Source organism: Pseudomonas sp. AF32 (assembly GCF_022342325.2).
GTDB classification, from domain to species: Bacteria; Pseudomonadota; Gammaproteobacteria; order Pseudomonadales; family Pseudomonadaceae; genus Aquipseudomonas; species Aquipseudomonas uvaldensis.
Window position 1 is genome coordinate 170,230 of record NZ_RQJK02000001.1, and the last position, 55,600, is coordinate 225,829.

Consider the following 55,600-nt stretch of genomic DNA (forward strand, 5'->3'; position numbering starts at 1 on the left):
CACCCGCCTGCCCCGGGCCATGAATGAAGGCCTGAAAGCACGACGTCTGCAATTGCAGAACCAGATGCAGACCCTGCACATCGTCAGCCCCCTGGCGACCCTCGGCCGCGGCTACAGCATCCTGCTGGACGAACGAGGCCACGCGATCCGCAGCGCCGGCCAGACCCAGACCGGCCAGCGCCTGACCGCCCGTCTCGGTGAAGGCGAACTGCTGGTGCGCGTCGAAGACAACCACCTGACTCCCGTCACCCTTTCTTTACTGGATTGATCCATGCCGCGATTCCTGGCACCACTGCTGTTGCTCTGCCTGACCTTCAACGCCCACGCCGACAGCTACATCACCCGCCTGTTGAACAAACCGGTGCCCGGCGGCGTGGCCGTGGTCGATCTGGGCAATGCGCCCCAGGCGCCGAAAGCCAGTTACCAGGGCAAACCGGTGATGGTGGTCAAGGAACAGCAAAACTGGCTGGCGATTGTCGGCATTCCGCTGACGGTCCAGCCCGGCACCCAGCAGATCAAGAGTGGCGGCAGCACCCAGCCATTCGTGGTCGGCTATAAAAAGTATCCTGAGCAGCACATCACGTTGAAGAACAAGCGCCAGGTCAACCCGAACCCGGCGGACCTCAAGCGCATCGACGCCGAAATGGCCGTGCAGTTGAAGGCCTACCGCAGCTTCAGCCCGAACATCCCGAGCAATCTACTGTTGGACAAGCCAGTCGATGGTCCGCTGTCGAGCAAGTTCGGCGTGCGCCGCTTCTTCAACGGTGAAGAGCGCAACCCCCATGCCGGCCTGGACTTCGCCGTCCCCGCCGGCACGCCGATCAAGACCCCGGCAGCTGGCAAGGTGATCCTGACCGGCAATTTCTTCTTCAATGGCAACACCGTGTTCGTCGACCACGGTCAGGGTTTCATCAGCATGTTCTGCCACATGTCGAAGATCGACGTGAAAGTCGGCCAGCAACTGACACGGGGCACGGTGGTGGGCAAGGTCGGCTCCACCGGTCGGGCGACGGGACCGCATATGCATTGGAATGTCAGCCTGAACGATGCGCGGGTGGATCCGGCGATTTTCATTGGGGCGTTTCAGCCCTGAGCCTTGTGCTGAGGCGACTGGCCCCATCGCGAGCAGGCTCGCTCCCACCATTTTGAATGCGGCGCTCCCCTCATGTGGGAGCGAGCCTGCTCGCGATGACGGCAGCGGCATCCCCTTCAACACGGATTGCCGAGCCAGAAACATCGACGCAATAAAACTACAAATTTCACAAGAGCACGCGATTAAATCTCGCAAAACCTCCCCAAAGCAAAACTTCTCTCAATTTTTTCCGACTGCTTGCGATCCTTCCCCCACGCGGTTAGGGTTGAGGGCATGAAAACCTCTCATACCCTCATCCAGCTTCGCCAGCACCGCAGTCTGTGCCTCGTCAGCGCACGACTGCCGGGCTGACTCGCGTCACCTCGTCCAGGCTGTGAAGCCACCCCGTTCGAACCACCGGCAGGCCGCCTTTTTCCGGCCACGATAATAAAGGATTCCGCTCATGAGCATGCTCAAAGACCCGTCTTCCAAATACCGTGCGTTCCCGACCATCAACCTGCCGGATCGCACCTGGCCGTCGAAAACCATCACCACCGCGCCGATCTGGTGCAGTTCCGACCTGCGTGACGGCAACCAATCGCTGATCGAGCCGATGGACGCGGTCAAGAAGCTGCGCTTCTGGAAAACCCTGGTCGCCGTTGGCGTCAAGGAAATCGAAGCGTCGTTCCCAGCCGCCTCGCAGACCGACTTCGACTTTGTGCGCACCCTCATCGAGGGAGGCCACATCCCGGACGACACTACCATCCAGGTGCTGACCCAGGCCCGTGAAGACCTGATCGCCCGTACCTTCGAATCCCTGCGCGGCGCGAAGAAGGCCATCGTCCACCTCTACAACGCCACCTGCCCATCGTTCCGCCGCATCGTGTTCAACCAGGACAAGGAAGGCGTGAAGGAAATCGCGGTGAACGCGGCCAAGCTGTTCGTCAAATACGCCGCCCAACAGCCGGAAACCCAGTGGCAGTTCGAATACTCGCCGGAAACCTTCAGCGCCACCGAGCTGGAGTTCGCCAAGGAAGTCTGCGACGCCGTGATCGAAGTGTGGAACCCGACGCCCGAGCGCAAGGTGATCCTCAACCTGCCGGCCACCGTGGAAGTCGCCACCCCGAACGTCTATGCCGACCAGATCGAGTGGTTCCACCGCAACATCAGCCGCCGTGACAGCGTGCTCATCAGCCTGCACACCCACAACGACCGTGGCACCGGCGTAGCCGCCACCGAGCTGGGCCTGATGGCCGGCGCCGACCGTGTCGAAGGCTGCCTGTTCGGCAACGGCGAGCGCACCGGCAACGTCGACCTGGTGACCGTGGCCCTGAACCTCTACACCCAGGGCGTCGACCCTGAACTCGACTTCTCCGACATCGACGGCGTGCGCAAAGTGGTTGAAGAGTGCAACCAGATTCCGGTGCATCCACGTCATCCATACGTTGGCGACCTGGTCCACACCGCATTCTCCGGCTCCCACCAGGACGCCATCCGCAAGGGCTTCGCCCAGCAGAAACCGGACGCACTCTGGGAAGTGCCGTACCTTCCGATCGACCCGGCCGACATCGGCCGCAGCTACGAGGCGGTGATCCGCGTCAACAGCCAGTCGGGCAAGGGCGGCATCGCCTACCTGCTGGAGCAGGAATACGGCATCAGCCTGCCACGTCGCATGCAGATCGAATTCAGCCAGGTGGTACAGCGCGAAACCGATCGCCTGGGCCTGGAGATGACCGCCCAGCAGATCCACAGCCTGCTGCAACGCGAGTACCTGCAAGCCAACACCCCGTATGCACTGGTCAGCCATCGCCTGCAGGAAGAAAACGGCCACAGCGCCGTGGAAGTGGAAGTGGCCAGCAAGGGCCAGGGCGAAACCAACCTGCACTGGCGCGGCAAGGGCAACGGTGCGCTGGAGGCCCTGGTGGCCGGCCTGCCGATTCCCGTGGAGATCATGGACTACAACGAACACGCCATCGGCGCCGGCACCAACGCCAAGGCGGCGGCGTACATCGAACTGCGCGTCAACGGCGAGCGTCCGGTGCACGGCGTAGGCATCGATGAAAACATTACCACCGCCAGCTTCAAGGCGTTGTTCAGTGCACTGAACCGTTCGCTGAGCCAGCCGGAGGCGAAAGCGGCTTGATCGGCTGCTGAAAATGTAAAAAGGCCCTGGGGTGTGAACCTTGGGGCCTTTTTGTTTGGGCTGTTTTTTGTGTCGCCGATCAGGGCCTCATCGCGAGCAGGCTCGCTCCCACAGTGGATTTGTGGTGATCATCGATCCAGTGTGGGAGCGAGCCTGCTCGCGATGGCGACCGGTCAGGCAACCAAATGTCAGGCGTGGGTATCAACCCCAACCGTCATAGCCTGCAACAACGCGCCGCGCAGGGTCTGCAAGGCAGCCTGAGTGCCCATGATCTGGGTCTGGATAGCCATTGCCTGCTGAGCCTTCTGCTCTTCACTGGCCTGGCTCTTCTGCACGCGAGCCAACTGCGCTTGCTGTTGGGCCAACAGCTTTTCGGTCTGTTCGATCTGCTTCTTGATCTGTTCGATGACATCCACCCCCTTGCTGGCGGGTGCACCGGCGACGTTGGCGCCGCTGGTATCGACCTTCAGTGACGCTTCCTTTTCACTGCCGGCCTCCGTTGATGCAGTCGTATCATCAGTTGTCCCTTTGATCGAGACTTTAGGCGTCGACATCGAGTAAGGGCTAGCAATCGTTGCGCTGATAGTGGTCATAGGTGTTCTCCTTGGCTGCCCGTTTATCGGCCTACCCTGACACTTCTTGAGGGCTGAATCGTTTCAATCAGATGAATTCGAATCGGTCGGCATCCAGGTTCGCCGGGAACCGCGTGCGATACGCCGCCAGATCCGCCGCACTCAAACTCACCATGAACACGCCGTCGGCCTCCCCTACGCTGAGCAAGGTTTCGCCCTGGAAGTCCAGCACCTGGCTGTCACCGGCATAGGCGAAGCCCTTGCCGTCGGTGCCGATGCGATTCACCGCCGCCACGTAGCACAGGTTTTCGATGGCCCGTGCCGGCAGCAGGCGGTTCCAATGCAGGCGCCGGGCGCCCGGCCAGTTGGCCGTGTACAGCAGCAGGTCGGTGTCCTCGGCGTCACGACTCCAGGCCGGGAAACGCAGGTCGTAGCAAATCAACGGGCGGACCCTCCAGCCCTTGAGCTCGAACAGCACCTGGCGGTCGCCCGGCGTGTAGTGGTTATGCTCGCCGGCCATGCGGAACAGGTGACGCTTGTCGTAATGCAGCACTTCGCCGTCCGGTCGGGCCCAGAGCAGGCGATTGCGATGGCTGCCATCGGCGGCCTGGACGATCAGGCTGCCGGTGATCACCGCGTCCAGCCGCGATGCCTGGGTCCGGAGCCACACGCTGGTGGGACCGTGCTCCGGCTCCGCGAGCGCCTCGGATTCCATGGAGAATCCGGTGGTGAACATCTCCGGCAGGATGATCAAGTCCGCGCCGCTCGCCTGTTCCAGCAAGCCTTCGAAATGTTCGAGGTTGGCTTCGCGGTCATGCCACGCCAGGGTGGTCTGGATCAACGCCACATTGAGATTGGGCAACGCACTCAGATCACGCATAGCTTTTGCGCTGCTTCGCGCAGCGTCTCCTCACGTTTGGCAAAGCACAGCCGCACCAGGCGCTGGCCTTGAGGTGGATTCTGGTAGAACACCGACACCGGAATCGCCGCCACGCCGTGCTCACGGGTCATCCAGACCGCCATGTCGACGTCGTTCAAGTCCGGGCGGATCCGGGAGTAGTCCACCAACTGGAAATAAGTGCCGGCCACCCGCTTGAAGCTGAAACGCGACGGGGCCAGCAGATCGCAGAACAGGTCGCGCTTGGCCTGGTAGAAGCCGGGCAATTGTTCGACATGTTCCGGATGATCGGCCATGTAGTCGGCCAGGGCATACTGCAAGGGCGTGACGCCGCAGAAGCTGACGTACTGGTGCACTTTGCGCAGCTCAGCCGTCAGGGCCGGTGGCGCCACGACGTAGCCGGTCTTCCAGCCGGTGACGTGGTAGGTCTTGCCGAACGAACTGACCACGAAGGCCCGCCGATACAGTTCCTCATGGGCCAGGACGCTGGCATGGGGCACGCCGTCGAACACCAGGTGTTCATAGACCTCATCGCTGACCAGGTAGATGTCGCGATCACGGATCAGCGCTGCCAACTGGTCCAGTTCGGCGCGGCTGATCAGGGCGCCACTGGGGTTGTGCGGCGTGTTGAGAACGATCATGCGCGTACGCGGGCTGAGGGCTTCGCCGAGCTTCTGGAAATCGATGGCAAAGTCATCCAGGCCCAGTTGAACGTGCACGCAACGCCCACCGGCCAGTTGGACAGCGGGTTCGTAACTGTCATAACTGGGATCGAATACGATCACTTCGTCGCCGCTTTGGACCACCGCCGCGATGGCGCAGAAAATCGCCTGGGTCGCGCCAGGGGTCACGGTGACTTCCTGATCGGCATCAACACTGGCACCGTAGCTGCGGGCAATCTTCGCCGCGATCTGCTGACGCAGGGCCGGCAGGCCGGTCATCGGCGAGTATTGGTTATGGCCTTGGGCGATATGCCGGCCCACCGCATCGCGCAAGGCCTGCGGGCCATCGAAGTCGGGGAAGCCTTGGGACAGGTTCAGCGCACCGGTCTGTGCGGCAAGCTGGGACATCTGGGTGAAAATCGTGATGCCGACATTCGGCAACTTGCTGGTGATCATCAAGGCTTCTCTGCGTCTGCACCCGGCTCTGGCGCGGCGCGGGAGAGGTCGAGGATAGCCCAATCGCCGGGCATGAAAAAGGGTGCCGCGAGGGGCACCCTTTTTCATGCTGACGACACCCCCCTTGTGGGAGCGAGCCTGCTCGCGATAGCGGTGGGTCAGCTTGCATCGAGGTTGCTGTCCTGACGCTTCGCGAGCAGGCTCGCTCCCACAGGGGATCGGCGCAGGCTTTCGATCAGCGCTTGTCCCGGCGCTTCTTCTCGGCCTTCTTGTGGTGGGACATCAAGCGGCGCTTCTTGTTGACCTGGCGGTCGGTGAGCGTGTTCTTGTTGCCTTCGTACGGGTTCTCGCCGCCCTTGAACTCGATGCGGATCGGCGTGCCGACCAGCTTCAGGACGCGGCGATAGGTGTTCTCCAGGTAACGCACGTACGACTTGGGCACCTTCTCGATCTGGTTGCCGTGGATCACGATGATCGGCGGGTTGGCGCCGCCCAAGTGAGCGTAGCGCAGCTTGATCCGGCGGTTGTTGACCATCGGTGGCGCGTGCTCGCTGACCGCATCTTCCAGGATCTGGGTCAGGCGATTGGTCGGCCAGCGGGTGACCGCCGACTTGAACGAGTTCTGCACCGACGCGTAGAGGTTGCCCACGCCCGTGCCGTGCAGCGCCGAGATGAAGTGGATGTCGGCGAAGTCGACGAAGAACAGCCGGCGCTGCAATTCGACCTTCACGTAATCACGTTCGCTCGGGGTCATGCCGTCCCACTTGTTGATGGCGATGACCAGCGCACGCCCGGCTTCCAGGGCAAAGCCCAGCAGGTTCAGGTCGTGATCGACCACGCCTTCGCGGGCGTCCATCACGAAGATCACCACGTTGGCGTCCTTGATCGCCTGCAGCGTCTTGACCACGGAGAACTTCTCGACTTCTTCGTGGATCTTGCCCCGCTTGCGCACACCGGCGGTGTCGATCAGCGTGTACTTCTCGTCGTTACGCTCGAACGGGATGTAGATACTGTCGCGGGTGGTGCCGGGCTGGTCGTACACGATGACCCGGTCTTCGCCGAGCATGCGGTTGACCAGCGTCGACTTGCCCACGTTCGGGCGGCCGATGATCGCGATCTTGATCCCGTCCTTTTCGCTCGGGCCCGGAATGCGCTTGGCTTCCTCGCCTTCGGCAACGATTTCTTCCTCGCCCTCTTCGGGCTCGTCTTCATCGTCTTTCGGGAAATCCGCCAGGGCAACTTCCAGCAACTGGCTGATGCCACGACCGTGGGCACCGGCAATCGGAATCGCCTGGCCCATGCCCAATGGCGCAAACTCGGCGCGGGCCATGTCCGGGTCGATGTTGTCGACCTTGTTGGCGACCACATGGGAGCGCTTGTTACGTTTGCGCAAATGCTCGGCGATCATCTGGTCGGCAGCGGTAAAACCGGCCTTGGCGTCTACCAGGAACAGCACAACATCTGCTTCTTCAATGGCCAGCAGCGATTGCTCGGCCATTTTCTCGTCCATGCCGTGTTCGTCACCGGAGATACCGCCGGTGTCGATCAGAATGTAGGTACGCCCTTGCCACTTGGCCTCACCGTACTGGCGATCACGGGTCAGACCGGACAAGTCGCCGACAATGGCGTCGCGAGTCCTGGTCAGGCGATTGAACAAGGTGGACTTGCCGACGTTCGGTCGGCCCACCAGGGCGATTACGGGAACCATGCGGCTCTCCACTTCGTTATTTCAGAAAATACAAAAGCCGCTGCGAGGCAGCGGCTGGTGCTCAGGTGAAGCCGCCTGGGGAAATTATCCCCAAGCATAGTCTTACTTGATGGTCAGGGCTTCCAGTTTGCCGCTGTTGCCATACACATAGATCATGTTGCCTGCCACCAGCGGACGGGCACGCAGGCCGTCGCTGTCGATGCGCTCGCGGCCGACGAAACGGCCGTCCACCTGGCTCAGCAGGTGCAGGTAACCTTCCAGGTCACCCACTGCCACGTAGCTGGAGAACACTTCCGGGGCCGACAACTGGCGACGGGCCAGAGAGTCGTTGCTCCACAGCGCGGTGGTGGAACGCTCGTCGACGCCCTCAACCGTGCCCGAGGACAGGCTCACGTAGACGCTGCCGAAACCCTGGGCGACGCCGGCGTAGCTGGATGCATCGCGCTGCCACAACGGGCGGCCGGTTTCCAGGTCCAGTGCCGCGACGCGGCCTTGGTAGCTGGCGACGTACAGCGTGCCACCGGACAGCAGCAGACCGCCGTCGATGTCGACCACGCGCTCCAGCTCCGAACGACCTTGCGGGATGGCAACACGTTGTTCCCACACCGGCACACCGTTGGAAATATCCAGGGCGACCACTTTACCGGTGGACAACCCGGCTACCGCGAGACGGTTGGTGACAACCGGCGCGCTGGTGCCCCGCAGGGTCAGTACCGCTGGAGTGCTGTCATACACCCAGCGCTGGTTGCCGCTGGCGGCATCCAGGCCGATCAGGCGGTCGTCCTGGGTCTGGACCACAACCACGTCACCATTGGTGGCCGGCGGTGCGAGCACTTCGCTGGTCACGCGGGCACGCCACTTTTCTTCACCGCTGCTGGCGTCCAGGGCGACGATCTCGCCCTTGAGGGTGCCGATCATGACCAGCCCATAGCCCACGCCAACGGCGCCAGACACAGGCAGCTCAAGGTCCTTCTCCCACTTCACGTCGCCGTTCAGGCGGTCCATTGCCATGACCACGCCCGTGACGTCGCTGGCATAGAGGGTGTCGCCGTCGATGGCCGGCACCAGCATGTTGTAGGTTTCGCCCTGGCCGTCACCGATGGTGCGGCTCCACTGCTTTTGCAGCACGACTTCTTCTTTGAAGTCGGTCAGTTCGGCCGGCGGCAGTTCTTTCTTGCTGTTGCTGCTGCAACCCGCGGCCAGAATGGCCAGAGCCAGCAATGCTGCATGTTTCCAACGGATCACGTCACGCATCCCCTTTGGCCAGGTCGTCCAGCTTGATTTGCAGGCCACCGACTGCGGCTTCGTCCGACAGCGCAGCCTTGGCTTTTTGGTAGGCCGCATGGGCCTCGTCGGCACGACCCAGTTGCACCAGCAGGTCGCCCTTGAGCTCTTCGCGAGTCGCCAGGAAGGCTTTGTCGGCATCACCGGCAAGCAGCTTCAACGCGTCTTCGGCCTTGTTCTGCGCAGCCAGTACCTGGGCCAGGCGCTGACGCGCCACTTCGCCCAGGGTCGGGTTGGCCGGCTTGTCGACGATGCTCTTGAGCTCGGCGGCGGCGTCATCCAGCTTGCCGCTGTCCACCGCAACCTTGGCCACGAACAGATGGCCATATTGGGCGTAAGCGGTGCCGCCGAATTCCTTGTCCAGCTTGCCGGCCAGGTCCGCCACGCGGGCAGCGTCAGGCTTGCCATCCGGGGTCAACGTGGTTTCCAGCAATTGCTGGTAGAGCATCGAGGCGCCTTGCGACTGGTTGCTCTGGTATTTCTGGAAGGCCTGCCAGCCGAACACGATGACCAGCGCCAACAGGCCGCCAGTGACCAGGGGCTTGCCGTTGCGCGTCCACCAGTCCTTCAAATCCGCCAGCTGTTCATCTTCGGTACTCGACACCCCAATACTCCTTAATCGCTAAATCGGCTGTTTGACAGCTTCAACCCTGCACGACGCAGGTGGCCAGGTGTGCAGCAAGCGCATCCCAGGCAATGCTTTGTTGTTCGCCCTGGCCACGCAGGGGTTTGAAACCTACCACTTGTTGGGCCAGTTCGTCGTCACCCAGGATCAGTGCATACAGCGCACCGCTCTTGTCGGCCTTCTTGAACTGGCTCTTGAAGCTGCCGGCGCCGGCGTTGATCTGCAGGCGCAGGTTGGGCAACTGGTCACGCACCCGTTCGCTCAAGGCCAAAGCCGCCAGTTCGGCTGCTTCGCCGAAAGCGCACAGGTAGACGTCAACCTGACGGGCCAGTTCTTCGGGCACCTTATCCAGGGCTTCGAGCATCAGCACCAGCCGTTCGATGCCCATGGCAAAGCCCACGCCCGGCGTCGGCTTGCCGCCCATCTGCTCCACGAGGCCGTCATAACGGCCGCCGGCACACACGGTGCCCTGGGCGCCGAGTTTGTCGGTGACCCATTCGAAAACGGTCTTGCTGTAGTAATCCAGGCCACGGACCAGTTTCGGGTTGATCACGTAGGGAATGCCGGCGGCATCCAGGCGGGCCTTGAGGCCTTCGAAGTGCACGCGAGACTCTTCGTCCAGGTAGTCGGCCAGTTTCGGCGCGTCCACCAGCACGGCCTGGGTGTCCGGGCTCTTGGTGTCCAGCACCCGCAGCGGGTTGGTCTTCAAGCGGCGCTGGCTGTCTTCGTCCAGGTGCTCGAGGCGGGCCGACAGGAACTCCACCAGCGCATCACGGTAGCGGGCGCGGGCTTCGGCCGTACCGAGGCTGTTGAGCTCCAGCTTGACTGCATCACGGATGCCCAGCTCGCCCCACAGGCGCCAGGTCAGCACGATCAGTTCCGCGTCGATGTCCGGACCGTCGAGGTTGAACACCTCGCAACCGATCTGGTGAAACTGGCGATAGCGCCCTTTCTGCGGGCGCTCGTGGCGGAACATCGGGCCGATGTACCAGAGTTTCTGCACTTGGCCACCGCCGGTGATGCCGTGCTCCAACACCGCACGCACGCAGGCCGCCGTGCCTTCGGGGCGCAGGGTCAGGGAATCGCCGTTGCGGTCGTCGAAGGTGTACATCTCTTTTTCGACGATGTCGGTCACTTCGCCGATGGAGCGCTTGAACAGCTCGGTGAACTCGACGATGGGCATGCGGATCTGGCGATAACCGTAGTTATCCAGCAAACGCGCCACGGTGCCCTCGAAATAGCGCCACAGGGGCGTCTGTTCGGGCAGGATGTCGTTCATGCCACGGATGGCTTGCAGGGACTTGCTCACAGAATTTCCTTAGATTCGTTCGATCAGCCGCGTGCGATGACCGCTGCGTCGGCTTCGACCTTTTCGGCCGCCTTCTCGCGGATCAGCTTTTCCAGCTCGTCCACCAGATTGTCATTCGTCAGTTTCTGCGACGGCTTACCGTCGATGTAAATCAGGTTCGGTGTACCGCCAGTCAGGCCGATATGGGCCTCCTTGGCTTCACCCGGCCCGTTGACCACGCAACCAATCACCGCGACATCCAGCGGCACCAGCAGGTCTTCGAGGCGCCCTTCCAGCTCGTTCATGGTCTTGACCACATCGAAGTTCTGCCGCGAGCAGCTCGGGCAGGCGATGAAGTTGATCCCACGGGAACGCAGGTGCAGGGACTTGAGAATGTCGTAGCCGACTTTCACTTCCTCAACCGGATCGGCCGCCAACGAAATGCGGATGGTATCGCCAATCCCCTCGGCGAGCAGCATACCGAGGCCGACGGCGGATTTCACCGTGCCCGAACGCAACCCACCGGCTTCGGTGATGCCCAGGTGCAGCGGCTGGACGATTTCCTTGGCGAGCAGGCGGTAGGCTTCGACGGCCATGAACACGTCGGAGGCCTTCACGCTGACCTTGAAGTCCTGGAAATTCAGACGTTCGAGGTGCTCGACATGGCGCAGCGCCGACTCTACCAGCGCGGCCGGCGTAGGTTCGCCGTATTTCTTTTGCAGGTCTTTTTCCAGAGAACCGGCGTTGACGCCGATGCGGATCGGAATGCCCCGGTCGCGGGCGGCATCCACCACGGCACGCACGCGGTCTTCACGACCGATGTTGCCCGGGTTGATGCGCAGGCAATCGACGCCCAGTTCGGCCACGCGCAAGGCGATGCGGTAATCGAAATGAATGTCGGCCACCAGCGGCACCTTGACCAATTGCTTGATCTTGCCGAACGCCTCGGCGGCATCCATGTCCGGCACCGAAACCCGCACGATGTCTACGCCAGCGGCTTCCAGACGGTTGATCTGGGCGACGGTGGCAGCCACGTCGTTGGTGTCGCTGTTGGTCATGCTCTGCACAGCGATAGGCGCATCGCCGCCCACGGGCACGTTGCCGACCCAGATCTTGCGGGATTCGCGACGTTTGATTGGAGATTCGCCGTGCATGACTTATTGACCCAACTTCAGGCGAGCAGTCTCGCCGGTGGTGAACGGAGCCACGTCGACCGGCTGGCCGTTGTAGCTGACCTGAGCGCCACGGGCATAACCCAGGCGCACGGCAAACGGCGGCTTGCCATTGATGGATGTGCTGTCGCCCTTGCGCTTGAGGCCACTGAACAGCACCTTGCCGTTGCCATCGGTCACCTGGGTCCAGCAGTCGGCCGTGAATTGAATCTGTACCTGGCCTTCACCGGCGACGGGCGCCACAGGTGCAGCCGGGGCGGTGGCCGGCGCCGTCGGAGCCGCCACGGTCGGTGCTGGCGTGGCCGGCGCCGGCGTTGCGGGGGCTGCCGGGGCCGGTGCAACCGGCGCGCTGGAGGCTGCCGCAGGCGCGGTCGGGGCCGTAGGTGTCGCGGGAACACTCGGCTCGGCGCCGGCTTCGGCATCTGCGCCGTCCTGGCCTTGCGGCAACGCCAGGCTGGTTTCGCCTTCGGTTTGGCCCTCCAGCACCGCCTGATCTTCCGGTTCGTCCAGCGGGTGAATTCGGGTGGTGCCGTCAGCACCCTCCACTTCCACATGTTCCGGGGCCATGGCGACCGGCTCCTTGGTACGCAGGGACGTCTGATCCTGCCACCAGATGAAACCGCCCCCAATCACCGCGATCAGCAACAACAGGCTGACGATTCGCAAAATGGTGTGGGAAACGCGAACCGGCTCCTCGATGCGCCCCAGGCTGTGCACGCTGCTGCCCTGGGCATCGGAACCGGTGTATTGATCGAATTGCTGGACCAGTACGGTCTGGTCCATGTCGAGCAACTTGGCATAGGCACGGATGTAGCCCCGGGCGAAGGTGTGCCCTGGCAGCTTGTCGAACGCGCCCGCTTCCAGATTGCTCAGGGAAGCCACGGTAAGATTGAGCTTGAGGGCCACTTGGGCCAGCGACCAACCATTGCTTTCGCGGGCTTGACGCAGGGTCTCACCGGGATTTACGCGAGTCGCTGCTACAACTTCGGGATGCGCCGCTTTCATCATTGCTCCGACAGGTATTGCTGATATTCCGGCGTACCGGGATAGAGTCTTTTGAGTTGCAGGCCGTAGCTGGCGGCCTTGTCGCGATCTTCAAACACATGGGCCAGCCGAACGCCGAGCAATAGACTACGTGCATTTTGCTCGCTCAGCAGGCTAAAACGTTCGTAATAGTCGCGTGCGGGCACATAATGCCTGTCTTCGTAAGACAACTCAGCCATTTCCAACAGGGCCCGGGGCTGCTGGCGGTTGAGCCGCAACGCCTTTTCCAGCTGCTGGCGGGCCAGGTCGCGCTGACCGAGTTTTGCAGCGGTCATTCCAAGGTTCTCGAACACTCGAGAACGTTCGGGATAAAGCGTATCGGCGGCGGCCTGCTCGAAACGCTCGTAGGCCTCTTTGTAGCGCTGTTGTTCGTAAAGGAAACTGCCGTAATTGTTCAGGATCCGCGCATCCTGAGGCCGGGCGGACAATGCCTTGCGAAAATGCTCGTCGGCCAGCTCGGGCTCCAGCTCGGCCTGGAACACCAAGGCCAGGGCCGCGTTGGCATCGGCGTCGGAACTGTCCAGCTCCAGGGCTTTCTTGAGCGGGACCTTGGCCCGTTCGGTCATGCCCTGCTGCAGGTAGCCGATGCCCAGTTGCACATAGGCCACACGGGCCTCATCGCGGCCCTTGCTGGTCTTCATCGGGTTGTAGTCGCCCGACAAGACACACCCGGCGCAAAGCCCGGTCAACAGCAACAGCAGCGCGAAGCGCAGGGACATGGAGTTCCTCTCTTAGTGACCGTTCGCAGCGTTCTGCACCGCATCGTCGGCGTTCAATTCGCGCACGGCGATGTAGCGTTCGCTGCGACGGGTGCGATCCAGCACCTGTCCGACCAATTGACCGCAGGCCGCGTCGATGTCTTCACCACGGGTGGTGCGCACGGTGACGTTGAAGCCTGCGTGATGAAGCTGATCCTGGAAGCGACGAATCGCGTTGTTGCTCGGACGCTCGTAGCCGGAATGCGGGAACGGGTTGAACGGGATCAGGTTGATCTTGCATGGGATGTTCTTGAGCAGCTCGATCATCTCGACCGCATGCTCGACCTTGTCGTTCACATCCTTGAGCAGGGTGTATTCGATGGTCAGTACACGCTTTTCGCCCAGGGCCGACATGTAGCGCTGGCAAGAGTCCAGCAGCATCTTGAGCGGGTATTTCTTGTTGATCGGCACCAATTGGTTACGCAATGCGTCGTTGGGCGCGTGCAGGGACAACGCCAGGGAGACGTCGATGTGCTTGGCCAGCTCATCGATCATCGGCACCACGCCGGACGTGGACAGGGTCACCCGGCGCTTGGAAATGCCGTAGCCCAGGTCATCCATCATCAGGTGCATGGCGGCGACGACGTTGTCGAAGTTCAGCAGCGGCTCACCCATGCCCATCATCACCACGTTGGTGATGGCACGGTCGACGGTCGCCGGGACGCTGCCAAAGGATTTGTTGGCAATCCACACTTGGCCGATCACCTCGGCGGCGGTGAGGTTGCTGTTGAAGCCTTGCTTGCCGGTGGAGCAGAAACTGCAATCCAGGGCACAGCCTGCCTGGGACGAAACGCACAAGGTGCCGCGTTTGCCCTGGGGAATGTATACGGTTTCGACGCAGCTGCCGGACGCCACACGCACCACCCACTTGCGGGTACCGTCGCTGGAAATGTCCTGGCTGACCACTTCGGGGCCGCGAATCTCGGCAACTGCCTTGAGTTTTTCACGCAAGGCCTTGCCGACATTCGTCATGGCGTCGAAATCGTCGACGCCAAAGTGGTGAATCCATTTCATCACCTGGCCGGCACGGAAACGCTTCTCCCCGATCGAGTCGAAGAATTTCTCCATTTCCGGCTGGGTCAGGCCCAACAGGTTGGTTTTGCCGTTCGATGTAGTCATGGATTCACCTTCACTCAAAAGCCTGGGCTTAGCGAGTGGTTACTTCAGTAGCGGAGAAAAAGTAAGCGATTTCGCGAGCAGCAGCGGCTTCGGAGTCCGAACCGTGAACGGCGTTGGCGTCGATGGACTGGGCGAAGTCAGCGCGGATGGTGCCTGGAGCGGCTTCTTTAGGGTTGGTAGCGCCCATCAGCTCACGGTTGCGAGCGATAGCGTTTTCGCCTTCCAACACCTGAACGACAACCGGACCGGAAGTCATGAACGCAACCAGCTCACCGAAGAAACCGCGCTCGCTGTGCTCAGCGTAGAAGCCTTCGGCTTCGGCCTTGGACAGTTGCTTCATTTTCGAAGCGACAACGCGCAGGCCAGCGTCTTCAAAACGGGAAACGATCTTGCCGATCACGTTTTTAGCAACGGCGTCAGGCTTGATGATGGAGAAAGTACGTTGAACAGCCATGGTGTAACTCCAGAAACGGTAATGTGCGAAAAATTAAACCCGCGAATTATACGCGGGTTCAGGGGTATTGCCTAACCTGCCGGCTCGATCAGTCGATTTCTTCGATCCAGAGCTGCTGGACCGCCTCCAGGACTTTCTCGCCACAACGACCGGAGGTGCTGTCGAAGTCGGGAAGCTCCATGATCCAATGTTGCAGATCGACGAAATTGACAGCCATCGGGTTCACGTCCGGCTTGGCTTCAGCCAACTCTTCGGCGATGCGTTGTACATCATTCCAACCATAGCTCATGACAGTGTCACCATCAGTGCGGCGCTTCGGCCGCATGGTTAAGCGAATATTTCGGAATCTCGACGGTCAGGTCTTCAGTACCGACCTTGGCCTGGCAAGCCAGGCGCGATTGCGCTTCCAGGCCCCAGGCCTTGTCGAGGTAATCTTCTTCCAGTTCGTCCGCTTCTTCCAGCGAATCGAAGCCCTCGCGAATGATGCAATGGCAGGTCGTGCAAGCACAGACGCCGCCACAGGCGCTTTCCATTTCGATATGGTGTTCATGGGCCAGTTCAAGGATAGAGATCCCAGGCTCAGCCTCCACTACCATGCCCTCGGGGCAGAACTTCTCGTGGGGCAAAAAAATCACCTGCGGCATCAATTACTCCTCGATTTCATTCAGGTTACGCCCCGCCAGGGCGGCTTTGACCGTTGAATCCAGGCGGCGGGCGGCAAAGGCATCGGTGACGCTCGACAGACGCTTGGTCTGCTGCTCGATGGCATAGCCATCGGTGCCTTTGATCAATTCGGACAATTCCTGCATCTGCATTTCGATGACCATGCGCTCTTCGGCGTCCAGCAGGCGGTCGCCGTCGGCCTCCAGGGCGCCCTGCACGGCTTCGATCAGGCGCTGGGCGTCGACTTGCTGCTCGCGCAACACGCGGGCCACTTTGTCATCGCCCGCGTACTGGAAGGAATCCTTGAGCATCCGGGCGATTTCGCCGTCGGTCAGGCCATAGGACGGCTTGACCTGGATGCTGGCCTCGACGCCCGAGCCCAGCTCGCGAGCGGAGACGTTGAGCAAACCATCGGCATCGACCTGAAAGGTCACGCGGATCTTCGCCGCACCGGCGACCATGGCCGGAATACCGCGCAATTCGAAACGCGCCAGGGAACGGCAGTCACTGATCAGTTCACGCTCGCCTTGCAGCACGTGGATCATCATGGCCGACTGGCCGTCTTTATAAGTGGTGAAATCCTGGGCGCGAGCAACGGGGATGGTGGTGTTGCGCGGAATCACCTTCTCCATCAGGCCGCCCATGGTTTCCAGGCCCAGGGACAATGGGATGACGTCGAGCAGCAGCAGTTCGCCGCCGTCGCGCTTGTTGCCGGCCAGGGTATCGGCCTGGATCGCGGCACCGATGGCGACCACCTGATCCGGGTCGATTTCGGTGAGCGGCTGGCGACCGAAAGCCTCGGCCACGGCTTCGCGAACCCGAGGCACGCGAGTCGAACCGCCGACCATGACCACGGCCTTGACGTCTTCGATCTCGACGCCGGAATCACGCACGGCGCGCCGGCAGGCCTTGAGGCTGCGGGCGACCATCGGCTCGATCAGCGCGTCAAAAGCTTCGCGACTCAGGGACGCTTTCCACTCGCCATAGACCACTTCAACGCTCGCGGCGTCGGTCAGGGCTTCCTTGGCCGCGCAGGCGGTTTGCAGCAGATGGCGCTGCGCACCCGGATCGAGGTCGGCGGACAGACCCGCCTGCTCGATGATCCAGCCAGCAATGGCGTGATCGAAGTCATCGCCACCCAGGGCGCTGTCGCCACCGGTGGCCAGGACTTCGAATACACCGCCGGTCAGGCGCAGGATGGAGATATCGAACGTGCCACCGCCCAGGTCATAGATTGCGACCAGCCCTTCGGCATGCTGGTCCAGACCATAGGCCACCGCCGCGGCGGTCGGCTCGTTGAGCAGGCGCAGCACGTTGAGGCCGGCCAACTTGGCCGCGTCCTTGGTAGCCTGACGCTGGGCATCGTCGAAATAAGCCGGGACAGTGATGACCGCACCCACCAATTCGCCACCCAACGCGGCCTCGGCGCGCTGGCGTAACACCTTGAGGATATCGGCCGATACTTCCACCGGACTTTTCGGCCCCTGCACGGTTTCGATGAACGGCATGTGGGACTCGCCGCCGACGAAGCGGTACGGCAGTTGATCACCCAGTTGCTTGACGTCGGACAGACCACGACCCATCAAGCGCTTGACTGAAACAATGGTGTTCAACGGATCGGTGGCGGCGGCCAGCTTGGCCGACTCGCCCACTTCGACGCGATCGGCGTGGTAGCGCACGGCAGACGGCAGGATCACCCGCCCCTGCTCGTCGGCCAGCGGTTCGGAAAGACCGCTGCGTACGGCAGCGACCAGGGAATTGGTGGTACCCAAGTCGATCCCCACAGCCAGGCGACGCTGGTGCGGTTGTGGACTTTGGCCGGGTTCGGCGATCTGCAGTAGGGCCATCGTAATCAGGACTTATCTGTAATCAGGCGTGCGACCGGAGCGGCACTGGGTTAATCGTCGAGGCGCTCTTCCAGCTGGCGCACTTCGTAGGTGAGCTTGTCGAGGAACTGCATGCGCCGCATCAGGCGCTCGGCCTGTTCGCGTTGCGCGGCATCGTTCCAACAGGCTGCGAAGCTGTCGTTCAGTTGCTGCTGGGCGTCTTTGAGGCGGCGCTTGAAAGCGGTGACACCGGCCAGGTCGGCACTGTCCTGCAGATCTTCGAGCTCTTCGCGCCATTGCATCTGCTGCAACAGAAACTCGGGATCGTGGACCGTGACTTCCAGGGGCAGCTCATGGCCGCTGATGGCGAGCAGGTAACGCGCGCGCTTGGCCGGATGCTTGAGCGTCTGGTACGCCTCGTTGAGGTTCGCGGACTGCTCGAGCGCACGCCGCTGCTCGGCCTCGGAGGCGTCAGCGAAACGGTCCGGGTGGACACCACGGGCCAGCTCCAGATAACGCGCGGACAACTGATCGAGATCCAGCTGAAAAGCAGGCTGCAACTGGAACAAGGCAAAATGACAAGGAGTACCCACAAGCCGCCTCAGATGTTGAAGCTTTCGCCGCAGCCACACTCACCGCGCACGTTGGGGTTGTTGAACTTGAAGCCTTCGTTCAACCCTTCCTTGACGAAATCCAGCTCAGTGCCGTCCAGGTACGTCAGGCTTTTCGGGTCGATGATCACTTTTTGACCATGACTCTCGAACACCTGGTCGTCTTCGCCGACTTCATCGACGAATTCCAGTACATAGGCAAGGCCGGAACAACCGGTGGTGCGAACACCCAGGCGGATGCCCTCGCCCTTGCCGCGCCCCGCGAGGGAGCGCTGTACGTGTTTGGCGGCTGCTTCTGTCATCTGGATAGCCATGGAAAACTCCTTACCTGTCGCGGTTCAGATCAAGCCTTTCTTCTGCTTGTAGTCGCGAACGGCGGCCTTGATGGCGTCTTCAGCGAGTACCGAGCAGTGGATTTTCACTGGCGGCAGGGCCAGTTCTTCGGCCAGCTGGGTGTTCTTGATGGTTTCGGCTTCGTCGATGGTCTTGCCCTTCATCCACTCGGTGGCCAGGGAGCTGGACGCGATGGCCGAGCCGCAGCCGTAGGTTTTGAACTTGGCGTCTTCGATGATGCCCTGCTCGTTGACCTTGATCTGCAGACGCATCACGTCGCCGCAGGCCGGGGCGCCGACCATACCGGTGCCGACATCAGGATCCTGCGCGTCCATCTTGCCGACGTTGCGCGGGTTCTCGTAGTGGTCGATGACCTTTTCGCTATATGCCATTTGCTTCAATCCTCATCAATGAGTCGCTCTGGTGGCGACTTCTTCAGTGCGCCGCCCACTCGATCTTCGAGATGTCGACGCCGTCTTTGTACATGTCCCAGAGCGGCGACAGAGCGCGCAGCTTGGTCACGGCCTCGCAGACTTTCTGCGCGGCGTAATCGATTTCTTCTTCGGTGGTGAAGCGGCCGAAGGTGAAGCGGATCGAGCTGTGGGCCAGTTCGTCGTTGCGGCCCAGGGCGCGCAGTACGTACGAAGGCTCGAGGGACGCCGAGGTGCACGCCGAACCGGACGACACGGCCAGATCCTTGAGCGCCATGATCAGCGACTCGCCTTCAACGTAGTTGAAGCTCAGGTTCAGGTTGTGCGGGACGCGGGCGGTCATGCTGCCGTTGACGTAGAGCTCTTCCAGGTGCTCGACCTGCTTGAAGAAGCGGTCGCTCAGGGCCTTGATGCGCACGTTCTCGGCGGCCATGTCTTCCTTGGCAACACGGAAGGCTTCACCCATGCCGACGATCTGGTGGGTCGCCAGGGTGCCGGAACGCATGCCGCGCTCGTGACCGCCACCGTGCATGGTCGCTTCGAGGCGAACACGCGGCTTGCGGCTCACGTACAGCGCACCGATGCCTTTCGGGCCGTAGGTCTTGTGGGCGGAGAACGACATCAGGTCGACTTTGAGCTTGGACAGGTCAATGTCGACCTTGCCGGTGGACTGGGCCGCGTCGACATGGAACAGCACGCCTTTGGAGCGGGTCAGTTCGCCGATGGCCGCGATGTCGTTGATGGTGCCGATTTCGTTGTTCACGTGCATGATCGAAACCAGGATGGTGTCGTCGCGCAGGGCGGCTTCGACCATGGCTGGGGTGATCAGGCCGTCTTCGCCAGGCTCGATGTAGGTGACTTCGAAACCTTCACGCTCCAGTTGGCGCGTGGTGTCCAGGACCGCCTTATGCTCGATCTTGGAGGTGATCAGGTGTTTGCCCTTGGTATGGTAGAAATGCGCGACACCCTTGATTGCCAGGTTGTCGGACTCGGTGGCACCGGAGGTCCAGACGATCTCACGCGGGTCGGCGTTGACCAGATCGGCGACCTGGCGACGGGCGTTCTCGACCGCTTCCTCGGCTTTCCAACCGAATACGTGGGAGCGGGACGCCGGGTTGCCGAAGTTTCCGTCGACCAGCAGGCATTCACTCATTTTTTGCGCGACACGCGGATCAACCGGGGTGGTCGCAGAGTAATCAAGGTAAATCGGCAATTTCATGGACTCTCTCCTAAATCAGGCTGGCTGGCGTTCCGCTTGCTCTGCGGCGGTCATTCGACGGCGGACGCTTCAATCTTGTCCAGGTGCGGCGCCTTGCCATTGCAACGGCGCTGGTCCTGACGCTGGGCTACTTCCTGCACCTCACGACGAGTGACAAGGTCAGCCAAGCTGATACCGCTCAGAAATTCGTGGATCTGCAAGCTCAGGTCGCACCACAAGTGGTGGGTCAGGCAAGTATCGCCGCCATGGCAGTCGCCAAGGCCCTGGCATTTGGTCGCATCGACCGATTCGTTCACGGCATCGATCACCTGGGCGACCTGGATGCCTTGCATGTCACGGGACAGCTGGTAGCCGCCGCCTGGACCGCGAACGCTGGACACCAGGTTGCTGCGGCGCAGTTTGGCGAACAGCTGCTCGAGATAAGACAGGGAAATGCCCTGGCGCTCGGAGATATCGGCCAGGGACACCGGCCCGTGCTGCGCGTGCAATGCCAGATCCAGCATCGCGGTCACGGCGTATCGGCCTTTTGTAGTCAGTCGCATGGACAATTACCACGGAGTTCGGAATGGGGGCGAGTATGCAATTCCCGAGTATTTAAGTCAAGTATAAGACCTAGTGGGTTACTCGGGTTTACCCGCGAAAGAGCGGGCGCATGATAGCAAAGGCTTGGCGGGCAGGACCAGCGATACCGCGTTATCGTTCATCGCGAGCAGGCTCGCTCCCACAGGGGATCTTTGGTGGCTGCACAATCGAGGCACACCACAAAGCCAATGCGGGAGCGAGCCTGCTCGCGATGAGGCCAGTCAGGTTTCAACCGGTCTGGGTTTCATCCTTATCCTTCACACACGCGAAGTCTTCCTCGCGCAGTTCAGGCAGGTCCTTGGCACAATAATTACTCCCCAGCTCCTTCAGGGCGCCGCACATCCCCTCCAGACGCCCGTCAACGGCTTGCAGGTGATCAAGCAACTGATTGATGGCCCGAGCGACCGGGTCGGGCATGTCTTCGCCGACGCCATAGGCATCGAAGCCGATCTTTTCGGCCATGGCCTTGCGGCGGGCGTCCTGCTCCTCGTCGGACTTGACGATGATCCGCCCCGGAATACCGACCACGGTCGCGCCAGGCGGCACGGCCTTGGTGACCACAGCGTTGGAGCCGACTTTCGCCCCGGCGCCCACGGTGAACGGCCCAAGCACCTTGGCGCCCGCACCTACCACCACGCCGTCTTCCAGCGTTGGGTGGCGCTTGCCTTTGTTCCAACTGGTGCCGCCCAGGGTCACACCCTGGTACAGGGTCACGTCATCGCCGATCTCGGCGGTTTCACCAATGACGATGCCCATGCCGTGGTCGATGAAAAACCGACGACCTACCTTGGCGCCCGGATGGATCTCGATCCCGGTCAGCCAACGGCCGAAGTTGGAGACCAGCCGCGCCAACCACTTCCAGCCCATGCTCCACAGTGCGCCAGACAAACGATGCAGCCAGATCGCGTGCATCCCCGGGTAGCAGGTCAGCACTTCAAAGGCGTTGCGCGCCGCCGGGTCACGATGGAAAACGCTTTGGATATCTTCACGCAAACGATCGAACATTTTATTCCTTCCGCTTAATCAGCTCGCCACGGGCCGCTTTCTGGGTTTCCGTGAGGATGCCGCGCAATATATTCATCTCCGCCCGGCTGACCGAGCTTCGTCCGTACAACCGACGCAGGCGTGCCATCAAGTGCCGAGGCTTGTCCGGGTCAAGGAATTCGATGTCCACCAGGGTCTGCTCCAGGTGCTCATAGAATCGCTCCAGTTCATCCATGGTCGCCAGTGTCTCACTGCGCGGCGACGTCACCTCGGTTTTTTCGACCTTGCTGGGCTTGCCTTCGGCCGCCAGCCAGGCCATGCGCACTTCATAGCTCAACACCTGCACCGCCGCCCCGAGGTTCAGCGAACTGAAACCGGGGTCGGAAGGGATATGCACGTGAAAGTGACATCGGTGCAGCTCTTCGTTGGTCAGGCCGGAGTCTTCACGGCCGAACACCAGGGCGATTTCAAAGCCTTGCGCGGCTTCCTCGACCACCTTCGTGCCGCATTCGCGGGGGTCGAGCAGTGGCCAGGGAATGCGGCGATCACGGGCGCTGGTGCCGAGCACCAGGTTACAACCCACCAGAGCGTCTTCCAGGGTGGCGACGACTTGCGCATTGGCCAGGATGTCACCGGCGCCGGATGCCCGGGCGTCGGCTTCGTGATGGGGAAACACCCTTGGCTCGACCAGCACCAGACGCGACAGGCCCATGTTCTTCATGGCCCGCGCAGCTCCGCCGATGTTACCCGGATGGCTGGTATTGACCAGGACGACACGAATGTTCTGCAACAAGGGAGGCGCTCTCGAACACGATAAAGGGGAGCAAATCTTACATAAGCACCTACCGTTAAGCTATGAAAGCGAACGCCAACCTTCTCCTGATAAAACTTTCTGATAGAATGCCCGGCTTTCTTTAACAACCTTAGGTGACACATCCATGCAGCCAATGCTGAATATCGCGCTGCGCGCCGCCCGCAGCGCCAGTGAACTGATCTTCCGCTCCATCGAGCGCCTGGATACCATCAAGGTCGATGAAAAAGACGCCAAGGACTACGTGTCCGAGGTGGATCGCGCCGCCGAACAGAAAATCGTCGACGCCCTGCGCAAGGCTTACCCGAACCACTCGATCATGGGTGAAGAGACCGGAATGCACGCTGGTACCGGCATCGAGGGTGAAGAGTACCTGTGGATCATCGATCCACTGGACGGCACCACCAACTTCCTGCGTGGCATCCCTCACTTCGCTGTCAGCATCGCCTGCAAATACCGTGGCCGCCTGGAACACGCTGTCGTGCTGGACCCGGTTCGCCAGGAAGAATTCACCGCCAGCCGTGGCCGCGGCGCCCAGTTGAACGGCCGTCGCCTGCGCGTCAGCGGCCGCACCAGCCTGGACGGCGCCCTGTTGGGTACCGGCTTCCCGTTCCGTGACGACCAAATGGACAACCTGGACAACTACCTGGGCATGTTCCGCGCCCTGGTCGGCCAGACCGCCGGCATCCGCCGCGCGGGTGCCGCGAGCCTGGACCTGGCTTATGTGGCTGCGGGCCGTTTCGATGCGTTCTGGGAATCGGGCCTGTCCGAATGGGACATGGCGGCAGGCGCCCTGCTGATCCAGGAAGCTGGCGGCCTGGTGAGCGACTTCACCGGTGGTCACGACTTCCTTGAGAAAGGCCATATCGTTGCCGGCAACACCAAATGCTTCAAGGCTGTGCTCACTGCTATCCAGCCACATCTGCCGGCTTCGCTGAAGCGCTAAGCAGCCCGGCTACAGAAAAGCACCTTTCGGGGTGCTTTTTTTATGCCTGCTAGAATCCGCCCATGCAAGCAACTCTCTCTGTGGCGAGGGGATTTATCCCCGCTGGGGCGCGAAGCGACCCTATATGCTAGCAACCCGGTATGCCAGGCAGATTGAATTGACTGCTTGTGAAGGGGGGCTGCTACGCAGCCCAGCGGGGATAAATCCCCTCGCCACAAAGGATGCCACCCTGAATACGGATGCAGACTGACCCACTGCAATCACGAGCAAGCTCGCTCCCACAAGGGGTTGGCGGTGAGTCATGGATCACGGGCACAAAAAAGCACCCCGAAGGGTGCTTTTCTGTAGCGGTTGGATCACTGGGCTGGTTCGTTCTGCCCCAGGATCAGTTGACCTTCTTTGTTCACCGGGATCTGGTTGCCCGGGTCGCGGTCCATGCGGACTTTACCTTCCTTGCCATCGAGCATGTAGCGAACGTCGTAGCCTACAACCTTGTCGCTGATGTCATTGACGGTGTTGCAGCGAGTCTGGGTCGTTGTGTAGGTGTCGCGCTCCTGCATGCCTTCCTGAATCTTGTTACCGGCATAACCACCACCGGCCGCCCCCGCCACGGTAGCGATTTTCTTGCCGGTGCCGCCGCCGATCTGGTTACCCAACAGACCACCCGCCACGGCGCCCAATACGGTGCCGGCGATCTGGTGTTGGTCCTGGACCGGTCTCTGACGGGTCACGGTAACATCCTTGCACACTTCACGCGGGGTCTTGATCTGGGTTTTGACCGGTTCCACGGCCAATACTTGCGCGTACTCAGGACCACTTTTCACCAAGCTGTAGGTGGCGACCGCACCACCGGCAGTGACACCGACAGCACCCAATACCGCACCAACCAGCATCGATTTGTTCACTTGAACCTCCTGGCCATCACCAGCGGAATAATCCGCGCTTCTCCCAGCCTTGGAGCATAAAAAAAGGCGCGAGTTCAACTCGCGCCTTTTCAGCGGTGACGGACGGGGCGACGGGCCTTATGGGCGGTCGTCCACCTCTGTTTCGGTGGCCGCGGGAGGAATCAGGTCCTCGGTGCTCAGGTTCAGCCAGATCAGCACCACGTTGGCGATGTAGATCGACGAATAAGTACCCGCCATCACACCAATGAACAGCGCGATGGAGAAACCGAACAGGTTGTCGCCACCAAAGAACAGCAGCGCCGCAATCGCCAGCAGGGTGGAGATCGAAGTCGCCATGGTCCGCAACAGGGTCTGGGTGGTCGAGATGTTGATGTTCTCGATCAGCGAAGCCTTGCGCAGCACCCGGAAGTTTTCACGCACCCGGTCGAACACGACGATGGTGTCGTTGAGCGAGTAACCGATGATCGCCAGCACCGCCGCCAGCACCGTCAGGTCGAAGGTGATCTGGAAGAACGACAGGATGCCCACGGTCACGATCACGTCGTGGATCAGCGAGACAATCGCACCCACCGCGAACTTCCACTGGAAGCGAAAGGCCAGGTAGAGCAGCACGCCGCCCAGCGCCATCAACATGCCGAGGCCGCCCTGGTCGCGCAGTTCCTCGCCCACTTGTGGACCGACGAACTCGACGCGCTTGACCTGGGCCGGGTTATCGCCGCCGGCCTTCTGCAAGGCCTCGGCTACCTGATGACCCAACTGCGGATCTTCGCCTGGCATGCGCACCAACAAGTCGGTGGTGGCGCCAAAGCTCTGGACGATGGCTTCACTGTAGCCCGAGGTCGCCAGTTGCTCACGCACCTTGGTGACATCGGCCGGACGCTCGTAGGTCAGCTCGATGAGCGTACCGCCGGTGAAGTCCAGGCCGTAGTTCAAGCCCTTGGTGGCCCAGCTGAACAACGCCAGTACAGTGAGAAACAATGTGACGCCGAACGCAATGTTGCGAACGCCCATGAAGTTGATTGTACGTAACATGGCAGCCCCTTAAATCCACAACTTCTTGAAGTCACGACCGCCAAAGATCAGGTTGACCATTGCGCGGGTCACCATGATGGCTGTGAACATCGAGGTAAAGATCCCGAGGGACATGGTCACTGCGAAGCCCTTGACCGGGCCGGTGCCCATGGCAAAGAGAATCCCGCCGACCAGCAAGGTGGTCAGGTTGGAGTCGAGAATCGCGGTGAATGCCCGGCCGAAGCCTTCGTTGATTGCCCGCTGGATCGACATGCCCGCGGCGATCTCTTCACGTATCCGCGAGAAGATCAGCACGTTGGCGTCCACCGCCATACCCATGGTCAATACGATACCGGCGATACCCGGCAGGGTCAGCGTGGCGCCCAGCAGCGACATCAGCGCCAGCAGCATCACCATGTTCACCGCCAGCGCGACGGTGGCGATGAGGCCGAAGAAGCGGTAGATGGCGATGATGAACAGCGACACGAACAGCATGCCCCACAGCGAAGCGTCGATACCCTTGGTGATGTTGTCGGCACCCAGGCTCGGGCCAATGGTGCGCTCTTCAGCGAAGTACATCGGTGCGGCCAGGCCACCGGCACGCAGCAGCAGGGCCAGTTCCGAGGATTCGCCCTGGCCGTTCAGGCCGGTAATGCGGAACTGGCTGCCCAGTGGCGACTGGATGGTCGCCAGACTGATGATCTTCTTCTCTTCCTTGAACGCTTGCACCGCGACGTCTTTCTCGACGCCGTTGACCACCTGACGGGTGTAGGTGGTGATCGGCTTCTGCTCGATGAAGATCACCGCCATGCTGCGACCGACGTTGCTGCGCGTGGCGCGGCTCATCAGTTCGCCGCCGTGGCCGTCGAGGTGGATGTTCACCTGTGGACGACCGTGTTCGTCGAAACTCGCCTGGGCGTCGGTCACCTGGTCACCGGTGATGATCAGGCTGCGCTCGATCTGCGCCGCCGGGCGATTGCCTTCGCGGAATTCGAAGCTTTCGGACGTGGCCTTGGACGCACCCGGCTCGGCCGCGAGGCGGAATTCCAGGTTGGCGGTCTTGCCGAGGATACGCTTGGCTTCGGCGGTGTCCTGCACGCCGGGCAGCTCGACCACGATGCGGTTGGCGCCCTGGCGCTGCACGATCGGTTCGGCCACGCCCAGCTCGTTGACCCGGTTACGGACCGTGGTCAGGTTCTGCTTGATGGAGTATTCGCGGATTTCCGCCAGCTTGGCCGGGGTCATCGCCAGACGCAGCACCGCCTGACCATTGAGGTCGGCCGGTACGATGTCGAAATCGTTGAAGCTCTTGCGGATCAGTGCACGGGCCTGCTCGCGGGTATCTTCATCGCTGAAGCCCAGCTGAATGGCACCGTTGAACGCCGGCAGGCTGCGATAGCGCACGCGCTCTTTGCGCAACAGGCTCTTGACGTCGCCTTCGTAGACTTTCATCCGGGCGTCGAGGGCCTTGTCCATGTCCACTTCCAGCAGGAAGTGCACACCACCGGACAAGTCCAGGCCCAGCTTCATCGGATGCGCGCCGAGTTTGCGCAGCCATTGCGGGGTGGTCTGGGCCAGGTTCAGGGCCACGACGTATTCATCGCCCAACGCCTTGCGCACCACGTCCTTGGCCGGCAGTTGGTCTTCAGCCTTGACCAGACGCAACAGGCCGCCCTTGCCGTTTTCGGCGATGGAGGCAGCCTTGACCTCGATATTGGACGCCTTGAGCGCCGCGCTCGCACGGTCCAGATCCGCCTGGGTGACCTGCAACGCCGTGCTGGCGCCACTGACCTGAATGGCCGGGTCATCCGGGTAGAGGTTGGGAGCGGAATAAATCACACCGACCGCCAGCACCGCCAGGATCAGTACATATTTCCACAGAGGGTATTTGTTCAGCATCACGCCGCCCGCTTATGACGCGGGGCGCCTTGCGCGCCCCGTCGATTGAAGAGAAGTTTGAAACCTTAGATCGCTTTCAGCGTGCCTTTTGGCAGCGTGGCCGCGATAGCGCCCTTCTGGAACTTCATTTCAACAGTGTCGGACACTTCCAGTACCACGAAGTCATCGGCCACTTTGGTGATCTTGCCGGCGATACCACCGGTGGTCACCACTTCGTCGCCCTTCTGCAGGCTGCTGAGCAGGTTCTTCTGCTCTTTGGCGCGCTTGGCCTGTGGACGCCAGATCATCAGGTAGAAGATCACCAGGAAGCCGACCAGGAAAATCCACTCGAAACCGCCACCCATAGGCGCAGCTGCAGGGGCAGCGGCATCAGCCATGGCGTTAGAGATAAAAAAGCTCATTTAGCACTCCAGTTGCAAGTATTGAATCTTAGGATCGGAAAACTCAGTCCAAGGGCGGAACAGGCAACCCGCGCTTGGCATAGAAGGCCTCGACGAAGGCGGCCAATGTACCCTGTTGAATAGCCTCGCGCAAACCAGCCATCAGCACCTGGTAATGGCGCAAATTGTGGATCGTATTCAACATGCTACCGAGCATTTCGCCGCACTTGTCCAAATGATGCAGATAAGCGCGGGAGAAGTTCTTGCACGTGTAGCAATCGCAGGTTGGATCCAGCGGCGAATCATCATGGCGATGGAACGCGTTACGGATCTTCAGCACGCCCGTGTCGACGAACAGATGCCCATTGCGGGCATTACGGGTTGGCATCACGCAATCGAACATGTCCACCCCGCGGCGCACACCCTCAACCAGATCTTCCGGTTTGCCAACGCCCATAAGGTAACGAGGTTTGTCAGCGGGCATCTGGCCCGGCAGATAATCCAGCACCTTGATCATTTCGTGCTTGGGCTCGCCCACCGACAGGCCGCCAATCGCCAGGCCGTCAAAGCCGATCTTGTCCAGGCCTTCAAGCGAGCGCATGCGCAGGTCCTGGTGCATGCCGCCCTGGACGATGCCGAACAGCGCCGCGGTGTTGTCGCCGTGGGCGTTCTTCGAGCGCTGGGCCCAGCGCAACGACAGCTCCATGGACACCCGCGCCACGTCTTCATCGGCCGGGTACGGCGTGCATTCATCGAAGATCATCACGATGTCCGAGCCCAGGTCGCGCTGCACCTGCATCGACTCTTCCGGGCCCATGAACACCTTGGAACCGTCCACCGGCGAGGCGAAGGTCACGCCCTCCTCCTTGATCTTGCGCATGGCACCCAGGCTGAACACCTGGAAGCCGCCGGAGTCGGTCAGAATCGGGCCTTTCCACTGCATGAAATCGTGCAGGTCGCCGTGGGCCTTGATCACGTCCATGCCCGGACGCAGCCACAGGTGGAAGGTGTTGCCCAGGATGATCTCCGCGCCGATGGCCTCGATGTCCCGTGGCAGCATGCCCTTGACCGTGCCGTAGGTGCCCACCGGCATGAATGCCGGGGTTTCCACCGTACCGCGCGGGAAGGTCAGGCGACCGCGACGAGCCTTGCCATCGGTGGCGAGCAACTCGAAGGACATGCGACAGGTGCGACTCATACTGTTTCCTCGGGTCCGCGTGGCGCGGGGTTACGGGTGATGAACATCGCATCACCGTAGCTGAAAAAGCGGTATCCATGCTCGACGGCGGCCTTGTAGGCGGCCATGGTCTCGGGATACCCGGCGAACGCCGAAACCAGCATCAACAATGTGGATTCGGGCAAATGAAAGTTGGTGACCAGGGCATCGACCACATGAAACGGCCGGCCCGGATAGATGAAGATATCGGTATCGCCACTGAACGGCTTGAGCACGCCGTCGCGGGCGGCGCTTTCCAGGGAACGCACGCTGGTGGTCCCCACCGCCACCACCCGACCGCCACGAGCGCGACAGGCCGCTACCGCATCGACCACTTCCTGGCTCACTTCCAGCCATTCGCTGTGCATGTGGTGGTCTTCGATGCGCTCGACCCGCACCGGCTGGAACGTCCCGGCGCCGACGTGCAGCGTCACGAACGTGGTCTCCACGCCCTTGGCGGCAATCGCCTCCAGCAACGGCTGATCGAAATGCAGCCCCGCCGTCGGTGCCGCCACCGCCCCCAGGCGCTCGGCGTATACAGTCTGATAACGCTCGCGGTCCGAACCTTCGTCCGGGCGATCTATATAAGGAGGCAACGGCATGTGCCCGACACGGTCGAGCAGCGGCAACACCTCTTCGGCAAACGCAAGCTCAAACAACGCATCATGCCGCGCCACCATCACCGCCTCGCCCCCGCCGTCGATCAAGATCGACGAACCCGGCTTGGGCGACTTGCTGGAGCGCACATGGGCCAGCACGCGATGACTGTCCAGCACCCGCTCCACCAGAATCTCCAGCTTGCCGCCGGAGGCTTTCTGGCCAAACAACCGCGCCGGAATCACCCGGGTATTGTTGAACACCATCAAATCGCCCGGGCGCAAATGCTCAAGCAAATCAGTGAATTGACGGTGAGCCATGGCACCGCTGACCCCGTCCAGGGTCAACAGTCGACTGGCGCGACGCTCGGCCAGCGGGTGGCGAGCGATCAGCGAATCAGGGAGTTCGAAGGTAAAGTCAGCAACACGCATGATGGGGTTCGTCTAGCAGGGCCGGAAAGTCTAGCGGAAATATCAAAAATTGACCATGAAACGTGATTGACCAACGGTAGTCACCTCTCTATACTTCGCCGCCATTGAGCCCTGATGGCGGAATTGGTAGACGCGGCGGATTCAAAATCCGTTTTCGAAAGGAGTGGGAGTTCGAGTCTCCCTCGGGGCACCATCTTAAAGAAAGACCTTGAAATTCAAGGTCTTTTTTTTCGCCTGCAGGAAAGTAGTTTTTCGCGGCTAACGCAGATCCCAACCAATCTCCACCTGCTTTTGTGGCGAGGGGATTTATCCCCGCTGGGTCGCGAAGCGGCCCCAACCACCAAACCTGAGGCAAGGAAGAATCCGTGGCTAGCGAGAACCTGCTGCTAGTAAGCACCTGTGGCTAGTGAAAACCCGTGGCGAGGGAGCTTGCTCCCGCTTGAGCGCAAAGCGCTCACAAAAACCTCACAGCCACCACCGATGCTCCGCCTTACGACGCCCAGTTAACCCACCGCCCCTCCTCACCCGCCGACAAAGGATTTCACCCCATGGAATTGCTACTGGAAACAGTCGCTCTTTACTCCCTCAAACTGGCTTATGAAACAGAGGGCCACAGTCCGATTCTGCGGGATGATCCGTTGATGGGCGGATGTGATCGGGAGGTGTTTGGGTTGTTGATCCGCAGAGAAGACATCCAAGCTATCCAGGCGAAAGTGCAGCACTGCCTGGACTTGGCACTGGAAGCAATTGGAGGCAGCAACACAGCTTTGGGACGGGAATTGGGCCGGTTGGCAACTGACTTCAGCGCGACCCAGACGGTTGAGGAGCTTCGGAATCCGCTTCTAACCCTCAGGGATTACCTAAAAGATATCCAGTAAACCTGCGGAACCTGGCGCAACCCAACATCTTGGAGAAATACGTTTTGCTGAAATGGATCTCTGCATTTTTTTCCAGAAGCGGCGAGAAAGACACACTGGGTGAGTTAGTGATGGAGAACCGGCGCTGGCGCATGTTCGCCAAGGTCGGCTTCACCATATTGGTGTTCATGCCCATCCTCACCTACTGTTCCTGGATAGCCCCACGGTTTGAGGACTCAGGACTTACCAATCCCGCAGTGCTTGAGGTGATCAACAGCGAAGAGTATCAACAGGCAACCCGGGAGATCTTTGCTCTGCTCGACCTCTACAACCGAGGGGAGATAGGCCTGGACTCGCTGCGCGGTTTACAGGGTGTCCATCGAATTGGCGGCGTGACGGTCACTTTCAACCTGCAACTGGTTCCACGAGACGAGCCCAGGCAAGGAGGAGGCAGTAAATACAAGCTTGATAGCCAGTACAAAGTGACAGTCACCATAGGCTATCTAGTCTTGTTCCTGACTATCGAATTGTTTCTGATCGGGATAGCAATCTGCGTCATTTTCCAAAGACCACCGAAAGCGCAACGCAGGTTTGAGGAACAGATACTCCAAGAGCACTTCTCCTTTGATATGTCCGCGCTCCCCGACACCGAGGAGCGAGCCGACCAGATCATCGAGCGCATGCTGCTGCGTTTTCACCGTTTTGCGAAAGATCTGGAACACCGCCCACGCGGCCGAAAGGGCATCCAGCTCGACGATGAATACGACGTACAGTTTCTGATCAATGCAATACTAAGAATGCAGTTCGATAATGTAAAAGCTGAAGAGCCGGCCCCGAGCATGGCGGCGGGCGCAACTCGTGCAGACTTCTTCCTGCCTGAACACGGGCTCTTTCTTGAACTCAAGATGACCCGCGATGGCATGACGGCAAGATCGCTGGCGGACGAGCTTATTCTGGATATCGCACGCTATCGGGCCCATCCCGAATGCCATGCAATCATTTTCTTCGTTTATGACCCTCGCAGCCTGGTTAAAAACGCTGTGGCTTTGCGGACGGAGTTATCGGAAATTGCGGGTGAGTTGCCTGTGAGCTTGATCGTTTCGCCTAGCCACTGAAGGATGGGATGTCGCCTCCCCAGTGAGTTCGACTAAGCGTCTCAAACCTACGCTCGCTCAGATGCACAGATACGACGTCATCGCTCGCTAAAGCATGTCCACCAGCTCAGGGTCCAAGAAGCGATAGTCATCGGGAGTATCCAGAACGTGCAGCCGCTTGTGCTCAAGCAGCCAAGCGTACTCTGCCCGTAGACGATACTCGTGCTTACGCCCCATCACAAAAATGACATCGGCCCAACGGATATCCGTCGGGCCGATAGGCTTGCGTGCATTCGGGCTGGAGAACGAGTACTGAAGCCAGGACGCCGACGCCAGATCACCTCCCGGTATGGCTATGCCATTGGTTACGACTGCCCGTAGTAGCTATCGATTCGGGATCTTGGGATGAGATATGAGGGACGGGCCTATTTTTCCCTATAGAAAATGAACCAGTCCCTTCTCCCCCCGTTCAGAACGAGAGATTGAAAAATCCGTACAACCCAAAAGCCGTCAACACCAATGAAATGACACTGTCCAAGCGTCCATGTCTGTAGTAGCGTTATGCCGCCCCCCCTCTAAACCATGCGGGGCGAAGCCACACCTATCTCCGAGGCTAGAGTTATTGGTTGTATGTGGCTCACAGCGTTTGGGTTATGGGGAGGAACACATGACCCATTAGCGTCTCTTACAGCTGGATTCAAGGAGGAAACTAATGGAACAGGCATGCTTATTTGGACCAAAATTCTTAGAGAAGTTTGTCGGACGTAATATTCTTTACGACCCTAAGGTAGCCATTGTCGAATTAATCGCAAATTCATGGGACGCCGGCGCAAGCGAAGTCAGAATAATTTGGCCGACCACGGAAAATGAACAAAATTTTTCCATCAGTGACAACGGCACCGGAATGTCCGAGGAAGAATTCATTTCTCGTTGGCGAACATTGGCGTACGACAGAATTTCCTCTCAGGGCGATAATATAACTATAAACAATAAAAAACGTACCGTTTTCGGTAAAAATGGAATAGGCAGGTTCGCAGGTTTCTGTTTTGGAGAGCGTTACATCGTGGAGTCCGCACATAACGGGACGTTCATTCAATACGAAGTGACTATAGAGAATATCTCAACACCCTTCAGAACAAATAAATTAAAATCAGAAAAAACCTCACGCCCTAACGGAACTCGAATTTTCGTACCCGACGCCACTCCTTCTAGAATACCAGAAAGTACGATTTTGTCTGAAGTAGGCATGAGATTTTTGACAGACCCCTCGTTTTCTTGTTATGTAAATGGCGTCAAAGTTAACTTTTCCAACATCCCCGAAACAAACATATCGATTAACGAAATCACTCTCGAAGATGACAAAAAACTAAAAATAACAATAATTGATACCATCGAGTCTGATAAAACGACAAAACAGCACGGCGTAGCATGGCATGTAAATGGTCGATTAGTAGGTGAAGCGAACTGGAAAGATAATGGCTTCGACGAAATAATTGACGGAAGATCTGCAGAAGCCAAACGTCATACTTTTATTATCGATGCAGACTTCCTTAACAAAAACGATTCAATAAGGGCCGACTGGACAGGATTCAACGAAACACAAGATTTTATTAAAGCCCGAGATGCGAGCTTTGAATTCATAAAAGCTCACATCTTAGGTCAGACACAACAAAAGCGCGACCAAACTTTAAGCAACATCAAGCAAAAGCAAAATATCCAAATAAGCAACTTAACCCCTCTACGAAAAGAACGTTGGGAAAAAGTAATAACTAAGGTTCAAGAAGAATGCCCCAGCCTTTCAGAGAAAGACCTATTAAAAATTTCAGAAATACTTGTAAGCCTAGAAAAATCAGACAATAAGTACTTATTAATAAGCAAGCTTCACGAGCTAAAGCCGGACCAGCTTGATAGTTTACACAACATCCTCAACGACTGGAGCCTAGATTTAGCCAAAGAAGTATTAGATGAACTTCAAATCCGCCTTAAACTTCTTGACGAGTTAAAAGAAAGAGTTTTAGACACCAACACTAGAGAAGTACAAGATTTACAACCACTTTTCCATCAAGGCCTTTGGATTTTCGGACCCGAGTATGAAACTATTGAGTTCACTTCAAACGAAGGAATGACGAAAGTAATACAGAGGCTTTTCAAAGCTGACGATACGGGAAGCAAAAATCGTCCAGACTTCGCGATCCTTCCAGACAGCACCGTTGGGACATATTGCTATCCAACATATGATAGTGACGGCGGCGAAATAGGCATTGACAAACTGGTAGTAGTAGAACTTAAAAAACCAGGGGTAGCAATTAGCACAGAAGAAAAAGCTCAATGCTGGAAGTATGTGAGCGAGCTAATGAAAAAAGGACTCATAAGTCGATCGACTAGAGTTATGTGTTTTGTCTTAGGCAACGAAGTAGACCCCTTTGAGAAAGAAGCTCGTCGTGACAATGATAACTGCATCATCCAACCCATGGACTATCAAATTGTTATAGCAAGGGCTAAAAGCCGCCTGTTAAAACTTTACGATAGAGTCAAGGGAGCACCATTTTTAGAAGAGCAACGCAACACGCTTGAACAGCTAACACAAAATCAACTTCCATTTTTAGAAGATGATAATATTTATGCTACTCAGTAAATCCAGACCGAAAATTGAAGCCTCTGCAGAATGACATTCCACCTAATCCATATGTAGGGAATTACTAATGAGCACAACTAATGTAAACCCAGCAGAGCGGCTAAGCGGTGCTACCTTGGAAGGAGGTTGGGAAGTAGGAAATATGATTCCTACTGGACGTCGCAGCGGGGGCACGGGTGGGTTTTTCTCTGTTTCATATGAGGTAGCAAGTGGTGAACGAAAAGCATTTTTGAAGGCTTTCGATATATTGACCCCCATTAATAAAGCAGTGGCCGCTGGGGAAACATTCACCACTACGCTCCTAGCTCATTTGCAGGCTTACGAATTCGAAACCAAGCTTCATTCGATATGCGCCGATAAAAACATGAAAAGAATTGTTAAAATATTGGCTCACGGGCAGATAAATTTACCTCCATTTCCTGGCGAGCAAATTAGCGCCGTACCGTACATGATAATGGAGTTAGCAGATGGTGGAGACGTAAGAAATTATATAGGTAGCTCTGAGTACATTGACTTGTCGGTAAAACTATACTATCTGCGGGATGTAGCATCGGGAATAATTCAGTTACACGGAGCTGAAATCGCCCATCAAGATCTCAAGCCTTCCAATGTAATGATTTTCGGCGGTGCCACGGCTAAAATCGGAGATTTGGGCCGTGCAAGCAAACGCGATATAAATAGCAGTAATGACCTTTATAAAATAGCTGGAGATTATGCATATGCGCCTCCAGAACAACTGTATGGCTATCCATTAGACAATTGGTATGACCGACGCCAAAGATGTGACTTATATCAATTTGCATCACTAATAAGCTACTTACTATTTTCCACGAGCCTGAACACCATATTGAAGAATAGGCTCCCCTTAGAATTGGTACCAATAGCATGGGGGGGAAATCACGCTTCCTACCTCGACGCGCTTCCACATTTAATAAAAATATTCAATGAGGTTCTTCAAGAGTGGGAAAAAGAACTTCCTACTTGGCTAGCTCCCGAGATCATCGACATTCTTCAGCAATGTGGTACACCTTCATTCAGTGAGAGAGGCTCAAGAAAAACCTTAGGTGCCCAGCCGTCTAATCTCGGGCTTAACAGGTTTGTCTCACAGTTCGACAGACTTGGTTTCAAAGCGACTATTGAAGCTCGTAAAATCTTAAGAAATCAATAAATTCTGAGGTGCACCATGAAGCATCTTGACACGGATAGAGATGTATTACCTGCCTGGATGACGTCACACAGTGTGGCGGGCATGCCTGAATTAAAGTCAGTGAGAAAAAACAAAGCACAATTCAGCATAGAAAAATCTGCACCAGGCATTCTTGAAGAGTTTTACACTACTCAAACGGTCGGCATAGCCACAGAACTCCTCAATGTCGCGATTATAGAAAACGATCGAGAAAGTGTCGAAATAGCTTCAAAATACCTTAAAGACAAACGTCTTCTTTCGCCATCATTAGTAAAACTTTTGCACGATCCTTGGAACCCTCAAATCTCGGAGCATTCCATCCCCACCGAACATCCTATAGCAAAATTAAAAAGACAACTTAAATTCTCAAATAACAATCCTCTTATATGGGCAGACTTATCTAGGGAATATGCCATTTTTGGAGAAAAAGAACGCTCGATAAAAGCAATGTTAGCCGCATTACATTATGCAAATGATCACCGTTGGGTGAGTCGTATTGGGGCTAGAGTGTTTGTACACTTCAACGAACCTGACCGGGCTCACAACACACTTCTAAAAAACCCCAACATACGATCTGACCCTTGGCTGATTGCTACCGAAATGGCTGTTTCCCGCAAAGCCAATAAACACTCAAAACTACTATCAATAGGAAAAAATTTATTAGATTCTAACATTCCACCTATACACATGTCTGAGCTAGCAAGTTCTTTTGGAACCCTAGAACTGTTAAATGGCGCAGAAAAAAAGGCAAGAAATTTTTTCAAGCAATCGCTACTAGATCCTAACCAAAATTCTTTAGCTCAGGCTAAATGGGCTGAGCGAAACTCAAGACTAAAAAGATTAGTTGATGTACCGTTAGATTCACATGTAGTTGCTTACGAAGCTCAGTATTGGGAGGCCTATAGCAAGCAAGATATTCCGCTTGCAATAGACTTTGCTAAAGCATGGTACAACCAAGAGCCTTACTCAAGTGGACCAGCTATCGCAATTTCCTATTTAGCAGCCCTGTTAGACGACTATGATTTACTACTAAAAATCACAACCAAAGGTCTAGTTGCCAATCCACATAACGCAACGCTAAAATTAAATCAAATATTCGCATGGATGGCAAGTACTGACCTAAGCCAAACCGCCAGAGAAACACCTGGACTCATTGAAAAACACCTACGCACTCTTAACTCATTAGCAGAAAACGATGATTGGTCACTAAAAGCGCATGCACTAGCGAATACCGGAATGTTTTACTACCGCATAGGCCACTTAGAGACTGGACGGCAACAATATAATTTAGCTGAAGAAATATATGAAACACGTGCTCCAAACTTAAGATTGGAACTGTTGGTCAACCATTTGCGAGAAGCTTTAATATCAGATGCAAGCTGCTCTTCAGAAATATTGGTAAAAACTGCTGAACTTACAAAGAAGCTAAATCCCACGGAAAATCCTGGAGCATTTTTTTACTTTAAGAAAATCGAAAAACTATCCGACAGAGCCGGCAGCTGGATATCTAAATTTAAAAAAGAAGGAACCACAAAGCTGCTTGCAAAGGAGCTGAGCAATGAACTCCACAGCACAAAAACAGAGCATATAAATCTAGAATCTAAGTTTTGGTTACCTGAACATTTTTCTAGCAAAGAAATCTTTCGCCCATTCACTCTAAGCGGCGACCCCAAAAAAAACAAACCCTGATACCACCATGAAGACGCGCATGAAAACCGAGCTAAAAGACTCTACCTAACAAACACCAACAAGTAGTTTAATAAATCATATAAATACGGTTGCAGCAAATAAAACCGATGTTAAAAATAGCAAGCCTGACCGGACATAGAAGACTTACAACTGTCGGACCTTGTATGTCCGGACATCTGCTACCTCATCTCAGTAATATCCAACGCCCGATTCGCCATCAGCTCACTCAGCTCAATCACCTGCTGAATCCCCAACGCCACACGCCGTCGCGATCCATCCATATCGGACGCCAAGTCACCGAGCATGGCATTGGCCGAAGCCAGGTTCTCACTGAGGCTGGCAAGCAAACACTCAGAATCCACATCAGCCGCAATGCGAAAAATTGTGTTGGGATTGTCGGACGTTTCTTTCTGAGGCTTGGGCTTGAGGTAGTAATCCAACGCTCGCGTGGCTGCGTCGTCGAGTTCTTTTTTCCTGGCGGACTGGACGCGGGATACGGAGTCGTCTGTCCCTGGGGGATTTGGAGTAATTTTTGCCATCAACTTAGGTTCCTGTAAGTGAGGCTGAAACCTCCTCGCGACTAAACGAGGGGGCGGCAGCTGTACGCAGGTTAGTCGACCGGTGAACCTAAGAATCCCGGCGCGCCCGAGGGCGCCCTGCGTACAGCCACCATCGGTACAGGAACAGCAAAGCCTGACGGACAGGGACGTGTTACGCCTTAGGTTGAGACGGGCGACTAAACCCGATCACTGATGAGCAGTGACAGGACTCAAACTACCGACACGGCCCAGGGCGCACAAGCCGGCGGATTCTGGCGTAGTTGTAGGCAAAGGCGCAAGGCGATGTCGGGCGATAACGCGAAAGCTGGGTCGACGCGGATATTCTGACCGCACCATGGGGTGTCGACCTACGCTGGCGCTGCCTCCCTTCAACAATCACTCCTTTCATAGACGCGAATCCCCTTGGCTGAGGTGTAAAGAGCAGCCACGCACCATGGGCCTCAATGCACTCCCGTCCGCGATAAGCATGGAGACATGACAGTTCCTTCCTTTCAAACTGGCTAGATAGTGCTATCTTTTTTTGATAGCATCAGCCGCATGAAAAACAGGCACCGGAAAACCCTTGAAGCGATCCACCGCACGCCAACGAGCGCGGCGATAGTGTTTGCTGACATTGAAGCCTTGGTGATCCATCTGGGTGGCCAAGTGCTGGAGCGCGAAGGTTCGCGGATCAAGCTGGTGCTGGGTGGGGCCCAATGGCGTTGCCATCGGCCACACCCTGGGAAAGAGGCCAAGAAATATCAGGTAGAAGAGGCTCGCGAATTTTTCCAGCGGGCAGGAGTTGAGCTATGAACAGCATGACCTATAAGGGCTATACAGCCCGAATTGAGTTTGATGAGCGTGATGACATTTTCGTCGGTCGGATTCTGGGCGTGCGTGACATCATCAGTTTTCACGCTGATTCCGTGACCGAGCTGCGTGCCGAGTTTGCCAGTGCTGTTGAGGATTACCTGGCGGACTGTGCCGAGCAAGGCATCAGCCCTGAGAAGCCTGCCTCCGGCAAGGTGATGCTGCGCATTCGTCCTGAGGTGCATGCTGCCGCTACCATTGCGGCTCAAACCGCCGGCAAAAGCCTGAACCAGTGGGCTGATGAGGTGTTTGAGCGCGCAGCGCACGCCTAACATTCGGTACACGGACTGATTGAAAAAGGTCTTGCTAAGCAAGACCTTTTTTCTTGCTGTTGAACGCCGCCGGCCCGCTACCTCACCTCAACAATATCCAACGCCCGATTAGCCATCAGCTCACTCAGCTCAATCACCTGCTGAATCCCCAACGCCACACGCCGTCGCGAGCCATCCAGATCGGACGCCAGATCACCAATCATGGCATTGGCCGAAGCCAGGTTCTCACTGAGGCTGGCAAGCAAACACTCAGAATCCACATCAGCAGCGATGCGGAAAATGGTATTGGGATTGTCAGACGTTTCTGTCTGAGGCTTGGGTTTGAGGTAGTAATCCAACGCTCGCGTGGCTGCGTCGTCGAGTTCTTTGTTTCGCGCTGACTGAACGCGGGATACGGAATCGTCTGTCCCTGGGGGATTTGGAGTAACTTTTGCCATCGTCTTGCTTCCTGTAGTGGGAGCCGTCACCCGCTCGCGACTAAACGATGGGAGGCAGCTGTACGCAGGTTAGTCGACCGGGGAAACAAGAAACCGGCGCGTCCGAGGACGCCCTGCGCACAGCCACCATCAAGTGCAGGGATGGGGATTCCTGACTGATGAAGCGTTGTGCGACTTACTCGGCGAGCTGCTAAACCCGATCACTGATGAGCAGTGACAGGACTCAAACTACCGACACCCCCCAGGGCGCACAAGCCGGCGGATTCTGGCGTAGTTGTAGGCAACGGCGCAAGGCGATGTCGGCTGAGCGTGGGAGGAAGGATCTGATCGCACCACAGACGTCAGCCAATTCTGACGCTGCTTTCTCTTCGACGAGCGTAAGCAATGATTTGCGGAGCTTCTGAAGAGCAACGATCAGTTGGCAGAGCTGTTCATCCGCTGAAGCTCAAGTTGCCTGGCAGCACTGGCCTCAAGGTTCGCACGCTCCTGATCCAGATACTGATAAATGCCCTGGAGGTTGGCGATTTTCTGTTTGATCTCCGCCATCTTCTTTTCAATCAGCTTGGCGCCTTCAGCACAGTCGATCAGCTGGTTGCGTTGCGCATTCAGGATCTCGCCTATTTCCCCCAGGGAAAACCCCATGCTTTGGGCGCGCTGGATAAAGTCCAGGTCCTGCAGGGTTTGCGCTGAGTAATCGCGATAGTTGTTGGTTCGCCGCTGCGGTGAGATCAGGCCGATTTGCTCGTAGTAACGCAGCGTATGGCGGCTGGCGCCGCTGCGGGTTTCGAGTTCGCCGATTTTCATGAAAACACCGCTTGACTGTAGAGTTGGGTCGACAGTTTACGCTTGGCTCCTCACCTTAACCAGGAGCAGGAAATGAGCGTGGAGTGCTTTGTCACGGGGGGTACCGGCTTTATCGGTCAACATTTGGTGGCGAACCTGAGTGCCAAAGGTCACACCGTTCGGGTGTTGATGCGTCGCCCGAAGCGACTGGCGGCACTGCGCGAGCAAGTCGAGCATTTGGGCGGGAATGCGTCCCGGGTATTTGCCGTCGCGGGCGATCTGGAACAGGACAACCTCGGGTTGAGTCTTGTGGACCGGGAAGTGCTCAGACAGGCCAAAGTCGTGTTCCACTTGGGCGCGCACTTCGCTTGGGGGCTGTCATTGGAGCAGGCGCGTGCGGTGAATGTGGAAGGGGCGAAGCGTGTGGCGCTGTTGGCAACTGAGCAAAACAGCCGGTTGGTGATGATCGGCGGCTACATGCTGAAGAACCATGAACATCTGCAACGCATTGGCATCGATCCTCGTTATCCACAGCTGACGGATTGGCCTGCGGTCTACCGGCGTGTCGGCAGTTACGAGGCGAGCAAACTGGAGGCGCATTTTGCGACCCTGGCGCTCATGTCCGCCAAGGGCGGGGAGATGACCGTGATCCACCCCTCGACGGTGTGTGGCCACAGCCGCACGGGGCATATCCTTGACGGTCAGCCGCTGGTGGCGCTGATCCGCAACCTGGTGCAGGGAAAGCTCACCGCAGTGCCCGGTACAGCCGAGCACTGGCTGCCCATGGTCACCGTGGATTATCTGGTCGAGCTGGTAGCGGCCAGTGCTTTTGATCCTGCCATGGCGGGCCAGGAGTTGCTGGCGCTCGATGCCCAGACGCCCAACTTGCGAGAACTCCTGGCAGAGGTGGCGCAACCCATTGGCTTGAAGTCTCCCAAGCATTACATTCCGCTGCGATTGCTGAAGTGGCTACTGAAGATTTCTCCCATTGCGCGGTTCATGAATACCAGCGTCGAAGCCTTGGACTTTATCCAGACCACGCGCTTTGATACGGCGGCGGTTGAGCAATTTGCCAACCGGCATGGGATAGCCAAGCCGGATATACGGGAGTCTTTGCAGCACACTGGGATATTCGTCCACTCCCATCGTCTAGTCGCCCGCTGACGTTAGCTCACTCGGCAGGCGCTGCTGATCAGCAACCCGTCTGCTGGGTCTTTGAGCTTCCAGCTTTTGCCACTCTCTTGCGTTTGTATTCAAACTCCCAGCCCTTACAGGCCAGGGCCACGTGCTTGGGAATCAGAGAAGTGCCACTGCTGTAGGCGGTAATGGTACGACGGGTAAAGCCCAGCTCCTGTGCGGCGGTTGTCAGCGAAAGTTTGTTGGCAGCCATCCAGCCTTTGAATGCCTGAGTAGGCATCACCTCACCGGCCTGCTCCAACGCCAATCGATGCAAGGTGATAGCCGCCAATTCCAGGTCATCACCCCAGCTCACATCGAACCCCCATTCGCCCACCTGCGCGGTCCCGAACAAAGACAGGTCTTCCAGGGGCTTGAGCACCGGAAACTGGCGAATATATTCGCGCAGGTCCACGTCATAGCGCTTTCCGTTGACGAACTCCACCTGCAACGCATGTTTGCCGGGGACAGGTTTGACGCTTTTGATTTTGGCTTTGCTGATCATGTGTCAGCTCCTCCGGTTCTGTTCATTCCACACGCGTTGCAGGTCAACCGTGTGATTTGCCGCCCAGGCCAAAGCGGCTTTCAGGGCTTTTGGAGTCGCCCCTTTACCAAGCACCTTTAACCCGTCGATCTCCACCAGCGACTCGCCATCGGGCGTTTGCACGTGGAAGTGCGGCGGCGCGTGATCGTCCGGGTAGATTTTTATTTTCCAGTTACGGTCGCTATGTACGGTGGCCATGCTTTGCATGCTAGGGAAAATTTTTCTCTAGCACAAGGACACTCATCGAATGGGCTGAGAAAGATCTTTTTTTCGAGCCAGGACCTCAGTCGGCTCACTGTCGGACATCGGCGCGAACGAGGTGCTTACTCATATCACCAGTCACGGGCGAGACAAGGCTCGGCTGGCTACGCCTGAGGCGCGCAGCTAAAGCAAAACCGAGTCGTTACGACCGCCACCGACCTCGCGCATGCAGATACGCCGCCGTATCGCTATACCCCAACCGTGCGGCAATCTCCGCCAGCGGTTCGCCTTGCATCTCCAGGTGCAGTTCCAGTTCGGCGCGTACTTGATCGAGTACTTGTCGGAAGGTGGTGTCCTGCTCCTGCAAACGCCTGCGTAGCGTTCGCGGCGTGTGGTTCAGCGCCTGGGCCACGCTGACCAGGCTGGGCACTTCGTTTCGCCCCAACGCACGCCACACGCTTTCAGCCACCGTTGCCGACCAGCCCGTGAAATGTCGATGGGCGCAGATGCGGCGGTCCAATTCCTGGGTCAGCAGTTCCAGCATGCCGTGATGACGCGTCTGCATCGGCAGCGTCGCGGTTTGGTCGTGGAAGTAGAAGCGGTTGGCCGGGCAATCGAATTCCAGGTGTTCGCCGAACCACTGGACATACCGGGCATGGTACGGCGGCCGCGAATGGGCGAACTGCGCCAGGATCGGTTTGACCGGCTGGCCGGTCCCGCGCTGCAGTTGCGTGACGGCCATGACCCCGTAGTGCTCGACGATGTAGCGCGCCACTTCGGTGGGCGCATTGACCCGCAGTTCGATGCCCATGCCCTTTTCATCGTCCAGCAGGCGCATGCTGTCCGCGTCCGACGCCAAGGGCACGTACTTGGCCCAAAGGCGCAAGGCTGACAAGACGTCCGGACTGTAGAGGCAAAGGTACGCCAGGACGTGCACGTCCTGGGGGGTGAACACCGAGAAGAGTTTCAGGCCGATGGCCGGGTCGATATTCGCAGCGTCGCGCCACAGCTGGTCCAGCTCGACGAGGCTGTAGTCTCGGTTCTTGCCAGGGGCCTGGGCATCCAGGTAACGCTCCAGCACTTGGCCGAGCTTGCCACGGTGAAAGCGCTGCGCCGAGCGATTGGCCGCTGTTTCCGTGATTCTGTCCGTTTCGCGCATAGGGAGCACCGAGCCCTCGGTTTCTAATGAAATGGCATTGCCCTTTGGGCCTAATTCGAGAGTGCCATGAATACAACAATGCTCGCTAATCATCCAACGCTCATCGTGGCCGGGATCTTCCTCGCCTTCGTGTTACTGGAGCTCGCCTGCTCCGCGTTCAAGCAATCAACCGGCAGCCGGCGTGACGTACTCATAGAGGCGATTGGCTCCGGCATCCTGGTGACCATCACGTTTCCCACGGTGATGTGGTTGAGTGCAAAGATCCTCAGCCTCGCCGTGCCGGAGATGAAAGATGCCCTCGTTGCCCTGCCCTGGGTGGCCGGGTTCGCCCTGTTCCTGCTACTGGACGACATGACGCAATACTGGTGGCATCGCCTGACGCATCGAGTGCCGGTGTTGTACGCCTTGCACCGGGCGCATCATTCCGCGCCGTACATGAGCATCCGCATCGTCTATCGCAATAACAGTTTCTATTACTTGCTGATGCCCGGTATCTGGCTCAGCGGCATGTTGATCTACCTGGGCCTGGCGCCGGTGTATTACATCTACCTGATCGTGAAGATGACGGTCATTTTTGCCGCCCACAGCAGCGTGCCATGGGATGAAAAGCTCTACCGGATCCCGGCGTTGCGCCCTGTGGCCTGGGTGCTGGAGCGCGTCATCTCCACCCCTTCCACGCACTCGGCGCATCACGGCCTGACCGCCGAAGACGGCGTCACCCATTACAAAGGCAACTTCGGCAACCTGCTGTTCGTCTGGGACATGCTGTTCGGAACGGCCAAGATCACCCGGCGACGCCCGCCCGCCTACGGTATTGAAAACCTGTCGCCGATCAGCTGGACCGAGGAATTGTTCTGGCCCCTGGCACGCCGCCGTCATGCCAAACCTGCAGCCAAGACAAATGAGGAGGTAGCCCCGTGAATCGCCATTTAGTCATCATCGCCGGTTCCCAGCGAGAGGGCAGTCAATCCTCGAAAGTGGCCGAATACCTATATCGCCGGATAGATGAACTTGAGCTTTTCGATTCCGCTGAGGTGATAGACCTGGCACGCCAGCGGCTCCCCCTTTGGCCGCAAGAAGATACCCAGTCCATTTGGAACTCACTGCAATCAAGCCTCAGGAAGGCGACGGCGTTAATCGTTATCTGTCCTGAGTGGAATGGCATGGCGTGCCCTGCCTTGAAGAACTTCTTCGTGTATGCGGGCATCGAGGAACTCGGTCATAAGCCGGCCCTACTGGTGGGCGTGTCTGCAGGCCTTGGAGGCGCTTACCCGATTTCGGAGTTACGGGCTTCGAGTTATAAAAACTGCCGAATCGTTTACTTGCCAGAGCACCTCATTATCAGAAACGTGGAGTCGGTCATGGAGGGTGATACGCCGATTGGAGAAGAGGATAAGCGGATGCGCAAGCGCGTGGATTGGGTGTTGCGGATGCTGGGCCAATATGAAGCGGCGTTTTGTTCGATACGTATTGCAGTGACCCAAGTGCCGGGGTTCTCTTCAGGAATGTGATAAACCAGCGCAACGTCCGCGAGCCCGATCCGACACTTGATCAACGGCCGGCTGCCAACCACTCCCGAGGCGACACTCCCACCTTGGCTGTAAAAGCCCGCGACAGCGCCGACGGCGTCGTATAGCCAAGCTCTTCGGTCAAACGCTTGATGGACTCACCTTGGCGCAAGCGGCTCTGGGCCAGGGCGATACGCCAGCTGGTCAGGTAGTCGGCGGGGGTTTGGCCGACCACATCGCGAAAGGTGTTGGCGAATGCCGTGCGTGACAGGCACGCGCGTTCCGCCATGCGCTCCAGGGTCCAGGCGGCGCCGGGGTCTTCGTGGATGGCCACCAGAGCGCGGGCCAGGCGTGGGTTGGAGAGCCCGGCGATCAGGCCTGGCCGGATGCCGGCTTCATGCTGGTGGTCGAGCAGCCAGCGCAACAGTTGCAGCACCACGACTTCGAACAGTCGGTCGGCAAGCATCCGTTGGCCGCAACGCACATGGTCGGTCTCGGCGAACAGCAACTCCAGGGCGGCATGCAGGCCTGGGACCTGAGCCAGCGGCAAGGCAATCAACGGAGGCAGCGCCCGGGCCAGGGGATTGAGTGAACCGCCCTCGAACATCAGTCGGGCACAGGTGAAGTCGGCACCTTCCGCTGGGGGATTGTGGAATTGATGGGTGAGCGGGCAGGGATAGAACAGCAGCGAAGGCTCTTCGAAGCGCATCGAGGGCAGGCCTTGCCCACCGGAGTGGGTGACTTTCAATTGGCCCCGGCGCAGCACATGCAGGTAACCGAACCCTTCCCGCGCATCGAAGCGATTCACACCGCACAGGGCGCCGGTGTGATGCAACTGCGCCTGCACGCGGAAATGGTCGAGGATGCCGGAGAGGCGATCGATGGTCGGATGTGTTTGCATTCTGAACGAATCGCTACGTTATGTGTACGTTAAGAGCCAAATAGTACAGATCGTGCCCCTACACTGCCAGCACCACACATCACTTGGCAGAAGGGCCCATTATGAAACTCACTCGATCCCACCTCCTTTGCGCTTCGTTGCTGCTTGGCTTGAGCGCCAGCGTCAGCGTCAGCGCCCATGAAACAGCCCATCAAGGCGGCACCGTCAGCCAACCAATGAAATCCGTGCAGGCGCCGTTCGATATCGTCCATACGAAGATCACGACCCAAGGCAACGTGGCGATCTTTCACATGGCGGTGTCCGGCAAGGCCGGCAAGGTACACCCCGCGGCCAGCGGCAAGCTGGCAGGCAGTACCGTGTTCTCCTATGTCTGGCCCACCAGCCTGGATCCTTCAGTCATCGGTTTCGAGCCAAAGTCCGGGATCCTGGCGTTCGCCGTCACCTCACACCCGGACTTCGACGACACGCCGCTGTTCGACGAGAACCACGACGGGCGCCTGGATAACGATGGTGACCTTTGGCATTCCCACTGGGTGGTGCTGCAGCCCGACCCGGCCTGTGGAAAAGATTCACTGAAAGTGGTGGACATTCCCGAAGGGGCCAAGCCCCGTGTGCCGAAGACTTGGCCGGGGCTGCCGATCCTGATCGACAGCCCCGGTTGGACCCCGACCATCACCCGGCAAACCGTCGAAGTGCGGGTGCCGTTCGACGACATCGGCGCGATAGAGGCCGGTGCTTTCGACGGCGTCACGGCGGCCCTGCGGGTAAACGCCAGCGTGCACAACCCGCTGCTGTGCGTGGCCGACGTGTTCAAGGTGGCGTCGGGCGATCTGTCCCTGCCCGGCAAGGTCAATCAGTGAAATCGGCCCGCCCGGCGCCGGGCGGGCTCGCATTGGCGGAGTGACGCGGCGTTATGCGTCCTCCCCCTTCTCCGCCGATTCATCGCTGTGCACCACCACCAGCAACTGCGCCTGAACATCTCCCACCGAACGCAGGCGATGGGGCTTTTGTGCGTTGAAGTGCAAGGCATCGCCGCGGTTCAGCAGCACGCGCTCGTTCATGAAATCCACTTCCACCTGGCCCTCGTGGACGAACAGGAACTCCTCCCCCGTGTGTTCCTTGAACGCGTGGTGCGCGGTGAATTCGCTGGCGGGATAGAGGATGAAGGGCAGCAGGCTGCGCTCGGATACCTGATGGGCCAGTACCGCGTATTCGGAGCTGCCGCTGTTCGCCGCCAGCGATTGACGGTCTTCACAGCGCACCAGGCTGTAGCTGTCGAGCGAGACGTTTTCTTCGGAGAACAATTCCTCGACCTTCACGTTCAGCGCCTTGGCGAGCTTGAGCGCCGTGGCGATGGAGGGTGTGCTCAGCCCTCGCTCCACCTTGGACAGGTAGCTTTTGGTCATCCCGGTTTTCTCGGCCAGGACGTCCAGTGTCATCCCGAGTTTTTTCCTGAGCAATTTCAAGCGAATGGACATAGGTAACCAACATTTCCAGAGAAACGGACAATCTGCGATTGCAAATGACACTTTGTGTCATATAGTCTATTTAGTGTCATTAGCACCTTCCTTTCACAGCTTCCATGACGCGGATCAAGAACGGTCAAAGAACGAATCAGGAGAACGGATATGAGCAAGACACTGGCGACACCCAAGGACCAGCTGGTCCAACAGGCGGTCAACCAAATGCAAAAAACACTGCCGGATAATACGTGGACTGTACGACAAAAGCTGGCACTGACCTGCCGCATCCTGTTCGAGAACGGCCACGACTCGGGCCTGGCCGGGCAGATTACCGCGCGCGGGCCGCAACCGGGCACCTACTACACCCAGCAATTGGGCCTGGGGTTCGATGAAATCACCGCCGGCAACCTGCTACTCGTCAATGAAGACTTGGAGGTGCTGGAGGGCCATGGCATGCCCAACCCGGCCAACCGGTTTCACACCTGGGTCTACCGTGCCCGGCCGGATGTGAACTGCATCATCCACACCCACCCGACCCACATCGCCGCGCTGTCGATGCTGGAAGTGCCTTTGCAGATTTCCCACATGGACCTCTGCCCGCTGTACGACGACTGCGCCTTCCTGGAAGGCTGGCCGGGCGTGCCCGTGGGCAACGAGGAAGGCGAGTTGATCGCCGGTGCCCTGGGCGACAAGCGCGCCATCCTGCTTTCCCACCACGGCCAGTTGTCCACCGGGGCCACCGTGGAAGAGGCCTGCAACATCGCCCAACTGATCGAACGCGCCGCGAAGCTGCAATTGCTGGCGATGGCCGCCGGCGAGGTGAAACCGATCCTGCCCCACCTGGGCCGCGAAGCCCACGACTGGATCGCCCGGCCCAAACGTCACGCGGCCGCCTTCAACTACTACGCCCGGCAGAACCTGCGCCAACACGCCGATTGCCTGAACTGAACCCACCAGGAGCCAAGCCATGTCTACCCCAAATATCCACGGCATCATCGGTTACACCATCACGCCCTTTTCCGCCGACGGCCAGAACCTTGATCTCGATGCATTGGGCCGATCCATCGACCGTCTGATCGACAGTGGCGTCCACGCCATCGCGCCCCTGGGCAGCACCGGCGAAGGCGCCTACCTGAGCGATGCGGAGTGGGATCAGGTCAGCGAATTCAGCATCGCTCGCGTCGCGGGCAGGGTGCCGACCGTGGTCAGCGTGTCTGACCTGACCACCGCCAAGGCGATCCGCCGTGCGCGTTTTGCCCAGGCCCATGGCGCCGATGCGGTGATGGTATTGCCGGCCTCCTACTGGAAACTGAGCGAGGCGGAAATCCTCGCGCACTACCAGGCCATCGGCGACAGCATCGACCTGCCCATCATGCTGTACAACAACCCCGCCACCAGTGGCATCGACATGTCCGTGGAGCTGATCCTGCGGATTTTCAACGCGGTGGAAAACGTCACCATGGTCAAGGAAAGCACCGGCGACATCCAGCGCATGCACAAGCTGCAATTGCTGGGTGAGGGCCAGGTGCCGTTTTACAACGGTTGCAACCCACTGGCGCTGGAAGCCTTCGCGGCCGGCGCGAAGGGCTGGTGCACTGCCGCGCCGAACCTTATCCCGCAGCTCAACCTCGACCTGTACGCCGCCGTGCTCGCCAACGACCTGAGCCAGGCCCGGACGTTGTTCTATCGTCAGCTGCCGCTGTTGGACTTCATCCTCAAGGGTGGCTTGCCCGCCACCATCAAGGCCGGTTTGCGCAACCTCGGGCTGGAGGTCGGCGACCCGCGCCTGCCGGTGTTCCCGCTTGATGAAACGCGCAACGCCCAACTGCAGACGATGTTGAAAGAACTGCTCTGATCCTGCGGGCAGCCCTTGCGACCGGATAGATGGCGCCCATGGACGCCATCTATCCGAGAGCGTCGAGGGCTACGCTTGCCAGGGCTACGTTATTCCCACACTGCAACGTTGCGAGGCACGAGATGCGTACCTACAAACCCTTGGACTGTGATCTGCATGACTATCTGGAAATTGCCTGCCTATACGGCTATGCGCTGGACATCGAACTGACTGGCGGCCAGCGGTTGACAGCCCGTGCGATCACCACGCGCACCTCGCCGACGCGGGAGGAATTTCTCGAAGTCGAAACCGCTGATGGTCGCCTGGAGATTCGCCTCGATCGGTTGTTGGCGATAACACCACAGAATGCGAACGCCAGGTTTGGCCGTGTCGTGCTGGCAAATGGCTGAGGGCTGCATCAGGTCTCTAACCGCCGCCTCTACCTGCATTGAGGAAAACGGACCAATCACTCACAGAAACCTCCTACATCTCCCTCCATAGCTCCCGCGTTAGCGTCTGTCCTGCCTTTTATCGGACGAGACGCACCACGTCGTGACACGCAAACAAGACATTCCCCAAGTCCGAAACCCGCCCGGTGGTGACGGGCATTACGTCACCTATCGAGACATGAGCGCCACCGAACTGGCCGAGCGCGAAACCCGACAGCGGGCTTATGAAGCCATGCTTGCCCGACAGGCCGCCTACGTACAGGCGCGCTGGGCCACAGCGGATAACAAACCATTATCCAGCGTAACCGGAAGCGTGTTTGCCAAAAGCTGCATGCTCCCCGACGGCATCATCGATTACAGCAACCCCAACGGCTACGTCCCGGCAGACCTGGTCAAACAGTACGGCGATCTGATGTGGCTCGGCGGCCGGAGCGCCGATCCGTCCGGCACGCTACCCCTCAAGCAGATCGGTGCGGGTGCGGTTCCGGCGACGTTGGGCAGGCTCGCGCTGGGCGGCTCGGCAGCTTCTACGGCGGCGGCTACCGGCGGCACCGTTGGCGCAGCGCTACTGACTGGCATCGTTGCCCTGCTCTGGCCCTCCAGCCTGGGCGACAGCGCGCTCTATAGCGAAGACCAGCTAAGAAACCTCAAGCAAGCCCGCAGCCGTATGCGCCTGAGCATCGAACAGCAAGCCGACGGGAGTCTCAAGGGCTACGGGTTCTACACAGGCCAGAATCGCGACTGGGAAATGGTCGACGTTGTCCAGTTCACCCCACGAGCCGACCAGTTCGTCGCTGACCTGGGCGATGGCGTCGAACTGATCTGGACGCCGGCTACCGATCCGTCCGACACCCTTGGCATTCCAGCCCTGGAGGCTGCGCCTCAGGCACCGCCTGTATGGATCTACCCGCCGACACCGATGGCTGACAGCGTTATTGTCGACCCGATTTATCCGCCGGAGTACAGGGACTTCATTCTGGTGTTTCCGGCGGATTCGGGGGTTCGGCCGGTTTATGTAGTGGTGAGTACTGCTCATCACGACTATCACCCAAAACCAGACTCCCTTCCTGCCTTTCCAGATACAAAATGGGCGCAACCCAAGACACACATGAAAGGTGGGGGGTTACGCCCACGCTGGAAGGATCGTGACAAATTTATATATGAGTGGGACTTTCAACATGGCGCATTGGAAAAATATAACAAGCGAGGCAAGCACTTAGGTGAGTTCGACCATGTTACGGGGACCCAAACCAAACCAGCCAACCCGACGAGGTGGATAGAACCATGAAACACAAAATAATGGGTGTTATTGACGGAGATGATTTCGCCACATACGAAACAGCGCTTGGCATCGACGGCGAAGCCCTGGCAAAAATAATGAACTGGAGCCAGAAAGAAGATCATTTGTACGACTATGAGCTCAGTGCTGCTCAAATTGAAGCCTTGGAAAAAGCGTGCTCAATCGAGCTTCCTCGCAACTTGTTGCTTTTCCTGACCAGTAGCAATTAGTTAGCAGCGGGTCATGATCCTTTACGATGAAGTGAGTTGGGCGGTTTGGGGGCTGCTACGCAGCCCCGCGGGAGAATTGCCCGCCGTCCCCTTTCGATAAGTGCCGGCGTGCGTCCGTCGTCAGGACGGCGGATAGGCCTCGTTGAACACCTTGCAAAATCTTCCGCCTGCGAAAAGAGCAGCTGAACATTGATTGGCCCTTGCGGTGTTGCCTGGCTGGCCCAACAGGCTAGCACAAGCCGTTTGGACGGCGCGTCAGATCGGCCTGCCGCGTACAGAACCATCCATGCATTAATCCCGCTTGAAAGAACTGCACAGGAGCGTCGAACCCGGCGGCCCTTATAAGGCCCGCCACCTGTTGCGCAGGCAGGATCGCAACATTCCTGGCGTAGGCAGTGCGCGCTCGCTCCAGCCCTTCTGGCCGAAGACCATCGGAGGACATCAGCGTCAGCCAACTGCGTAACAGCACCTCATAGGCAGGCGATTCGGTATCAGAGGCCAGGTCAGCGTTCGCCAATATTCCGTGAGGTTTAAGGCGGCGGGCAATCTCGTGAAAGAACCTGGTGCGGGCTTCTGCGTCTAACAAAAACTGGGATACCAGCAAGCAGGTAGCAGCGTCGTAGCTGGCCTCGGCGGCGAGCGTGTCAAGGTAGCCTTCGTGAAAATGGCAGCGTGCGAGAAAGCCATTTTGAACGGCCTTCTGACGACAAACCTCAAGCATGGCGCCCGAGGGGTCGACAGCCGTGAAATGCCAGCCAGGGAAGCGCTCTGCCAGATAGGCCAGTTCCGCCCCTGTGCCAACACCAACGCAGAGTATCCGGGCATCTTCCAGCAGACCGATAAATTGAGACTCGAGCAGCAAATAGAGGGCGGCGCGAATCGGCGCCATCCCTTCCCATTGCTTGTCGTAGCTGACAGCTTGCTGGTCGAACACTTTCTTGAGTTCTTCATTGCGCATAGGACACCTTGAGTCGTGACAGACGCATCGCGTTAACCGCGGAACTGCTTCCAGTATCCCTGCCCTGTCAAGCCCTGCACATTTGCGACCGCAATGCCATGGATCAGCACTGACTCAGAACCCAGCCGAACACTTCCGGCGAGGGATCGCGGAGCGACTCGGACCCTCAACCCTCTTTTCCAAACAACCGATCAGCAATCTCCCGCCCTCGCTCCAACCCTTCTTCCGTCAACCAGATCGATTTGTTCCTGTTTACAGGATCGCTGATCAGGCCTTGTTCATGCAGTCGGTTCATGACCTCAAAGTCAAAACCTTTCCAGGCGTTGCCCTTGTCGGAACTGAACGCTGCCAGCAAGGCAAGCACGGCTTCTTCTATCAATGTGTCGTCGTAATCCATGGTCGTTACTCCACTCAGATGGTGCTGCTTTTATGCCTCTGCAATGGCTGAACTTTATCTGATCAAAAGCCTTAGTGATTCTCTTCCGATGAGTTGCATTGGGCGGTTTGGGGCTGCTGCGCAGCCCTGCGGGGATAAATCCCCTCGCCACAGGGTGGACGGATACCCTGGGGTAACTGCCAGCTCAGAAGCTGCCCCACAGCAGGCCCAGCAAAAATATTTCCCTTCCATCCCCTCCCGCAAAGCTCCCATCCGCTCCAGCAAAGTCACCGGCAAATTTCCCCCTTAATAATCCCCCTTTCGCTCGCACTCCCTTTACCCGCCAGCATCACATAAATCCAAATGAACCTACGCACCTTCATCCGTAGCTATTGCTTCAATTCCAGGCTCGCGACGACCGCGTTGACCCGGCTGCACCGGGCGCTTTCGTTCCTGGCCGGTTACTTGGCGCAGCAGGGCTTCGACTCCAGGACGTGGCCGGCGGCCCGTGACGCGGACGTGCTGGAGCCGCGCGGTGGCGCCGTTTGCCCGGAACTGGCAGCAACGGTCTTCAGCCACGCACGGGAGGGGGTCGTTCTGGTGGATCCGTACGGTCGGGTCATCAGCGTGAATGAGGCCTTCACGCGGCTCACCGGTTATGGACAGGACGAGGTCAGGGGCCGGGATTTGAACTCCCATCGCATGGTGCGGCGGCTTACAGCGTTCTTTGCGCCGATGAAGAACGCGTTGGATTTCCACGGGCATTGGTCCGGCGAGATTCAAAGCAGTCACAAGGATGGCCGGGAGATGACGTCGCGCATCAGCATCAGCGCGGTGCATGACCGTCACGGGAACGTTCAGCATTATGTGGCGCTGGTCAGCGACATGACGCAGGTGAAACAACGTCTTCAGTTGCTCGAACGCGATGCTCGTTTTGATGCGCTCACGCAGTTGCCCAATCGGCTACTGTTGGCCGAGCGCATGCGTCAGGCGTTGGGCAAGGCGCGTATCCATCAGCATAAAGTCGCCATCGCGTTTATCGACCTCGATGGGTTCAAGGCGCTTAACGACAGTTACGGGCATGACTGGGGGGATCGGGTGTTGCAGATCGTCGCGGCGCGGATCAATGCGACGCTGCGTGAAAGCGACACGCTGGCACGGCTCGGTGGCGATGAGTTTGTAGCCGGGCTGGTGGGTTTGCAGGAGGTGGAGGACTGCGAGCCGTTGCTCAAGCGCATGTTGCAAGCGGCCAATGCGCCGATCCTGATTGGCGCGCGAACGGTGGAGATTGCCGCGAGTATCGGTGTGGCGTTTTTCCCCGAGCATGGGCAGGAAGTGGATGCGCTGATCAGCAAAGCGGATCAGGCGATGTACTTGTCGAAGAAGGCCGGCGGCAACCGCCTGGCGTTTTGTCCGACGCGTTTTATTTCGCTCAATAGCGAAGCCTGAGGGTGGTGCCGAGGGTTCTTTCGCTGCCGGTCATCACGCCGTAGTCTCCGGCCCCCAGCAATGAGTACACGGCGCTGATGTAGTGCCGGTCGAAGGCGTTGTGCATCCAGCCCTCCACTTCCCAACCCCGGTCCTGGCTGCGCAGCCCCAGGCGCAGGTTGGTAATGCCATAGCTGGGTTGATAGCTGCCCTCTCCGCCTTCGAGGGTGCCGTAGTAGCCGGTCCGGAAGCTGTAATCGACGCCGCTGTAGACTTCCAGCCCGTACGGCAGCGGATGGCTATGGTCCAGGCCGCTGCTGAGGTTCCATTCCGGCGCGTTGTAGAGGCGGTCACCGCTGAGGTCGCAGGTCCATTGGCCGGTCTGCGGTGGGCACGGTGCGTTGGGGAAGCTGCGATAGCGTGCATCGCTCCAGGCCAGGCCGAGGCGCCCGGTGAGTCGTGAAGAAAGTTGCCAGGCGGAGTCCAGTTCGATCCCGCGCAGGCGGACTTTGCCGACGTTGATCAGGTTGTCCCGCAGCGGTGGGGCGAACATCGAGGTCGGCGGGCTGTAAGTGAGCGCCTGATAGTTGTCGACATCGGTCTGGTACAGGGCGAGGTCGAGCATCGCACGCTCCTCCCAGAACCGCGTCTTCATGCCCAGCTCCAGCGACGTGGCGCGTTCCGGCTCGAAGGTGGGCTCGGCGAACGGGCCGACCACGTCGAAGTTGATGCCGCCGGCCTTGTAGCCGCGAGACCAGCTGACGTAGCCCATCACGGCATCGCTGAAGCGATAGCTGGCGCTGAGCAGGCCGGAGACGTTGTCTTCTTCAATCGAGTCCTGGCGGTAGTAGCCACGGCCGAGGGCGATGTCGCGCAGTAACTGTCCGCCGGCCTGGAAAACCGGAGGCAAGCCGTCCAGCGAGGCAAGGTTGCTGAGGTCGCGGGAGACCCAGCCATCCTTGCGCTCCTGACTGTAGCGCAGGCCGCCGGTCAGTTCGAGAGGATCGACGGGGCGCCAGGAAACCTGGCCGAAAATCGCCCGGCTGTCACCCTTCTGCTCGCCGTCGTAGTGTTGCCGGGCGCCGTCCAGAAGCGGCGACGGCACCTGGCTCGGATCGGTAAAGGTGATGCCATAGAGTTTCTGCAATTGCTCCAACTGATCGCCGACGAACCAGGGCGCGGCGTCCTTGCCGAACTGGACGTCGATGTCCCGGTCGAGCTGCTGGCGCAGATAATAGAGCCCGGCGACATAATCGATGGACGAGCCGACCGTGCCCGACAGCCGCCATTCCTGGCTGAACTGCCGGTGCCCCAGTTCCGTCTCGGACTGAGCGACCGACAGCGTAGTGCTGTCGCCGTCGCGGGTGGCGCGGTAGTCCCAGTCGCGGTAGGCGGTGAGGCTGGTAAAACGCATCGCGTCATCCAGATCCCAGTTCAATTCCAGCGAAACACCGTTCTGCAGGGTCTGCGGGCGCCCCGGTGCGTCGATGCGCACCTCGCGTTGATAAGGGTCGGGCGCGGACAGCGGATAGCCGAGAAATTGAGCGCGTTTGCGGGTCTGCTGGCTGTAGTGATTGACCAGCAGCACATTACCGGCCTCGTTTTGCCGGGCATGGTCTGCGATCAGGCGGG

Annotated in this window: 60 protein-coding genes, 1 tRNA gene and 1 pseudogene (2 of these 62 running past the window's edge); 22 read left to right on the forward strand and 40 right to left on the reverse strand. The window is 58.6% G+C overall.

The window, feature by feature from the left end; all coding sequences use genetic code 11:
* The 3 genes from xseA to leuA all read left to right on the forward strand — a co-directional run.
* Positions 1–268, forward strand: the 3' portion of a protein-coding gene (xseA, locus tag EGM97_RS00830) for an exodeoxyribonuclease VII large subunit (protein ID WP_238961435.1). The gene continues 1,112 nt to the left of window position 1, outside the view; the window shows 268 of its 1,380 coding nt (coding positions 1,113–1,380); its start codon lies off the left edge, out of view; it ends in the stop codon at positions 266–268.
* A 3-nt stretch (positions 269–271) separates the two neighbouring features.
* Positions 272–1,093, forward strand: coding sequence for a peptidoglycan DD-metalloendopeptidase family protein (locus EGM97_RS00835; RefSeq protein ID WP_238961436.1), 822 nt, complete (start codon positions 272–274; stop codon positions 1,091–1,093).
* Positions 1,094–1,535: 442 nt separating this feature from the next.
* Entirely contained in the window at positions 1,536–3,215 is a 1,680-nt protein-coding gene (leuA, locus tag EGM97_RS00840) for a 2-isopropylmalate synthase (protein WP_238961437.1), read from the forward strand.
* Between the two features lie 188 nt (positions 3,216–3,403).
* On the opposite strand, the gene EGM97_RS00845 is transcribed toward leuA, so the two are convergent.
* The 22 genes from EGM97_RS00845 to trmJ all read right to left on the reverse strand — a co-directional run bounded on the left by EGM97_RS00845 (position 3,404) and on the right by trmJ (position 22,697).
* Positions 3,404–3,808: a hypothetical protein gene (locus EGM97_RS00845; RefSeq protein WP_238961438.1), complete on the reverse strand. Its 405-nt coding sequence runs from the start codon at positions 3,806–3,808 to the stop codon at positions 3,404–3,406.
* Positions 3,809–3,875: 67 nt separating this feature from the next.
* Positions 3,876–4,667 carry an amidohydrolase gene (locus EGM97_RS00850; RefSeq protein WP_238961439.1) on the reverse strand — a complete coding sequence of 264 codons (792 nt, stop codon included), beginning with the start codon at positions 4,665–4,667 and terminating at the stop codon, positions 3,876–3,878.
* Positions 4,655–5,803, reverse strand: a complete 1,149-nt coding sequence (locus EGM97_RS00855; RefSeq protein ID WP_238961440.1) for a pyridoxal phosphate-dependent aminotransferase — start codon at positions 5,801–5,803, stop codon at positions 4,655–4,657. Before EGM97_RS00855 ends, EGM97_RS00850 begins: the two co-directional genes overlap by 13 nt.
* 235 nt (positions 5,804–6,038) lie before the next feature.
* Positions 6,039–7,511, reverse strand: coding sequence for a ribosome biogenesis GTPase Der (gene der, locus EGM97_RS00860; protein ID WP_053152553.1), 1,473 nt, complete (start codon positions 7,509–7,511; stop codon positions 6,039–6,041).
* A 102-nt stretch (positions 7,512–7,613) separates the two neighbouring features.
* Positions 7,614–8,765: an outer membrane protein assembly factor BamB gene (gene bamB, locus EGM97_RS00865; protein ID WP_238961441.1), complete on the reverse strand. Its 1,152-nt coding sequence runs from the start codon at positions 8,763–8,765 to the stop codon at positions 7,614–7,616.
* Complete coding sequence (locus EGM97_RS00870) at positions 8,758–9,399, reverse strand: YfgM family protein (RefSeq protein WP_238961442.1); 642 nt, start codon at positions 9,397–9,399, stop codon at positions 8,758–8,760. The genes bamB and EGM97_RS00870 overlap by 8 nt, the downstream gene beginning before the upstream one ends.
* A gap of 40 nt (positions 9,400–9,439) precedes the next feature.
* Positions 9,440–10,729, reverse strand: coding sequence for a histidine--tRNA ligase (hisS, locus tag EGM97_RS00875; RefSeq protein WP_238961443.1), 1,290 nt, complete (start codon positions 10,727–10,729; stop codon positions 9,440–9,442).
* Positions 10,730–10,752: 23 nt separating this feature from the next.
* A complete protein-coding gene (gene ispG / locus EGM97_RS00880; protein ID WP_053152544.1) occupies positions 10,753–11,862 on the reverse strand; it encodes a flavodoxin-dependent (E)-4-hydroxy-3-methylbut-2-enyl-diphosphate synthase in 1,110 nt (369 codons plus the stop codon).
* Positions 11,863–11,865: 3 nt separating this feature from the next.
* Entirely contained in the window at positions 11,866–12,885 is a 1,020-nt protein-coding gene (locus EGM97_RS00885; protein WP_238961444.1) for a RodZ domain-containing protein, read from the reverse strand.
* Positions 12,885–13,643 (reverse strand): type IV pilus biogenesis/stability protein PilW, encoded by a 759-nt coding sequence (gene pilW / locus EGM97_RS00890; protein ID WP_238961445.1) that lies wholly within the window; start codon positions 13,641–13,643, stop codon positions 12,885–12,887. Before pilW ends, EGM97_RS00885 begins: the two co-directional genes overlap by 1 nt.
* Positions 13,644–13,655: 12 nt before the next feature.
* Positions 13,656–14,801 (reverse strand): dual-specificity RNA methyltransferase RlmN, encoded by a 1,146-nt coding sequence (gene rlmN / locus EGM97_RS00895; RefSeq protein WP_053152539.1) that lies wholly within the window; start codon positions 14,799–14,801, stop codon positions 13,656–13,658.
* A gap of 28 nt (positions 14,802–14,829) precedes the next feature.
* Complete coding sequence (gene ndk, locus EGM97_RS00900; protein WP_053152537.1) at positions 14,830–15,255, reverse strand: nucleoside-diphosphate kinase; 426 nt, start codon at positions 15,253–15,255, stop codon at positions 14,830–14,832.
* Between the two features lie 88 nt (positions 15,256–15,343).
* The gene (gene iscX, locus EGM97_RS00905) at positions 15,344–15,544 is read right to left on the reverse strand and encodes a Fe-S cluster assembly protein IscX (protein ID WP_238961446.1); all 201 of its coding nucleotides are present in this window, start codon (positions 15,542–15,544) and stop codon (positions 15,344–15,346) included.
* 13 nt (positions 15,545–15,557) lie between these two features.
* Entirely contained in the window at positions 15,558–15,899 is a 342-nt protein-coding gene (fdx, locus tag EGM97_RS00910; RefSeq protein WP_018927066.1) for an ISC system 2Fe-2S type ferredoxin, read from the reverse strand.
* A gap of 3 nt (positions 15,900–15,902) precedes the next feature.
* The gene (gene hscA, locus EGM97_RS00915; protein WP_238961447.1) at positions 15,903–17,765 is read right to left on the reverse strand and encodes a Fe-S protein assembly chaperone HscA; all 1,863 of its coding nucleotides are present in this window, start codon (positions 17,763–17,765) and stop codon (positions 15,903–15,905) included.
* Positions 17,766–17,815: 50 nt separating this feature from the next.
* Complete coding sequence (gene hscB / locus EGM97_RS00920) at positions 17,816–18,337, reverse strand: co-chaperone HscB (RefSeq protein WP_053152529.1); 522 nt, start codon at positions 18,335–18,337, stop codon at positions 17,816–17,818.
* A gap of 8 nt (positions 18,338–18,345) precedes the next feature.
* The gene (gene iscA, locus EGM97_RS00925; protein WP_030139597.1) at positions 18,346–18,669 is read right to left on the reverse strand and encodes an iron-sulfur cluster assembly protein IscA; all 324 of its coding nucleotides are present in this window, start codon (positions 18,667–18,669) and stop codon (positions 18,346–18,348) included.
* 24 nt (positions 18,670–18,693) lie between these two features.
* Positions 18,694–19,080: a Fe-S cluster assembly scaffold IscU gene (gene iscU / locus EGM97_RS00930; protein WP_238961448.1), complete on the reverse strand. Its 387-nt coding sequence runs from the start codon at positions 19,078–19,080 to the stop codon at positions 18,694–18,696.
* 43 nt (positions 19,081–19,123) lie between these two features.
* Complete coding sequence (locus EGM97_RS00935) at positions 19,124–20,338, reverse strand: IscS subfamily cysteine desulfurase (RefSeq protein ID WP_238961449.1); 1,215 nt, start codon at positions 20,336–20,338, stop codon at positions 19,124–19,126.
* Positions 20,339–20,388: 50 nt separating this feature from the next.
* Positions 20,389–20,880, reverse strand: coding sequence for a Fe-S cluster assembly transcriptional regulator IscR (gene iscR, locus EGM97_RS00940; RefSeq protein WP_024777044.1), 492 nt, complete (start codon positions 20,878–20,880; stop codon positions 20,389–20,391).
* 268 nt (positions 20,881–21,148) lie between these two features.
* A complete protein-coding gene (gene cysE, locus EGM97_RS00945; protein WP_238961450.1) occupies positions 21,149–21,925 on the reverse strand; it encodes a serine O-acetyltransferase in 777 nt (258 codons plus the stop codon).
* Between the two features lies 1 nt (position 21,926).
* Positions 21,927–22,697 (reverse strand): tRNA (cytosine(32)/uridine(32)-2'-O)-methyltransferase TrmJ, encoded by a 771-nt coding sequence (gene trmJ, locus EGM97_RS00950; protein ID WP_053152523.1) that lies wholly within the window; start codon positions 22,695–22,697, stop codon positions 21,927–21,929.
* A 145-nt stretch (positions 22,698–22,842) separates the two neighbouring features.
* Here trmJ and suhB point away from each other — a divergent pair, with 145 nt between their 5' ends.
* Positions 22,843–23,661, forward strand: coding sequence for a type III secretion system regulator SuhB (gene suhB, locus EGM97_RS00955; RefSeq protein ID WP_072388174.1), 819 nt, complete (start codon positions 22,843–22,845; stop codon positions 23,659–23,661).
* Between the two features lie 356 nt (positions 23,662–24,017).
* Here suhB and EGM97_RS00960 read toward each other — a convergent pair whose 3' ends face one another.
* The 6 genes from EGM97_RS00960 to queA form a co-directional block, all read right to left on the reverse strand.
* A complete protein-coding gene (locus tag EGM97_RS00960) occupies positions 24,018–24,566 on the reverse strand; it encodes a glycine zipper 2TM domain-containing protein (protein ID WP_053152520.1) in 549 nt (182 codons plus the stop codon).
* Between the two features lie 117 nt (positions 24,567–24,683).
* Complete coding sequence (secF, locus tag EGM97_RS00965; protein WP_238961451.1) at positions 24,684–25,598, reverse strand: protein translocase subunit SecF; 915 nt, start codon at positions 25,596–25,598, stop codon at positions 24,684–24,686.
* Between the two features lie 9 nt (positions 25,599–25,607).
* Positions 25,608–27,476 carry a protein translocase subunit SecD gene (gene secD, locus EGM97_RS00970; RefSeq protein WP_238961452.1) on the reverse strand — a complete coding sequence of 623 codons (1,869 nt, stop codon included), beginning with the start codon at positions 27,474–27,476 and terminating at the stop codon, positions 25,608–25,610.
* A gap of 65 nt (positions 27,477–27,541) precedes the next feature.
* A complete protein-coding gene (yajC, locus tag EGM97_RS00975; RefSeq protein ID WP_007956696.1) occupies positions 27,542–27,877 on the reverse strand; it encodes a preprotein translocase subunit YajC in 336 nt (111 codons plus the stop codon).
* A 43-nt stretch (positions 27,878–27,920) separates the two neighbouring features.
* Positions 27,921–29,036, reverse strand: a complete 1,116-nt coding sequence (gene tgt / locus EGM97_RS00980; RefSeq protein ID WP_238961630.1) for a tRNA guanosine(34) transglycosylase Tgt — start codon at positions 29,034–29,036, stop codon at positions 27,921–27,923.
* Between the two features lie 14 nt (positions 29,037–29,050).
* On the reverse strand, positions 29,051–30,100 hold the full coding sequence (queA, locus tag EGM97_RS00985; protein WP_238961453.1) for a tRNA preQ1(34) S-adenosylmethionine ribosyltransferase-isomerase QueA: 1,050 nt from the start codon (positions 30,098–30,100) through the stop codon (positions 29,051–29,053).
* Positions 30,101–30,208: 108 nt separating this feature from the next.
* On the opposite strand from queA, the gene EGM97_RS00990 reads away from it, so the two are divergent.
* The 3 genes from EGM97_RS00990 (at position 30,209) to EGM97_RS01000 (ending at position 32,072) form a co-directional block, all read left to right on the forward strand.
* A tRNA-Leu gene (locus tag EGM97_RS00990) sits at positions 30,209–30,293 on the forward strand.
* 355 nt (positions 30,294–30,648) lie between these two features.
* Complete coding sequence (locus tag EGM97_RS00995) at positions 30,649–30,978, forward strand: hypothetical protein (protein WP_238961454.1); 330 nt, start codon at positions 30,649–30,651, stop codon at positions 30,976–30,978.
* 44 nt (positions 30,979–31,022) lie between these two features.
* Positions 31,023–32,072 carry a PD-(D/E)XK nuclease domain-containing protein gene (locus EGM97_RS01000; RefSeq protein ID WP_238961455.1) on the forward strand — a complete coding sequence of 350 codons (1,050 nt, stop codon included), beginning with the start codon at positions 31,023–31,025 and terminating at the stop codon, positions 32,070–32,072.
* Positions 32,073–32,159: 87 nt separating this feature from the next.
* On the opposite strand, the pseudogene EGM97_RS01005 reads toward EGM97_RS01000, so the two are convergent.
* Positions 32,160–32,439, reverse strand: a pseudogene (locus EGM97_RS01005) (phosphotyrosine protein phosphatase).
* Between the two features lie 324 nt (positions 32,440–32,763).
* Between EGM97_RS01005 and EGM97_RS01010 the strand changes: the two are divergent.
* The 3 genes from EGM97_RS01010 to EGM97_RS01020 all read left to right on the forward strand — a co-directional run bounded on the left by EGM97_RS01010 (position 32,764) and on the right by EGM97_RS01020 (position 37,561).
* The gene (locus tag EGM97_RS01010; protein ID WP_238961456.1) at positions 32,764–34,686 is read left to right on the forward strand and encodes an ATP-binding protein; all 1,923 of its coding nucleotides are present in this window, start codon (positions 32,764–32,766) and stop codon (positions 34,684–34,686) included.
* A gap of 67 nt (positions 34,687–34,753) precedes the next feature.
* Entirely contained in the window at positions 34,754–35,854 is a 1,101-nt protein-coding gene (locus tag EGM97_RS01015) for a protein kinase domain-containing protein (RefSeq protein WP_238961457.1), read from the forward strand.
* A 15-nt stretch (positions 35,855–35,869) separates the two neighbouring features.
* Positions 35,870–37,561: a hypothetical protein gene (locus EGM97_RS01020; RefSeq protein ID WP_238961458.1), complete on the forward strand. Its 1,692-nt coding sequence runs from the start codon at positions 35,870–35,872 to the stop codon at positions 37,559–37,561.
* A gap of 179 nt (positions 37,562–37,740) precedes the next feature.
* Here the strand turns inward: EGM97_RS01020 and EGM97_RS01025 are convergent, their stop codons facing one another.
* The gene (locus tag EGM97_RS01025) at positions 37,741–38,100 is read right to left on the reverse strand and encodes a DUF6124 family protein (RefSeq protein WP_238961459.1); all 360 of its coding nucleotides are present in this window, start codon (positions 38,098–38,100) and stop codon (positions 37,741–37,743) included.
* Between the two features lie 558 nt (positions 38,101–38,658).
* Between EGM97_RS01025 and EGM97_RS01030 the strand changes: the two genes are divergently transcribed.
* Together EGM97_RS01030 and EGM97_RS01035 are read left to right on the forward strand one after the other, a co-directional pair.
* Positions 38,659–38,913: a type II toxin-antitoxin system HicA family toxin gene (locus EGM97_RS01030; protein WP_238961460.1), complete on the forward strand. Its 255-nt coding sequence runs from the start codon at positions 38,659–38,661 to the stop codon at positions 38,911–38,913.
* Entirely contained in the window at positions 38,910–39,242 is a 333-nt protein-coding gene (locus EGM97_RS01035) for a type II toxin-antitoxin system HicB family antitoxin (protein ID WP_238961461.1), read from the forward strand. Before EGM97_RS01030 ends, EGM97_RS01035 begins: the two co-directional genes overlap by 4 nt.
* Positions 39,243–39,319: 77 nt before the next feature.
* Here the strand turns inward: EGM97_RS01035 and EGM97_RS01040 are convergent, their stop codons facing one another.
* Both EGM97_RS01040 and EGM97_RS01045 read right to left on the reverse strand, forming a co-directional pair.
* Complete coding sequence (locus tag EGM97_RS01040; RefSeq protein ID WP_238961462.1) at positions 39,320–39,679, reverse strand: DUF6124 family protein; 360 nt, start codon at positions 39,677–39,679, stop codon at positions 39,320–39,322.
* A gap of 414 nt (positions 39,680–40,093) precedes the next feature.
* Positions 40,094–40,483, reverse strand: coding sequence for a MerR family transcriptional regulator (locus tag EGM97_RS01045; protein ID WP_238961463.1), 390 nt, complete (start codon positions 40,481–40,483; stop codon positions 40,094–40,096).
* A 72-nt stretch (positions 40,484–40,555) separates the two neighbouring features.
* On the opposite strand from EGM97_RS01045, the gene EGM97_RS01050 reads away from it, so the two are divergent.
* Entirely contained in the window at positions 40,556–41,626 is a 1,071-nt protein-coding gene (locus EGM97_RS01050) for an SDR family oxidoreductase (protein WP_238961464.1), read from the forward strand.
* A gap of 28 nt (positions 41,627–41,654) precedes the next feature.
* Here EGM97_RS01050 and EGM97_RS01055 read toward each other — a convergent pair whose 3' ends face one another.
* The 3 genes from EGM97_RS01055 to EGM97_RS01065 form a co-directional block, all read right to left on the reverse strand.
* Entirely contained in the window at positions 41,655–42,143 is a 489-nt protein-coding gene (locus tag EGM97_RS01055; protein WP_238961465.1) for a DUF2442 domain-containing protein, read from the reverse strand.
* A 3-nt stretch (positions 42,144–42,146) separates the two neighbouring features.
* Positions 42,147–42,380 (reverse strand): DUF4160 domain-containing protein, encoded by a 234-nt coding sequence (locus EGM97_RS01060; RefSeq protein WP_238961466.1) that lies wholly within the window; start codon positions 42,378–42,380, stop codon positions 42,147–42,149.
* A gap of 205 nt (positions 42,381–42,585) precedes the next feature.
* On the reverse strand, positions 42,586–43,542 hold the full coding sequence (locus tag EGM97_RS01065; RefSeq protein WP_238961467.1) for an AraC family transcriptional regulator ligand-binding domain-containing protein: 957 nt from the start codon (positions 43,540–43,542) through the stop codon (positions 42,586–42,588).
* 66 nt (positions 43,543–43,608) lie between these two features.
* Here EGM97_RS01065 and EGM97_RS01070 point away from each other — a divergent pair, with 66 nt between their 5' ends.
* Entirely contained in the window at positions 43,609–44,463 is an 855-nt protein-coding gene (locus tag EGM97_RS01070) for a sterol desaturase family protein (RefSeq protein ID WP_238961468.1), read from the forward strand.
* The gene (locus tag EGM97_RS01075) at positions 44,460–45,053 is read left to right on the forward strand and encodes an NADPH-dependent FMN reductase (RefSeq protein ID WP_238961469.1); all 594 of its coding nucleotides are present in this window, start codon (positions 44,460–44,462) and stop codon (positions 45,051–45,053) included. The genes EGM97_RS01070 and EGM97_RS01075 overlap by 4 nt, the downstream gene beginning before the upstream one ends.
* Positions 45,054–45,093: 40 nt before the next feature.
* Here EGM97_RS01075 and EGM97_RS01080 read toward each other — a convergent pair whose 3' ends face one another.
* Entirely contained in the window at positions 45,094–45,951 is an 858-nt protein-coding gene (locus EGM97_RS01080; protein WP_053152486.1) for an AraC family transcriptional regulator, read from the reverse strand.
* Between the two features lie 101 nt (positions 45,952–46,052).
* Here EGM97_RS01080 and EGM97_RS01085 point away from each other — a divergent pair, with 101 nt between their 5' ends.
* Positions 46,053–46,811: a hypothetical protein gene (locus EGM97_RS01085; protein WP_238961470.1), complete on the forward strand. Its 759-nt coding sequence runs from the start codon at positions 46,053–46,055 to the stop codon at positions 46,809–46,811.
* A 51-nt stretch (positions 46,812–46,862) separates the two neighbouring features.
* Here EGM97_RS01085 and EGM97_RS01090 read toward each other — a convergent pair whose 3' ends face one another.
* The gene (locus EGM97_RS01090) at positions 46,863–47,429 is read right to left on the reverse strand and encodes a helix-turn-helix domain-containing protein (RefSeq protein WP_238961471.1); all 567 of its coding nucleotides are present in this window, start codon (positions 47,427–47,429) and stop codon (positions 46,863–46,865) included.
* Positions 47,430–47,579: 150 nt separating this feature from the next.
* On the opposite strand from EGM97_RS01090, the gene EGM97_RS01095 reads away from it, so the two are divergent.
* The 5 genes from EGM97_RS01095 to EGM97_RS01115 all read left to right on the forward strand — a co-directional run bounded on the left by EGM97_RS01095 (position 47,580) and on the right by EGM97_RS01115 (position 51,206).
* Complete coding sequence (locus EGM97_RS01095) at positions 47,580–48,362, forward strand: aldolase (RefSeq protein WP_238961472.1); 783 nt, start codon at positions 47,580–47,582, stop codon at positions 48,360–48,362.
* A gap of 19 nt (positions 48,363–48,381) precedes the next feature.
* On the forward strand, positions 48,382–49,269 hold the full coding sequence (locus tag EGM97_RS01100; protein WP_238961473.1) for a dihydrodipicolinate synthase family protein: 888 nt from the start codon (positions 48,382–48,384) through the stop codon (positions 49,267–49,269).
* A 122-nt stretch (positions 49,270–49,391) separates the two neighbouring features.
* A complete protein-coding gene (locus tag EGM97_RS01105) occupies positions 49,392–49,658 on the forward strand; it encodes a Rho-binding antiterminator (protein ID WP_238961474.1) in 267 nt (88 codons plus the stop codon).
* Between the two features lie 142 nt (positions 49,659–49,800).
* Entirely contained in the window at positions 49,801–50,985 is a 1,185-nt protein-coding gene (locus EGM97_RS01110; RefSeq protein WP_238961475.1) for a colicin E3/pyocin S6 family cytotoxin, read from the forward strand.
* Entirely contained in the window at positions 50,982–51,206 is a 225-nt protein-coding gene (locus EGM97_RS01115; RefSeq protein WP_238961476.1) for a DUF7683 domain-containing protein, read from the forward strand. Before EGM97_RS01110 ends, EGM97_RS01115 begins: the two co-directional genes overlap by 4 nt.
* Positions 51,207–51,435: 229 nt before the next feature.
* Here the strand turns inward: EGM97_RS01115 and EGM97_RS01120 are convergent, their stop codons facing one another.
* Together EGM97_RS01120 and EGM97_RS01125 are read right to left on the reverse strand one after the other, a co-directional pair.
* Positions 51,436–52,164: a class I SAM-dependent methyltransferase gene (locus EGM97_RS01120; RefSeq protein WP_238961477.1), complete on the reverse strand. Its 729-nt coding sequence runs from the start codon at positions 52,162–52,164 to the stop codon at positions 51,436–51,438.
* A gap of 166 nt (positions 52,165–52,330) precedes the next feature.
* The gene (locus tag EGM97_RS01125) at positions 52,331–52,561 is read right to left on the reverse strand and encodes a DUF6429 family protein (RefSeq protein ID WP_238961478.1); all 231 of its coding nucleotides are present in this window, start codon (positions 52,559–52,561) and stop codon (positions 52,331–52,333) included.
* 342 nt (positions 52,562–52,903) lie between these two features.
* Between EGM97_RS01125 and EGM97_RS01130 the strand changes: the two genes are divergently transcribed.
* Positions 52,904–53,989: a sensor domain-containing diguanylate cyclase gene (locus tag EGM97_RS01130; RefSeq protein ID WP_238961479.1), complete on the forward strand. Its 1,086-nt coding sequence runs from the start codon at positions 52,904–52,906 to the stop codon at positions 53,987–53,989.
* On the opposite strand, the gene EGM97_RS01135 is transcribed toward EGM97_RS01130, so the two are convergent.
* Positions 53,973–55,600 carry the 3' portion of a TonB-dependent receptor gene (locus EGM97_RS01135; protein WP_238961480.1) on the reverse strand. The gene runs 733 nt beyond the window's last position, so only the last 1,628 of its 2,361 coding nucleotides appear in the window; the start codon falls outside the window, past its right edge; its stop codon occupies positions 53,973–53,975. The two genes, EGM97_RS01130 and EGM97_RS01135, sit on opposite strands and share 17 nt — an antisense overlap.

Excerpts from the sequence above, each read along its gene's own strand:
- EGM97_RS00835 (WP_238961436.1), top strand. The coding sequence starts at position 272 with ATGCCGCGATTCCTGGCACCACTGCTGTTGCTCTGCCTGACCTTCAAC.
- leuA (WP_238961437.1), top strand. The coding sequence starts at position 1,536 with ATGAGCATGCTCAAAGACCCGTCTTCCAAATACCGTGCGTTCCCGACC.
- EGM97_RS00845 (WP_238961438.1), bottom strand. The coding sequence starts at position 3,808 with ATGACCACTATCAGCGCAACGATTGCTAGCCCTTACTCGATGTCGACG.
- EGM97_RS00850 (WP_238961439.1), bottom strand. The coding sequence starts at position 4,667 with ATGCGTGATCTGAGTGCGTTGCCCAATCTCAATGTGGCGTTGATCCAG.
- EGM97_RS00855 (WP_238961440.1), bottom strand. The coding sequence starts at position 5,803 with ATGATCACCAGCAAGTTGCCGAATGTCGGCATCACGATTTTCACCCAG.
- der (WP_053152553.1), bottom strand. The coding sequence starts at position 7,511 with ATGGTTCCCGTAATCGCCCTGGTGGGCCGACCGAACGTCGGCAAGTCC.
- bamB (WP_238961441.1), bottom strand. The coding sequence starts at position 8,765 with ATGCGTGACGTGATCCGTTGGAAACATGCAGCATTGCTGGCTCTGGCC.
- ispG (WP_053152544.1), bottom strand. The coding sequence starts at position 11,862 with ATGCACGGCGAATCTCCAATCAAACGTCGCGAATCCCGCAAGATCTGG.
- EGM97_RS00885 (WP_238961444.1), bottom strand. The coding sequence starts at position 12,885 with ATGAAAGCGGCGCATCCCGAAGTTGTAGCAGCGACTCGCGTAAATCCC.
- pilW (WP_238961445.1), bottom strand. The coding sequence starts at position 13,643 with ATGTCCCTGCGCTTCGCGCTGCTGTTGCTGTTGACCGGGCTTTGCGCC.
- rlmN (WP_053152539.1), bottom strand. The coding sequence starts at position 14,801 with ATGACTACATCGAACGGCAAAACCAACCTGTTGGGCCTGACCCAGCCG.
- ndk (WP_053152537.1), bottom strand. The coding sequence starts at position 15,255 with ATGGCTGTTCAACGTACTTTCTCCATCATCAAGCCTGACGCCGTTGCT.
- iscX (WP_238961446.1), bottom strand. The coding sequence starts at position 15,544 with ATGAGCTATGGTTGGAATGATGTACAACGCATCGCCGAAGAGTTGGCT.
- fdx (WP_018927066.1), bottom strand. The coding sequence starts at position 15,899 with ATGCCGCAGGTGATTTTTTTGCCCCACGAGAAGTTCTGCCCCGAGGGC.
- hscA (WP_238961447.1), bottom strand. The coding sequence starts at position 17,765 with ATGGCCCTACTGCAGATCGCCGAACCCGGCCAAAGTCCACAACCGCAC.
- iscA (WP_030139597.1), bottom strand. The coding sequence starts at position 18,669 with ATGGCTATCCAGATGACAGAAGCAGCCGCCAAACACGTACAGCGCTCC.
- iscU (WP_238961448.1), bottom strand. The coding sequence starts at position 19,080 with ATGGCATATAGCGAAAAGGTCATCGACCACTACGAGAACCCGCGCAAC.
- EGM97_RS00935 (WP_238961449.1), bottom strand. The coding sequence starts at position 20,338 with ATGAAATTGCCGATTTACCTTGATTACTCTGCGACCACCCCGGTTGAT.
- iscR (WP_024777044.1), bottom strand. The coding sequence starts at position 20,880 with ATGCGACTGACTACAAAAGGCCGATACGCCGTGACCGCGATGCTGGAT.
- cysE (WP_238961450.1), bottom strand. The coding sequence starts at position 21,925 with ATGTTCGATCGTTTGCGTGAAGATATCCAAAGCGTTTTCCATCGTGAC.
- suhB (WP_072388174.1), top strand. The coding sequence starts at position 22,843 with ATGCAGCCAATGCTGAATATCGCGCTGCGCGCCGCCCGCAGCGCCAGT.
- secF (WP_238961451.1), bottom strand. The coding sequence starts at position 25,598 with ATGTTACGTACAATCAACTTCATGGGCGTTCGCAACATTGCGTTCGGC.
- secD (WP_238961452.1), bottom strand. The coding sequence starts at position 27,476 with ATGCTGAACAAATACCCTCTGTGGAAATATGTACTGATCCTGGCGGTG.
- yajC (WP_007956696.1), bottom strand. The coding sequence starts at position 27,877 with ATGAGCTTTTTTATCTCTAACGCCATGGCTGATGCCGCTGCCCCTGCA.
- tgt (WP_238961630.1), bottom strand. The coding sequence starts at position 29,036 with ATGTCCTTCGAGTTGCTCGCCACCGATGGCAAGGCTCGTCGCGGTCGC.
- queA (WP_238961453.1), bottom strand. The coding sequence starts at position 30,100 with ATGCGTGTTGCTGACTTTACCTTCGAACTCCCTGATTCGCTGATCGCT.
- EGM97_RS00995 (WP_238961454.1), top strand. The coding sequence starts at position 30,649 with ATGGAATTGCTACTGGAAACAGTCGCTCTTTACTCCCTCAAACTGGCT.
- EGM97_RS01010 (WP_238961456.1), top strand. The coding sequence starts at position 32,764 with ATGGAACAGGCATGCTTATTTGGACCAAAATTCTTAGAGAAGTTTGTC.
- EGM97_RS01015 (WP_238961457.1), top strand. The coding sequence starts at position 34,754 with ATGAGCACAACTAATGTAAACCCAGCAGAGCGGCTAAGCGGTGCTACC.
- EGM97_RS01020 (WP_238961458.1), top strand. The coding sequence starts at position 35,870 with ATGAAGCATCTTGACACGGATAGAGATGTATTACCTGCCTGGATGACG.
- EGM97_RS01025 (WP_238961459.1), bottom strand. The coding sequence starts at position 38,100 with ATGGCAAAAATTACTCCAAATCCCCCAGGGACAGACGACTCCGTATCC.
- EGM97_RS01030 (WP_238961460.1), top strand. The coding sequence starts at position 38,659 with ATGAAAAACAGGCACCGGAAAACCCTTGAAGCGATCCACCGCACGCCA.
- EGM97_RS01035 (WP_238961461.1), top strand. The coding sequence starts at position 38,910 with ATGAACAGCATGACCTATAAGGGCTATACAGCCCGAATTGAGTTTGAT.
- EGM97_RS01040 (WP_238961462.1), bottom strand. The coding sequence starts at position 39,679 with ATGGCAAAAGTTACTCCAAATCCCCCAGGGACAGACGATTCCGTATCC.
- EGM97_RS01045 (WP_238961463.1), bottom strand. The coding sequence starts at position 40,483 with ATGAAAATCGGCGAACTCGAAACCCGCAGCGGCGCCAGCCGCCATACG.
- EGM97_RS01050 (WP_238961464.1), top strand. The coding sequence starts at position 40,556 with ATGAGCGTGGAGTGCTTTGTCACGGGGGGTACCGGCTTTATCGGTCAA.
- EGM97_RS01055 (WP_238961465.1), bottom strand. The coding sequence starts at position 42,143 with ATGATCAGCAAAGCCAAAATCAAAAGCGTCAAACCTGTCCCCGGCAAA.
- EGM97_RS01060 (WP_238961466.1), bottom strand. The coding sequence starts at position 42,380 with ATGGCCACCGTACATAGCGACCGTAACTGGAAAATAAAAATCTACCCG.
- EGM97_RS01065 (WP_238961467.1), bottom strand. The coding sequence starts at position 43,542 with ATGCGCGAAACGGACAGAATCACGGAAACAGCGGCCAATCGCTCGGCG.
- EGM97_RS01070 (WP_238961468.1), top strand. The coding sequence starts at position 43,609 with ATGAATACAACAATGCTCGCTAATCATCCAACGCTCATCGTGGCCGGG.
- EGM97_RS01080 (WP_053152486.1), bottom strand. The coding sequence starts at position 45,951 with ATGCAAACACATCCGACCATCGATCGCCTCTCCGGCATCCTCGACCAT.
- EGM97_RS01085 (WP_238961470.1), top strand. The coding sequence starts at position 46,053 with ATGAAACTCACTCGATCCCACCTCCTTTGCGCTTCGTTGCTGCTTGGC.
- EGM97_RS01090 (WP_238961471.1), bottom strand. The coding sequence starts at position 47,429 with ATGTCCATTCGCTTGAAATTGCTCAGGAAAAAACTCGGGATGACACTG.
- EGM97_RS01095 (WP_238961472.1), top strand. The coding sequence starts at position 47,580 with ATGAGCAAGACACTGGCGACACCCAAGGACCAGCTGGTCCAACAGGCG.
- EGM97_RS01100 (WP_238961473.1), top strand. The coding sequence starts at position 48,382 with ATGTCTACCCCAAATATCCACGGCATCATCGGTTACACCATCACGCCC.
- EGM97_RS01105 (WP_238961474.1), top strand. The coding sequence starts at position 49,392 with ATGCGTACCTACAAACCCTTGGACTGTGATCTGCATGACTATCTGGAA.
- EGM97_RS01115 (WP_238961476.1), top strand. The coding sequence starts at position 50,982 with ATGAAACACAAAATAATGGGTGTTATTGACGGAGATGATTTCGCCACA.
- EGM97_RS01120 (WP_238961477.1), bottom strand. The coding sequence starts at position 52,164 with ATGCGCAATGAAGAACTCAAGAAAGTGTTCGACCAGCAAGCTGTCAGC.
- EGM97_RS01125 (WP_238961478.1), bottom strand. The coding sequence starts at position 52,561 with ATGGATTACGACGACACATTGATAGAAGAAGCCGTGCTTGCCTTGCTG.
- EGM97_RS01130 (WP_238961479.1), top strand. The coding sequence starts at position 52,904 with ATGAACCTACGCACCTTCATCCGTAGCTATTGCTTCAATTCCAGGCTC.